Raw genomic sequence first — 56100 nt, forward strand, 5'->3', positions numbered from 1 at the left:
AACTAATTCTTGCGACCTGGAGCTAACGTGACAATGACGCCATCGCCTTCTGACCGTTTTACCTTCGGCCTGTGGACCATCGGCTGGACCGGAACGGACCCCTTCGGCACTCCCACCCGCGCCAACCTGGATCCCATCGAAGGCATGCATAAGCTCGCCGAACTGGGCGCCTACGGGGTGACCTTCCACGACAATGACCTGGTGCCGTTCGATGCCTCTGCGCAGGAACGGGACCTGATCCTGAAGAACTTCACCAACGCCCTGGCCGAAACCGGCCTAAAGGCGCCCATGGTGACCACCAACCTGTTCACCCATCCGGTCTTCAAGGACGGCGGCTTCACCTCCAATGACCGGTCCGTGCGCCGCTTCGCGCTGCGCAAGGTGCTGCGCAACATTGACCTGGCCGCCGAACTCGGTGCGGAGACCTTCGTGATGTGGGGCGGCCGGGAAGGCAGCGAATACGACGGGTCCAAGGACTTCGCCGCGGCGTTTGAGCGGATGAAGGAAGGCGTGGACACGGTAGCTGGCTACGTGAAGGAAAAGGGCTACGGCCTGCGCCTGGCCATTGAGCCCAAGCCCAACGAACCGCGCGGCGACATTTTCCTGCCGACCATCGGCCACGCGCTGGCGTTCATTGCCCAGCTGGAGAACGGCGACATTGTTGGCCTGAACCCGGAGACGGGGCACGAGCAGATGGCCGGGCTGAACTTCACCCACGGCATCGCCCAGGCCCTGTGGTCCGGCAAGCTGTTCCACATTGACCTCAACGGGCAGAAGTCCATCAAGTTCGACCAGGACCTGGTCTTCGGCCACGGCGACCTCACCAGCGCCTTCTTCACGGTGGACCTGCTGGAAAACGGGTTCCCCAACGGCGGCCCGCGCTACGAGGGCCCGCGCCACTTCGACTACAAGCCCTCGCGCACCGAGGGGTACCCCGGAGTGTGGGAATCGGCCAAGGCCAACATGGACATGTACCTGCTGCTCAAGGAACGCGCCACCGCTTTCCGGGCCGACCCCGAGGTGCAGGAAGCCCTGCAGTACGCCGGGATCGGTGAACTGGCGCAGCCCACGCTGGCCGCCGGGGAAACCGTCACGGACCTGCTGCAGGATGCCTCCGCTTTCGAGGACTTCGACGCCGCCGCGGCTGCGGAGCGCGACTTCGGGTTCGTGAAGCTGAACCAGTTGGCACTGGAACACCTGATGGGTGCCCGCTAGGCTTTCGGGCCAAACCGGAAACACACACGGAACAGTACGTCCATCCGTGCTGCCGCCGGCCCTCTGGGGGGAGCCGGCGGCAGCACCTGTTGAAAGGCCGGGCATGCCCCTCGTCGCCGGAGTCGACAGCTCCACCCAGTCCTGCAAGGTAGTCATCCGCGATGCGCAGAGCGGCGCCCTGCTGCGCGAGGGCACTGCACGCCATCCCGCCGGCACCGAGGTGGACCCCGAAGCATGGTGGACCGCTCTGCAGGAGGCGCTTGCCGCTGCCGGAGGTCTGGCGGACGTGGCCGCGGTGTCCGTGGGCGGGCAGCAGCACGGCATGGTCTGCCTGGACGAGACCGGGGCCGTGGTCCGCCCGGCCCTGCTCTGGAACGACGTCCGTTCTGCGGGAGCGGCTGAACAAATGGTGGCCGACGCCGGCCCGGACGGCGCGCGCTACTGGGCGGACAGCACCGGATCGGTTCCTGTGGCCGCCTTTACCGCCGCGAAACTGCGCTGGCTGGCGGAGAACGAACCGGACAACGCCGCCCGCACCGCCGCGGTGTGCCTGCCGCACGACTGGCTGAGCTGGCGGCTGGCCGGATACGGGCCGGGCAGCGGCGCCGAGGGCCTGGCCGCCCTCACCACCGACCGGTCCGACGCCTCCGGCACCGGTTACTGGTCCCCGGCGAACGGCGAGTACCTGCCGGAGGTCCTGAAGCAGGTCCTGGGCCATGTGCCGCTGCTGCCGCGTTTGCTCGGGCCGCTGGAAGCTGCCGGGCGCACGCCGTCCGGAGCCCTGATCGGGCCCGGCGCGGGGGACAACGCGGCCGCCGGGCTGGGCGTTGCCGCCGGGGTGGGGGACGTAGTGGTCTCCATCGGCACTTCCGGTACTGTGTTCGCCGTCGCCGACGCGCCGACGTCGGACGCCACCGGCCTGGTGGCCGGATTCGCTGACGCCACCGGGCACTACCTGCCGCTGGCCTGCACGCTGAACGCCTCCCGGGTGCTGGATGCCACCGCGGCGATGCTCGGCGTCGACTTGCATGAACTGACCCGTCTGGCCCTCTCCGCTCCCGCCGGAGCGCAGGGCCTGGTGCTGGTGCCGTACTTCGAGGGCGAGCGGACACCCAACCTGCCGGATGCGACCGGTTCCCTGCACGGGGTAACGCTGGCCAATTTCACTCCCGCGAACCTGGCCCGCGCCGCAGTCGAGGGCATTGGCTGTTCGCTGGCGGACGGGTTCGCCGCGCTGAAGGACACCGGCGTGGATGCGCAGCGGGTGATCCTGGTGGGCGGAGCCGCCCGGTCCGAGGCGGTGCAGCAGTCCATCGCCGCGGTGTTTGGCCTGCCCGTCACCGTGCCCCGGCCGGGGGAATACGTGGCCGACGGCGCCGCGCGGCAGGCGGCCGCGGTCCTCACCGGGGACTGGCCGGCCTGGAACGACGGCACGTCCACCGTGGTGGCGGCCGATCCGGCGCCGGAAGTGTTGGCCCGCTACCGGCAGGCCGCTGTCACTCCTACGCTTCCGGCCACGCGGTAGGCTCGTGCCCATGACGAACACCGGTTTCCACGGCACAGGTCCCAACGGCAGCCCCATCGAGCTGGCGGCCGGTTCCTACCGCGCCACCATCTACCCGGTTGGCGCCACACTGGCCGCGCTGACCCGGGACGGCCGGCATCTGGTGTTGCCGCTGCCCGAGGACACCGTGCCGCACGCCTACACCGGCAAGGTGCTTATGCCCTGGCCCAACCGAATCGTTGGCGGACGCTACTCCTTTGAGGGCTCCGACTACCAGGTGCCCGTCAACGAACCTGAAACCGGAATGGCCCTGCACGGGCTGGTGTGCTGGGACGAATGGCAGGTAGCTGAGGCCGCTGCCGACCGCGTGGTGCTGCGGCACCGGCTGATGGGCCAGCCGGGCTATCCCTTCACCCTGGAACTCGAAGCGGTGTACGCGCTCGACGCCGGCGCCGGGCTGAGCGTGGAACTGGCCGCCCGCAATGCCGGGACTTCGGCTGCGCCGTACGGTGTCTCCGCACATCCGTACCTCACCGCGGATTTGGTGCCGGTGGACCGGTGTGTGCTGGAGGTGCCTGCCGCGCAGGTGCTCGGCACCCTGGAACAGTCCGGCCGGCCCCTGGACCTGTCCGAGCTGCAGGACGTGAAAGGCACCGCGCTGGCCTTTACGGCTGCGGAACCCATCGGCGCCCGCACTGCGGACCACGCGTATGCGGGCCTGCCCGACGGCGAATGGCAGGTCCGCCTGACGGATCCCGAAACCGGGATCGGGTCGGTGCTGTCCGCCAACGGCAAGGACGCGCCCTGGCTCCAGGTTTACTCCGGGGAGCAGATGGGCCGCCGGGGTGCGGCCGTTGAACCGATGACCTGCCCGCCGGATGCCTTCAATTCCGGGGAGGGCCTGATTGTGCTGGCTCCGGGGGAGGAGCACCGGCTGGGCTTCGGCATCGCTGCGGCCTGACCCGCAGCCCCTGTTGCGGGGGTGGGCACGGCTCTAGCATTGTGCCTATGGCCCAGGATCCAGTGGAGTCCAATCCAGACCACTACGCCGTGGTGTTTGAAAACGAGCGTGTGCGCGTGCTGGAGTACAGGGACACCCCGGGGCATGTCAGCGTGGCGCACCGGCATCCCGACAGCGTCATGATTACGGCCAGCTCCTTTCAGCGGCGGTTGCACTCGAGTCCCTGACCTCTTCTTTCAGCCGACGCCGGCGCCAGCCTTGCCGTGCATCCGCAGCGACCATAGACTGCCCGAATGCGCGCCCTCGAGACCGACCGGCTGACCCTGCGCCCGTTCACCGCCGACGACGCCGACTTTGTCCTCGACCTGTACTCCCGGATGGACGTGCAGCGCTATATCAGCGGCCACCCCCCGAAGCTGATGAAGGACCGGACCGAGGCAGTTGCGCTCATCGAGGCGTGGGCCCGCCGGGACGACGGAACCTGCGGCATTTGGGCCGTGCAGGAGAAGGCGGCGGAGGACAACGTCGCCGGGCAGCTCACCGGCACGCTCCTGCTCAAGCCCATTCCGGCGTCGGGCCCGGAACCGCAAGAGTCGGGCGACATTGAAATCGGCTGGCACTTCCACCCGGACTTCTGGGGGCGGGGCTATGCGCCGGAGGCTGCAGCCGCCCTTCTGCAGCATGGGTTCGACGCCGGCCTTCCCCGCATTGTGGCAGTAACCAATCCCGCCAACACGGCGTCGATGCGGGTCTGCGGGAAAATCGGGCTCCAGGCGCAGGGCACCACCGACCGGTACTACAACAAGACCTGCCAGCTCTTCACCGCTGACAATCCCGCCGGGAACAACGCCGGTGCGGAGAGCTAGCCCTCCCCGAACTGCTTGCGCAGGAACGCCAGCGCGGCGAGCTCATCCTGACTGCCCCCGGCCTCATGCTGGTTGAAGGGCCAGACAGAGAGTTCCTTTGGGCCGGCATAGGTGTTGTAGGCGGCGTACACCGTGGACGGGGGAGTGGTGGTATCCATCAGGCCCACCGCGAACAGCGCCGGTGCGGAGGCGCGCGGCACCAGGTTCACGACGTCGAAATAGCGCAGCGTCTGCATCACCTGCTGCGCCGTCCCGCGCTGCATGGACAGGAAATCGGTGATTTCCCGGTACGGGTAGGCATCGGTAACGGTCAGCGCCCGCGGAAAGTCCGAAAGGAACGGGACCAGGGCGACGACGGCGGCCACCTCCGGGTCCAGGGCGGCAGCCGCCAGAGCCAGCCCGCCGCCCTGGCTCATCCCCAGCACCGCCACCCGATCCGGATCCACCGGCGCCAGACCCCTGCCCGCAAGTGAACGCATGGCCTCCACCGCCCGGACGGCATCGGTGATCAGCCGGCGGTAGTAATACGTCTGCGGATCGAGCACCCCGCGGGTCATCACCCCCGGAACCTGGGGACCGGCACTGCCGGCGGCATCCGGCGTCGTGCCCGTGCTCCAGCCGGCACCCTGCCCGCGGGTGTCCATCTGCAGGTGCGCGAAGCCGGCCGAAGCCCAGAACAGGCTCTCGTGTGCGTCGCCCCGGCCGCCGCCGTAGCCCACAAACTGCACCACGCCCGGCAGCGGGCCGTCGCCGCGGATGCTCCGGGCGGGCAGCCGCAGCCAGGCCCGGATCGGGTCACCGGCGAAGCCCGGGAACACCACGTCGTAGACCTCAACCGTCCGCAATCCGCTGGGGAAGGGGGTGACCTCCACTGCCAAGGGGTGTGCCTGCGCCTGGTCCAGGGTGTCCGCCCAGAACCGGTCCAGGTCCTCCGGAGCGCTGGTGCTGCCGCGGTAGGTGGCAAGTTCTTCGGCCGGCAGATCGTAATACATGCGGCTCCCGGGTGTCGTAGGTTTGCAGGCGGTGCGGACCGGTGCTGCTCAATCCATGCGGCTCAATCCATGCTGCTCAGTCCAGCGGGCTTACCTCCGCCGGGCAATGCAGCCGCCTGGTGTGGTCCACCTCCCGCACGATACCGGTCAGGGTAACACCGGCCGTTGCACGGATATCAGTGCTGGAGGCGCCCAGCCGCAACTCCAATTCACCGGGTTCCACAATCCGCACCCCGTTCCGGCCGGTGAAGGACGCAACGTCCGCCGGCACGGCAAAGCTCACCCGCGCGGAAGCCCCGGCGGCCAGCGGCACCCGGGCGAACCCCGTCAGCCGGTGCTCCGGGCGGACCACCGAGGCCACCGGATCGTGCAGGTACAGCTGGACTATCTCCGTACCGTCGCGCCCGGAGGTATTGGTGACGGTCACGGAGACCGCTGTTTCGCCGTCGACGCCGAACTCCGCAGGACCGTCCAGTGCAGCATCGGACCAGGCGAAGGTGCTGTACCCGATCCCGTGCCCGAACGGGAAAGCAGGGGTGGGGTCGATGCTCGACACGTCGCTGGACCGGGCCAGGGGAGCGGCCAGATAGGTGGAGGGCTGCGCGCCGGGGGAGGCAGGCACACTGACCGGCAGCCGTCCGCTGGGATTAATCCGTCCGCTGAGCACGCCTGCCACGGCCGGTCCGCCCTCTTCTCCGGGGAAGAAGGCCTGCACAATGGCCGCCGCCTCGGTGGCCGCCCGGCCCAGGGCGTAGGGCCGTCCGGTGAGCAGCACCAAGACCACGGGGGTGCCGGTGTCGAGCAGGGCCTCGAGCAGCTGCTGCTGCACCCCGGGCAGCACCAGCGATTCCGTGTCGCACCCCTCGCCGCTGGTACCGCGGCCAAACAGGCCGGACCGGTCGCCCAGCACCGCCACCACCACGTCCGCATCCCCGGCCGCGGCCACGGCGGCGTCGAATCCGTCCGTGGCGCGTCCGTCCACGCTGCAGCCTTCGGCGACGGTGATCATGCTGTCCGGGAAATCGGTGCGCAGTGCGGCGGCCACCGTGGGCAGTTCGATGCCGGCGGCCACCTCCGGATGCTGCACCCCCACATGTGCGGGGAAGGAGTAGCAGCCCAGGAACGCCATCGGATTATCTCCATTGGGCCCGACGACGGCGATCCGTCCCGGTGCTGCCAGCGGCAGAATGCCGTTGTTGGCGGTCAGGACCAGGGCCTGTTCGGCCACTTCGGCGGCCAGGGCACGGTTTTCCGGTCCGTCCAGGTTTACGGATCCGGCTACGCTGACCGCTGGGGCGCCGTCCGGGGCGCTGTCCACCGGGCCGCCGTCCAGGCCCAGCCCGGGTATGCCGGCCAGGGCGGGCGGAACCGGTGACCAGTCCGCGTCCAGCAGCCCGAGCTGGATCTTCTGCTCCAGCACCCGCTGCACCGCGGTATCGATCACGGACTCGTCCAGCCGGCCGGCCTCCAGTTCCGCCAGCAGCGGCTCGCCGAAGGCGTCCACGGTGGGCAGTTCGACGTCGACCCCTGCGGTCAGTGCCGCCGCGGCGGCCTCACCCATGGTGCCGGCCACCCGGTGCAGCTCTTTAAGGAAACCCACTCCGAAGTAGTCGGCCACCACGGTGCCTTCAAATCCCCAGGTCTCGCGCAGCAGGCCGGTGAGCAGGTCCCGGTCCGCAGCGGAGGGGACGCCGTCGACGTCGGTATAGGCGTGCATCACCGAACGGACACCGGATTCCCGGACCGCCATTTCAAAAGGCGGCAGCAGCACGTCGGCGCGCTCGCGGACACCTACCGAGACGGGCGCCAGGTTGCGGCCGGCCTTGGAAGCCGAGTAGCCCACAAAGTGTTTCAGCGTGGCCACCACGCCTGCACCTTCCAGGCCGCGGATGTAGGCGGAGGCGATGCTCCCCACGAGGTACGGGTCCTCGCCGATGGTCTCCTCTACCCGTCCCCAGCGTGCGTCGCGGACGACGTCGAGCACCGGAGCCAACCCCTGGTGCACCCCGACGGAACGCATGTCCGCGCCGATGGCTGCGCCCACCCGGGCAATCAGCTCAGGGTTGAAGGTGGCGCCCCAGGACAGCGGAACCGGGTAGGCCGTAGCGCCCCAGGCCGCGAATCCGGCCAGGCACTCCTCATGCGCCATGGCAGGGATGCCGAACCGGTTGGCTCCGGCGATCCGCTGCTGGGTGCGCATCAGGGAAAGGGCACCCATCCCGGCATCCACCGGGTGCGTACCGAAGGGGCGGGTGAGCTGGCCCAGCCCGGAAGGGAGCAGGTTCTCCAGGGGGACCGGTTCCTTCATGTCGTGCTGGTGCGGGGCAACCTGGCCGCCCTCGCTGGAGGCACCCACCCAGACGCCAAAGAGCTGGGCCACTTTTTCCTGCCTGGTCATCTGTGCTGCCAGCAGGGCGGCGCGCTCGCGGGCGGTCCGGGAGGTGTCACGCCAGGGCAGGTAATCAACTGTTGTATCTGTCATGTCTACTTTCCGCCCACGCCCATAAGGCCCTGGACCAGCGCGCGACGCGCAAAGAGGTACACCAGCAGCACCGGAATCATGGAGAGCATCACTGCGGCGAGGATGCCCGGCACGTTGATGCCGTACTGGGTTTGGAAGTTGAACAGGCCCAGGGTGACCACCTTGGTGGAGTCGGACTGGGTAAGGATCAGGGGCAGGAGGAACCCGTTCCAGCCCTGCAGGGCGGCGAACACGGCGATGGTGGACAGTCCGCCCTTGGACAGCGGCAGCACCAGGCGCAGGAACGTGCGCGCCGTGGAGGCGCCGTCCACGGACATGGCCTCGTAGAGGTCGGGGGTGATGTCCCGCATGGTCCCGGAGAGGATCAGGGTGCAAATCGGCAGGGCGAACGCCGCCGTGGGCAGGATGATGCCCAGCAGAGTGTCATACAGCCCTACGGAATTGATCAGGTAGAACATCGGCACAATCACCGCCTGCACCGGAATGGCCAGCCCCAGCAGGAAGAACCTGAAGATCAGCGTGGTGGACCGGGACTGGCTGCGCACAATGGCGTAGGCCAGCGGCGGAACCACGAGCAGGACTATGCCCACCACCCCGGCGGTGACCACAAAGGTGTTCAGGAAGTACTTGCCGAAGCCGCTGCGGAACACCTCCAGGAAGTTGTCCAGCGTGAAACCGGTGGGCAGGGCAACCGGGCCGTTGGCGCTGAATTCGGTGCGGCTCTGCACGCTGGCGGCCACCATTACGTACAGCGGCAGGGCCACGATCAGCAGCCAGAGGGTGACGGCGGCGCCGGCAATGTAATTGGGACGGGTACGCATCAGACTCCCTCCATGGTGCTGCGCATTTTGTCGTAGCCGGAGAGCTTCACCATGACCAGGGAAATGGCGGTGGCCACCACCACCAGCACCACGGCAATGGCCGAACCCATGCCGAAGTTGTAGCGGCGGAAGGCTTCCTCGAACATGTAGAAGGCGGTGATGGTGGTGTCTGTTCCGGGTCCGCCGTTGGTCAGGATCAGCACCGTTTCGAAGGTGGTCAGGCCGCCCACCACCATGAGGATCACCGAGGTGATGATGCTGTTGCGCAGCTGCGGCAGGGTGATGGAAAAGAACTGCCGGGCCCGTCCGGCTCCGTCCACTTCCGCGGCCTGGTAGAGCACCGGCGGAACGGATTTGGCGGCCCCTTGGTAGATCAGGGTGTGGAAGGGGGTGAACTGCCACATGCCCACAAAGATGATGACGCCTATCGCGGTGGGCTGGTGGCCGAAGAGGTTGCCGTCTCCGAACAGCCAGCGGAACTGCGCCGGGACGCCGAAGTTTGGATCAAGCAGCGCCCGCCACAGCACGGAGATGGCTGCCGAGGACAGCAGCAGCGGCAGGAAGAAGATGGCGCTGAGCACGGCACGGTTGCGTTGCGGCCCGGCCGCCCATACACCGAGGAGGATGCTCACCGGAGTTTGGGTCGCCACCCCGAGCACAATGAACAGCAGGCTCAGCCACAGGCTCTTGAGCATTACCGGATCTCCGGCCAGCTCCTGCCAGTTTTCCATGCCGACAAACTTCGGATCGCCGAGGCCCGTCCAGGTCATAAAGGACAGGACCACGACGGCGATCAGCGGGATCACGGCGAAGAGCAGGAAAAACACGGTGGCGGGCAGGGTCCATGCCACGCCGGGACGGTTGAGGCGGGCCCGGCCCGGCCGCACCGGATGCCCCTTGGCGGGGTGGTCCGATGCGGCCGGCGGCCGCGGGGGAAGCAGAGTGGTCATGGTCTGGCCTTTGCCCCGGTTTACTTCTTCAGGGACTGCATGGCCGAAATGAAACCGTCTTCGTCGATGCTTCCGGCGAAGAAATCGGCCACGGCGCTGTGGATGGTGGGGGTGGCAGCCGGCGGATAGGCCTGGTCCCAGGAGAGCTGGAAGTTCGGGGCGTCCTGCACCAGCTCGAACTGGTAGCGGGCATACTCCGGGTTGGTCGCCTGGTCCAGGAACTGCTCGGTGCTGGTGGTGGTGGGCAGGTTGCCGGTGGCCATCTGCGCCTCGACGAATTCATCCGAGTACATCAGTTTCAGGAAGTCCCGCACGGTGTCCGGGTACCGGGTGTCCTTGAGGACGGAATAGTAGTTGTTGGTGTTGCCCACCAGGTTGGCGGCGTCGCCCTTCCCGCCCTCAATCTCGGGGAACGTGCTCCAGCCCAAGTTGGTGGCCACGAAGTCAGGGTTGGTGTCCCGGATGGTGGAGTACTCCCAGGAGCCCATCAGTTCGAAGCCGGCCTGTCCGCCTGCCAGCAGCGCGGGGGAGCCGCCGTCGGTGAACTTCACGGACTGGAAGTTGGTGCCGAAGGCGCCGGAATCCACCAGGTCGCGGAGCTTGCCCAGGGCTTCCCGGCTCTCTTCGGAGTCCCACACGCTGGTGTCGCCGTCGAGTGCGGTCTGGAAGAGTTCCGGACCTGCCACCCGGTCATAAACGTAGGAGAACCACATCTGGGTGGGCCATTCATCGCCTCCGCCCAGGGCAATGGGCGTCTTGCCGGCTGCCTTGAGCTTGTCGACGGCGGCGAGCAGGTCATCCCACGTCTTCGGGGATTCGGTGATGCCCACAGAGGCGAGGACTTCCTTGTTGTTGAACAGCATGACCGGCTGGGTGCCGCGCATCGGGATGCCGTAGGGAGTGCCGTCCACCGAGGCGACGTCGAACACCGAGGGCAGGAAGGCGTCCTTGAGCTGCGGGTCCTCTTCGATGAAGTCATCCAGCGGCATCAGCAGGTCAGCGTCCACGAAGTTGGAGATGCTGCCTCCGCCCCAGTTGAAGAAGATGTCCGGTGCGGCGTCGGTGCTCATCACCGTCTGGAGCTTCTGCTGGTAGTCGGCGCCGGGGATGGTGTCCAGGACAACCTTTACATCGGAGGTTTCGTTGAAGCGGTCCACCATGGCGGTTTCGACGTCGTTGCTCGCGTCTCCGTAAACGAGGACGTGAACCTCGTTCTCGGGACGGTCTGAGGAAGCGGACTCGCCGCCTCCTCCGCAGCCGGCCAGCGTGAGGCCGAGGGCCAGCGTACTGGCTGCGGCCAGGACCGGGGTCCGTAGCGAGGGCTTGTTCATCTTTGAACACCTTCCGAAAGTTTCGGTATATTGATCGAAAGTTACTTGACGCGGTCAGCATAAGTTGGGCGTAATGTGATGCGCAACACTTTTCGATAAACTGGTTTCCGTTTTTGTATCGCCTCACCGAAGGGCACTTCATGCCGTCATCCGTCCCGCAGAGCCCGGTCACCCTGGCTGATCTGGCTGCGGAAGCCGATGTTTCCCTGTCCACAGTTTCGAAAGTATTGAACGGCAGGTCCGATGTTTCGCGGGCCACCCGGGCGAAAGTGGAGGCGCTGCTGGAGGATCACGGCTACCGGCGGAAGGGAGGAGCGAAGTCGCGGCTGCTCGAGCTGGTGTTCCACGAACTCGAAAGTGCGTGGGCGCTGGAGATCATCCGCGGGGTGGAGAATGTGGCCCGTGAAAAGGGACTGAGCGTGGTCCTGACCGAAAGCGGTACCCGGCACGCGCCGTCGCCCGAGTGGGTGGAAGGCGTGATTGCCCGCCGGCCGGTCGGCGTCGTGCTGGTGTTCTCCGACCTGGCCCAGGACTCGCGCCGCCAACTCGAAGCACGGTCCATTCCTTTTGTCATCATCGATCCGGCGGGTGACCCGGCACCGGATGTGCCCTCTGTGGGTTCGGCGAACTGGTCCGGCGGCATGATGGCCACCCGGCACCTGATCGATTTGGGGCACACGCGCATTGCCGCCATTACCGGGCCGGAGGACATGATGTGTTCCCTGGCCCGGATTGACGGCTACAGTTCCGCGCTCAATGCTGCAGCCCTGCCCCTGGACCGGGAGCTGATCCGGTACGGGAACTTCCATGTGGACGGCGGCCGCGACCACGCCTTGGAACTGCTCTCCCTGCCGGACCGGCCCACCGCCATTTTTGCGGGCAGCGACCTGCAGGCGCTCGGGGTGCTCGACGCCGCCCGGCAGCTGGGCATCAGCGTTCCGGAGGAGCTGTCCATTGTTGGGTATGACGACCTGCAGGTGGCGCAGTGGTCCAGCCCGGCGCTGACCACGGTGCACCAGCCGCTGATCGAGATGGCCGAGGAAGCAGCTCGGATGGCGGTGCGGTTGTTCGAGGGGGAGCGGCCCAACAACCTGCGACTGGATTTGGCCACGTCACTGGTGGTGCGGCAGAGCACGGCGCCGGTGGCTGCACCGGTCGGGTCGCGGGGATCGGGGAGCTGAGGTTGGGAGGCGAAGGTTGATGCCCGGCTGCTGGGGCACAGACGTTCAGAAGGGTGCGGGTTCCAACACGTCGTCGGACTCACGCGTTGAGGGTGCAGATCCGAATTCCAGGAAGGGTTCTGTACGATAAACCCGCCCCGTGGGTGAGGTCCACTCGATCACGCCCGGCGTGGGCTGGGAGGCCTTCCAGAAGCCCAGGGTCTTGAACCGGTGGTGCCGGCGGCACAGGTGTTCAAGGTTGCCGTGCTCGGTGGGACCACCTGCCGCCCAGTCGATGGTGTGGTCAATTTCCGTGACGGCGGTGCTGACCCTGCAACCGGGGAACCGGCAGGTCCCGTCCCGGGCGCGTAGCCAGCGGGCCAGTCCGGCGGGGACTTTCCGGCGCTTGCCCACGCCGAGGATTTCGCCGGTCTTCGGATCCTGGGCCAGACCTGTCCACCCCGCAGCGTTGCGGGCCAGTCGGCGGGCTTCTTCGGCGCTGATCGGACCGTAGCCGTGGAGCTCAGCCGGCTCCTCGTTGGCACCGAAGAGGGTTTCGGCGTTGATCAGGACCATGATTTCCGCCCGCGGCAGGACTGCTGAGGCGTCGGGATCGGCCTCGGCAGGTCCACTACCCGCTCTACTACCTGCTCCGCCGTCTGCTCCGCATCGTGCACCGCCGCCTGCTCCACTGCCCGCTCTACTATCTGCTCCACCGCCTGCTTCGGCGCCTGCTCCGGTTCGTGCACCTGACGGGGCCGAGCTGAGGCCGCCCATCAGCAGCTGGGCCAGGACATCGGCGCGCAGCTGGTCCGCAGTCCGGGAGTCACCGGCGGCCTGTTCGCCTCGGGCTGCAGTGCTCAAGGCTGTGTAGATCTGCTGGGCTTCCGCGGCCCGCAAGTGGGCGGACAGCCATGACATGCCGTCTTCGTCCCGGTCCAGGATGACGCGCCGCTTATCGAAGGCCGTCAGATGCCGTTCGGGAATGGTTTGGGGATATTTCCTCTCCCGCAGCCGCCGGGCCTTGGCACAGAACTGGCTCCTCGTTACGCCTTCTGCTTTGGCCAGCAGTTCGGACTCGAACCCGGGAAGCTCCGCCGCGGGGATGGTCTCGCACTGGTCGAGCACTACTTGAGCGTGCCCGTAGCTGAACCGTCCTGCTTCCAGTCCGGCCAGGGTGGCGGTATGGGTGCTGCAGAGCCTGTCCGCTTCGAACATCATTCCCTGCGCGGTGGTCTGCGGGACGTTCAAAATAGCTGCGCATTCCGAAGCTGCGAGGCTGAACGCGAGCCCGGCTTCTTCCCGGCCCGCATCCTTGCAGAGACCGGACCGGAAGAGTTCCTCCATATGGTGGATCAGGCGGGCCTCCTGTGCCTGTGTCCAACGCACCAGATGGACCACGCGGGCCAAAACATCGCAGGTGGCCTGCTCGTCAAAGGATTCAAGGTTCTGCAGGGCCAGCACCCCGCTGAAACCGTCCGGAAAACCGGAGTCAAAACCTGGATCTCCGGCAGCGCCTGGATTTCCGGCAGCGCCGGCATAGGCGGTGGTGGAGGCCGCGGCGTCGAAGCCACCGCCGACTTGTCCGGCGTCGTTAACCGCTACATGCAAATCAGCCCGGAAAACTGCGAGTGTGCGCTCCGAGTCGGAGGCACCCGCCTTACCAGCCTGGCCTTTAGCCGACTGGTGTTTTGTCTCTGCTTCTTCGGTTATCCGTTCGGTGTTCCCGAGCTGATCCATGCCTCAAGGATTTCATCCGGCACTGACATTTCCGGCCCCAAAAGAGGGTCAAAACGACCTTGTAGGAAACTCCAAATACCCGTCTTTTTGACACCGCTACCTACCCTCCAAAAACTGACCATGTTTCTCCCCGGAGGGCCGCGCTGGAAGGCACACATCGCCGGTTGCCCGGCAACGTTGGCGGCGGGGGTAGGCTCGCCATGGGGGCGACCCGCGACCCGCCACCCGCGGCCCGCAGGTGGCAGGCGACGGTTGATCGTCCCGGCTGGTGAGGTAATACAGAAGGAGCATCTTTGAGGTATTCAAACCCCCGTTTCGAGCTAGGGGACGGGCCGTGGGCCTTGGTCCAGCATTCGTATCCGCGCCCGTTGTGGGAATACCGGGTTTTTGAAGAAAACGGCGACTTTATCCGCCGGAGCCCGCAGTTCGCCAGCCGATCGGAAGCGGTCCAAGGAATGGAACGGCTTCGCGGCGAGACGGCCCCAAGTGCCGCTGCCTCCTTCGAGGTCCGGCAACTCACTTCTGCTCACCGGACTGAGGACGGAACACCGCCCACCGGGCAGGAAGCCGTGGCAGAAGTGCGTGACGGCGTTCTTTCGGCAGTCAGGGGGCTTCGTCACGCAGCACTCACCGACGACGATGAGCAGCGGGAGAACGTGGCCGATTGGGTGGAAGCCATGTTTACAGGAATTACCGATGAGCAGTCGCTGCGTCGATCCGCTGCTAAGTCGCTGGAACTGTACCGCGGGGGAGCGGGCGGCTTTGCGGACTACGGCACCGCAGTCATGGCAGAAGCGGGCCACAACCTCGGGCTGGCATTGATTCGCGGACGGGACCTTCCGGACACGTAAAGCCCGTCTGGCCCTGACGCCACCACCTCCCGCCCCGGTACTCAGCCCAAACGGTGAATGGAAAAGGCGACCAGGAACCCGAAGGAAGCAATCAGACCGGTCAGCACGTGGCTCTCTTCGAAAGCCTCGGGAATCATCGTGTCCGCGAGCATGGCCAGGATGGCTCCGGCGGCAATGGCAGTAATGAAGGCGATCAGCTCCACGGGTGCACCCTGCAGGGCAACAAAGCCGAGCAACGACGCCAGTCCGCACAGGATCGCGATACCGCCCCACACACCGAAAACGTACTTGGCGCTGCGCCCGGAACGCTTCATACCCGCAGTGCTGGAAAGCCCCTCGGGCACGTTGGAAATGAAGACAGCAGCAAGCATGGCCGGGCTGACCGCTGACGCCGTTACCAGCCCCAAACCCAGCACTACGGATTCCGGAATGCCGTCCAGCAGTGCACCCACTGCAATGGCGCCGCCGCTGCCCGGACTGTCCTCCTCGCGGGGGTGCTTGTCCCCGGAACGCTTCCGGTGCCGGGCACCGGCCCGGGCCAGCAGGGTATTGGCCCCCACATACGCCACCGAGCCGGCGAGGAAACCCCAGACGGTGGCCGCGAGGCCGCCGGATTCCACGGCCTCGTCCACCAGCTCAAAGGCCAGGGCGGAAATCAAAACACCGGCGCCGAAAGCCATCACCGAAGAGACGATCTTCGCCGGGATATGCCATTTCCACGCAATGGCGGACCCGATCACCAGCGCCGATCCGGCCACCGTTCCCCACAGCAACGCGTCATACCACGAGCCCAAAGACGTTCCTCTCTCCGTTTACCGAAGATCAGCATACTGATACTTGGGCCAGCAGGTTCCATCTCGCCTCCGGTCTATTCGGCCTCGAAGGCCCGCGCACGGACCAGGGGAACGCGCAGCTTGGACACGGCATCAGACATGAGTTCGGTTCCAACGTCTGAGAAGGACCCCATTCCGCCATAGAGGCCAAGACAATCGGCAGCGCGCTCCCGCAGGTCGCCCGCTTCGGTCACACCCGCAAACAACCCTTCGATCCTTGCGGCCACCCCGGATCGCCAGTCGTCGTTCTCCAGGCGGGCTGCGTCCCGGACAGCGGCAGCGGCTGAAAGGATCTCGTCCCGGATCTCTTCCACCGGCTGCTGGATACTCAACGCCGAAACCTCTGCCGGAGGGGAGAGGATCTCCACCCGGTTTCCGAACGGGTCCTTGCAGTGGAACCGTTCGGCGACGGCGGCTTGGGCACCTCCGTCAGGCCCAGCGCCTCGCCGTAGAAGCGCCGGGCGGAGTCTTCGCCGTCGGCCGGCATTGAAACCTGGACATGGTGTAACCGCATATTTCCCCTGACAGTGCCCGCGAACCCCCAAGCGGGGTGTTCACGCACCGTTAGCCTAGCGTTCGCGACCCCGTAAATCCGGGCAGTTAGCGTGGCACACATACAGCCGTGGCGTTGGGCACGAAGTTCGGCGCCAGGCCCGCGGGAGGCCTAACGTCGAAGTGGACGAGCCACCGTCCGGCGGCGGCTGCAACATCAATGTGCGAAGTGTGACGAGGTACCCCGCAGGTGGCATACAAGACAGGACAGACGGCACTTCAAGGGCACCCTCCGCTGGTGGTGGGGCACCGCGGGAACAGCGGTTCGGCACCCGAAAACACAGCGGCTTCCTTCGCCCGGGCGCGTGCAGCCGGAGCCGACATGATCGAAACCGATGTCCGCCTCACGGCCGACGGCGAGTTGTTCCTTTTCCACGACGAGACCGGCTTCCGCACTACCAACGTGGCGCAGGTCTACCCGTTGCGGGCCGGCGATCCGATCACTTCCTTTACTGCAGGAGAGCTTCGCCGGCTGGATTGCGGAGCGTATTTCGACGCGCAGTACGCCGGAGAGCCGGTGCTCTTCCTCGCCGACCTTCCCGAGGCGGTGGGTTTTGACCTGGGCATCAACCTGGAGATCAAGGCGCCGGCCAGCTCGCCGGGCGTTGAACAGGCCCTTGCCTCAATGCTGGCCGACCATGATGACTGGGTGCGGCTGCGCGAAACCCGGCCGGTGACGGTCAGTTCCTTTGACCCCGCCGCCGTGGGCAAGGCGGCTGACTGCAACCTGCCGGCATGGCAGCTGGTCGACGCCGATCCGGACGCCCTGCTCCTGGACGGGTTGGATCCGCGGACAGCCGGGGTGGTGGCTAATCACCTGTGCCTTACCGACGACGGCGCCGCAGCGGTCCGCGCTGCCGGACTGGGCCTGTGGGTCTACACGGTCAATGCTCCGGCACACAGCGCGAAGGTCCTGGCGCTGGGGGTGGACGCTGTGATTACGGATTACCCGGAAAACCTGCGGACAGTTGTCGGCGGCAGCAGGGAGCAGTCCCTCCTTCCCCTCGCGGGCTAGCGGGCGCGGGCCACAACGTGGACCCTTACACCCGCCCGGGATATCTTCTCCAACGCCGTCGGGTCTGCGGTTTCATCTGTCAGGAAATCGTCGATCTGACGTAGTTCCGCCATTTTCGCCAGGGTCATTTTGCCGACCTTTGATCCGTCGGAAACGACAATAACGCGCTGGGCCGCCTCGACCATCGCCCGGTTGGTCCGGGCCTCCGTGGCGTCATGGGTAGTCACTCCGCCCTCGACGCTGATCCCGTCAGTGCCAAGGACAGCAGTGCCGATGTTCATTGACGCGAAGGCCGATTCGGATAGCGGCCCCACTGCCTCGAGCGAGCTGGCGCGGACGGTACCCCCGGTGATGATGACGTTCAGCCTCGGATTCGCGGCGCAGTCGACGGCAATGGTCAATGCGTTCGTAATGATGGTCAGGTTCGTTCGATAGTGGAGAGCGCGTACGACTTCCTGCGTCGTGGTGCCGCCGCTGACTGCAAGGGCGTGGGGCCCTGATGGAATCATGAGCGCCGCCTGCCGTGCAATAAGGCTTTTGGTCCCCGGCGCCTGGGCGTCCCGCAGCCGCACCGGAATCTCCCTGCTCGAGCCCCTGGCCCTTGCGCCGCCGTGTGTCCTGATCAAGAGCCCCTGTTCATCCAGGGCGGCCAAGTCGCGTCGAAGGGTCGCTTTGGATAGCCCTAATTGCTGGGCGAGACCGTCCAGGGAGGCATAGTGCTCGTTGTGAAGCACGGACAATATCCGGTGCATACGGTTGAGGCGTTTCCTGCTGATGGCATGGGGGCGGAGTTCCTCTATTCCCCGGTCTGACATGGCGGCCGCCTCCCATCCGCGCAAAATTTCTGCTCACTTTAGCACCGGGTATTGATATTTATTGCGCAAAGCGAACACTTTACTCATCGCAGGTACGACGCGGGACGCAAACGCCAAAAGGAGCGGGCCATGCCTGGATTTACTGCGCCTACAGCCACCGGAATGCGTACATATTTAGGTGTTGACGGAGGAGGAACGAAAACAGCGTTTGTCCTGATTGACGCAACCGGCCGAGTACTGGCCGAAGTGGAGCAGCCAAGCTGCTACTACGTGGACGAAGGCATTGAGCTTGTAGCAACAGTTCTGCGCAAAGGCATAGAAGAAATATCCCTGCAATCAGGCATAGCCCCCGCAGACATCACACAGTCATTTTTCGGGCTCCCGGGTTACGGAGAGGTCAGCGGGGATGTGGCGGAACTCCGTGCCATGCCGGAGGGCATTCTGGGATCGTCCCGCTACTCGTGCGACAACGACATGATTTGCGGATGGTCCGGCTCGCTCGCTGCAGCGGACGGCATCAACGTCATCAGCGGGACCGGTTCCATGACCTACGGCGAGCGCGCAGGCCGTACCTATAGGGCAGGAGGGTGGGGCGAGCTGTTCGGGGACGAAGGATCCGCATATTGGATTGCCGTGCGCGGATTGAACGCCTTTTCACGGATGAGCGACGGGCGGAAGCAGCGAAGCGAGCTCTACGACGTGATGCGGGCACGCATGAATATCTCCAACGACCTGGACCTGGTCGGCATTGTCCAAAACGAGTGGCACGGCCGGCGGATGGCAATCGCGGACCTGTCAAAGACGGTGGTCCAGGCCGCGGAATTGGGCGACGGACTTGCCGCGGAAATCATCCGTGACGCGTGCCGTGAACTTGTGCAGATTGTCGACGTCACCGCTATGAACCTCAGCTATTGCGCAGATGAAGCGGTTCCGCTTTCCTATTCCGGCGGAATGTTCGGTTCCGCTTACATGCGGAACATGTTCAGCGATGCGATCGGATTCCGCGCGTTCCGCTACGAACTTCGCACGCCTCTCCTCGGGCCGGGAATTGGGGCTGCCCTGTATGCCGCACGGACTGCGGGCCAACCGTTGTCCGATCCGGCGCTCGAGAACCTCCAGCAATTGCAACCCACGACCTAAGGACACCACCATGAGGAAAACCCAGTCCTGGATTGTCTACGCTTCGCTCCTGATTCTTTTCTGGGGCGTTTGGGGCGCCTTTTCCGCCTCTCCCACCACGCTCTACGGATATCCGAACGAAATGGTGTACGTGATCTGGTCACTAACCATGATCATTCCGGCGGCGTTTGCCCTCCGCCGGCAGAAATTCGACCGGCGTCCCATGGCGGCTGTATACGGCGTACTTGTGGGGCTGACCGGCGCAGGCGGCCAGCTGCTTCTTTTCGAGGCACTGTCCCGCGGACCGGCATACCTCATCTTTCCGATCATCTCGATCTCCCCGGCCATCACTGTTGTGATGGCGATCGTCTTCCTCCGGGAGAGACTCACCAAGATTGCAGTACTCGGGCTGGTGGCCGTCCTTGCCGCACTGGTCCTGTTCAGCATCTCCAGCGGGGATGACGATGCCAGTGCGGGGACCTGGCTGCTCCTTTCAATCCTGATTTGCGTAGCCTGGGGCGTGCAGGCGTTCTTTATGCGCAAAGCGGCAACCATCGGCGTGAATGACGCGACCACCTTCGCCTGGATGGCGATCACCGGCCTGCTGCTCGCACCTGTTGCACTTGTAGCCGGCGGCGGAATCCCGCTTGATGCCCCGTGGCAGGCACCGGCCCTGACCGCCGCAACCCAGCTGCTCAATGCCGTAGGCGCCCTGTTCCTCGTGATGGCGCTCAGCCGGGGGAAGGCGTCCATCGTTTCACCGGTCACGAATGCGCTGGCGCCGGCACTGACCATTGTTGTATCCCTTGCGGTGTACCAGACGCTGCCTTCCACCTACGGGCTGATTGCCATTGTCCTTGCCTTGGTGGGATCAACCCTTATGGTCTACAGCGACGAGCGCCGCGGCGAGGCCCTCAGCGAGGCGGTCCTGGCAGACGACGCCGAACGCCGGACACCCCTGTCCACGTAATCGCGGCCGTTGACCGTGTCCGGGGACGGGTTTCACACTAAGAGCAGCAGGTGCGAGGTCCGTCCCCGAGCAGAGGTGCTTCCCATGGACAAGAACTTCCTGAACTATCCCGACTGGCAGGCCACCGCGGATACCCTGCACCTGTTCCTGCAGATGGCCGGCAAGGTGAAAGTGGAACGAAGCTGTCCGGAACCGGAGTGGGCTCATGTACGGATGCCGCTGACGGTGCAGGGTATCGGCACCGGCGTGATCCCCGGTCCGGACACCAACTTCGAGATCTATTTCAACCTGCGTGAGCACCACGTCGATGTGCAGAACACCAATTACATCCGCACCCGGCTGGACCTCACCGACGGGCTCAGCGTGGCCGGCTTCTACCAGCAGCTAATGGATGCCCTTGAGTTCATCGAAGCTCCCACGCCCATCAACACGGAGCCGCAGGAATTCTATGATCCAGTGCCTTTTGATGCCGACACCAAGCACCACAGCTACGACAGGCATGCCGTGGAACTGTTCCTGGACAACCTGCACTTCGCCCAGCGGAGCCTGTCACAGTTCCTGGCACCGGTACGCGGCAAGGTGCATCTGCCGGCGTACTGGTTCGGCACCATGGACATCTCCGGAGCGATTTACAGCGGCCAGTCCGCTCCCTATCCGGGCAAGGGAGCCATTGCCGCAAACAGCTTCGATGAGCGGTTCTGCGAGTTCGGTTTCTGGCCCGGCGACCCGTCCTCCATCGAACCGGCGTTTTACGTGATGCCCTATCCGTTCCTGTCCAACATCGGCAGCTACGGCAGCATGCTGGCGCCGCCCCAGGCAGAGTTCCTCACCAAGTCCAGCGAATTCATCCTCACCCTCAAGGACGCTTTCTCCACCCCCGATCCCCAGCGTGCGGTGGTGGACTTCTGCCGCACCAGCTTCGACATCCTGCAGCGGATGGATCCGTGGAGCGACATTGAGTGGATCACGGAACCGCTGACCTACGCCCCGCAGCACTAGCGCGTGAACGGCCGGAGCGGCTGACGCAGCGCCCCTTCGCGCAGGAGCTTCAGACGGATCTGGCGGGCTGTTTCCATGTGTGCACGGGCAATGCGGCGTGCCTCATCCACGTCCTGCCGCTCAATGGCCTCGATCAGGGCCGCATGCTCGGCCAGTGCGGTATCCCAGCGGGTCTCCACGGACAGCGTGGACTGCGGGGCGTGCACCAGGTGCGTGCTGAGCCGCTCCAGCAGATCCGTCAGGACTGGATTGTGCGCACAGGCCCACACCGCCGCGTGGAATTCCAGATTGGTGGTGATCCGCGTGGTGTCATCAGGTTCCGTCAGCTGCCGGTCGCGTTCCAGCAGGGCCTCCAGCCGCATCAGGTCGGTGAACTGCCGCGCGCGGGCTGCCTGTCCGGCCGCTTCTTCTTCGAGCATGATCCGCATGTCATAGATTTGGATGACCTGTGCCGGATCGATTTCGGGCACCTGCAGCCCTCGTGCCACCCGCTCCAACAGGCGTTCCTGCTGCAGGCGGGAGAGCGCCTCCCGGACCGGAGTCCGGGAGACGCCGAAGCGTTCGGCCAGGGTTACCTCCCGCATGGGCGTACCGGGGCTGTGCACGCCGGAGAGGATCTCACTGCGCAGCGTTGCGAAGATCGCCTCACCGTCAATACGTGCTGATGCTGCTTGGGCCACTGAACGTCCTCGAAGAGATACGGAATATAACCGAAACTGTCGGTCCCAACATTACGCGGTCACACCGGCCCTACGCGGTGACGCCAGCGAGGCGCAGTCACGCCGGCCCAGCGCGGCGCAGTCAGGCCGGCGCAGTCAGGCCAGCGCGCCGGCCCGGCGGCCGAAGACGCAGCCGGCGGCCAGGCCGGACCCGCCGGGGTAGTTGATGCTGAAGAGTCCGCCCAGCATCTCGCCCGCGGCGAAGAGCCCCGGGATGGCGTTGCCCTCGGTGTCCAGCACCCGACCGGAGGTATCGCCCCGGACCCCGCCGAACGTAAAGGTGATGCCGCAGGTGACGCCGAACGCGTAGAACGGCCCGGTTTCCAGCGGATTCGCCCAGTTGCTCTTCACCGGAGCGGTTTGGGCGCCCCGGCCATCGAGCACGTTGGGATCGAACTCCACGCTGCGGTCAATGGAGGAGTTGTAGTCCGCTACGGTTTTCTCCAGCGCTTCGGGGCTGATGCCGGTCTTGGCGGCCAGCTCCGCGATGGTGTCCGCGGTTTCCACGGAGACACCGGGCATGTCGTATTCCTCGGTGCGCAGCATCGGGCGCAGCGCGGCGTCGAATATCTGCCAGGCGACGGACCCGGGCTGGCGGAGGATTTCCTTGCCGTACTTGGCGTACGTGTAGTTGCGGAAGTCTGCACCTTCGTCCAGGAACCGCTCGCCGTCGCGGTTCACAATGATGCCCAGGGGGTAGCTCTGCCGGGTGAGCCGGTTGGTCAGCTCACGGTTGCTTTCGTTCTCCGGCGTAAAGGCATCCCATTGCACGCTGTGGCAGGTGTTCCAGTCCCCGCCGCGGCCGGCGCCGGCGTCGAGCGCAGCCAGGATCATGTCGCCGGTGTTGTACGGGGTGCCGCGCACCTTCGCGTTCTCCCACCCTTCGCCCAGGTGTTCCCGGCGCAGCTGCGGATCGGATTCAAAGCCGCCGGCGGTGAGGATTACGGACTCGGCTTCGATCCGGTACTCACCAACGGGTCCGCTAACGACGACGCCGGTGACGCGGCCGCCGTCGACCACAAGGCGGGTCGCGGGGCTGGCGTAACGGATGTCAGTGCCCAGCTCCCGGGCCACCCGGACGTGGTCCGCCATCATGCCTTCGCCGCCGCCCACGTTTCCCACGTGCAGCCCGCCCCAGAACAGGTAGCTGCCGTCCGGACGCTCGTAGGCCTGGCGCTCGTACATCAGCCGGTACCTCAGTCCCAGGCCGTTAAGCCAGCGCAGGGTGGACCGGCTTTCGGCAATTAGGACCTCGGTCAGCTCCGGGTCGTTGCGCCCTTCAGTCACCTTGGCCAGGTCCGAGGCGTAGTTTTCTGCGGTGTAAGGCGGCACCACGGTGGAGGCGTGCCGGTCATCGGGTTCCACCAGTCCGGCCAGGTCCTCCAGCCCGCCGTGGACAATCCGCGTGGCGCCGGCGGTGTAGAAACTGTTGCCGCCGGAAAGTTCCTCGGCACCCTTCTCCAGGAGGATCACCTTTCGTCCGCGTTCGGCTGCGGCGTGTGCGGCGGTAAACCCGGCGTTGCCGCCGCCCACCACCACTACTTCGGTCCTGACGGTCTCCGGCACTTCTGTCATGATGCACTCCTCGTTGCTGTTGCATACAACTGTATACATTCAATCTGCGAACGGGGAAGAGTCTACGCAGATTCCCTACCCGATCCAACGACGGCGAAATGTTGAGGCACATCTTCCTTTTGTTACCGGAGCCGCGTTTGGGACTAGAGTGATGCAGGTCACTTCGGGTATAGCTGTATTGCATTGTGTACAACGCGCCCCACCCCCTCCGACAACGAAGTAATGGAACGGGAAATATGAAAAAGACCATTCGCACCGGGCTTTTTGCCCTGGTCGTAGCCGTGGTCACGGTGCTGGCGTTCGTCAACGCAGCAGCATCCGGCGGCACGGCAACCGCACGCAGCAAACTCACGCTCATCGCTCCGGCCGCCCCCGGAGGCGGCTGGGACGGGTTTGCCCGCGAGGCGCAGCAGGCGCTCCGCAGCAACGGCGTAGTGAACAATCCGCAGGTAGTCAACGTGCCTGGCGCCGGCGGCACCATCGGCCTGAGCCAGTTTGTCCAGACCCCGGGGCGCGAAGACGCGCTGCTGGTCACCGGAGGCGTGATGGTGGGGGCCATCGAACTGGCGGACAATCCCGAGTCCATGGCCGACGTCGTGCCCATCGCCCGCCTCGCGGACGATTACGCCGTGCTGGTGGTCCCGGCCGACTCCGAAATCCAGACCCTGGCCGACTTCCTCGACGCGTGGAAGGCGAACCCGGGCGCCAACTCGATAGGCGGCGGGTCCCTGGGATCCATCGACCACCTGCTCAGCGGGCTGCTGGCCCAAAAGAGCGGCATTGATCCCCGGGACGTGAACTATGTGGCGTACTCCGGCGGCGGCGAAGCCCTGACCTCCCTGCTGTCCCACACCACCGTGGCCGGCATGTCCGGCTACAACGAGGTGGCGGACCAGATCGAAGCCGGCACCCTCCGGGCACTGGCCATCTCCTCGGAGGAACGGCTCGACGGCGTTGATGTGCCCACCTTCATGGAGCAGGGAGTGGACGTTTCCATGTCCAACTGGCGCGGTGTCGTCGCAGCCCCCGGCATCTCGGACGAGGCGAAGGCCGAATTCATCGCCATCATCACCGAAATGCGCGACTCCGAGGAATGGAAGGACACGCTGGAACGCAACAGCTGGACGGACAGCTTTGCCACCGGCGAGGAATTCGAAGACTTCATCGAAGAAGAAGTTTCCACGGCACAGTCAATCGTGAAGGAGCTGGGACTATGAGCCTTGCCCAGGACAAACCGGCACCCGTGCAGCAGTCCACCAACCGGCGCGGCGGCGCACTGGAAGGCCGCAGCGAACTGATTGTCGTAGCGGTCCTCTACGCCATAGCCGTCTTCCTGGCGGTCGGCACCGCCACCATGAACGTGCAGGGCAGTGCAACACCCGGGCCGCAGTTCTTCCCCATCCTGGTCTGCGTGGCCCTGTTCGCCGTCGCCACCGCCCTGGCGATCTCGATAATCCGCCGTCCCGTCATCCCCGACACCCGGATCCATCCCGGCCGCGGCAACTTCTCCGGCGCCATGCTGGACGACCTTTCCGGTGAACACGAATTCGCCGCCGAACACCCCGCAGCAGGGGAGGGGCAGCGGAACTGGAAAACCTACTCCGACTGGCGCACCGTGGGCCTGGTGGTGGGCGGCGTGGTGGTCTTTACCGCGGCACTGAACATCCTGGGCTGGATCCTCAGCGCCGCGTTCCTGTTCTGGGTGATCTGCTACGCCATGGGCAGCAAGCGCCCCGGCTTTGACGTGGGGGTATCCCTGCTCTTCGCCTCTGCCGTGCAGCTGGCCTTCAGCGCCGGCCTCGGCCTCAACCTGCCCTCCGGCTTCCTGGGAGGGATGCTCTGATGGATCAGCTCGCACTGCTTTTTGAAGGGTTCGCCCACGCGCTGACCCCCGTAAACCTGCTCTGGGTGCTTATCGGCGCGGTGCTGGGCACCGCCGTCGGCGTCCTGCCCGGCCTCGGCTCCGCCATGGCGGTGGCCCTGCTGCTGCCGGTGACCTTCTCACTGGAACCCACCGCGGCGTTCATTATGTTCGCCGGCATCTACTTCGGCGGACTGTTTGGCGATTCCACGGCAGGCATCCTGCTGAACACGCCGGGCAACTCCTCAGCCATTGCCTCCACCTTCGAGGGCCACCGGATGGCTAAGAACGGACACGCCGCCAAGGCGCTGGCCACCGCGGCCATCGGCGCCTTCATCGGCGGCCTGATCGCCACCACGCTGGTGGTGTTCTTCGCCCCCACGCTGGTGAAGCTGGCCACCGTGTTCGGGCCGGCCGAATACTTCGCGCTGGCCGTCTTCGCGTTCCTGGCCATCTCCGCGGTGGTCTCCGAATCCGTGATCCGCGGCGTGGCTGCCCTGGGCATCGGCCTGGCCCTGGCGCTGGTGGGCATCGACGGCCCCAGCGGCACCGCCCGGTTCACCCTCGGCATGCCGCAGCTGTTTGACGGGATCTCTGTCATTGTCATCACCGTGGGCTTGCTCGCGCTGGGTGAAGTCTTCCATGTGGCCTCGCGGATCCACCGCGACCCCGTCGCCACCCGGATCGAGTCCGGCGGCAACGCCCGGATCAACTTCAAGGACTTCCGCAAGGCACTTCCGTCCTGGCTGCGCGGCACCGCTTTCGGAGCACCCTTCGGGCTGATCCCGGCCGGCGGCGCCGAAGTCCCCACCTTCCTGGCCTACGGCACAGAAAAGCAGCTCGCCAAGCGCCGGAAGGACCCGGAGTTCGGCACCACCGGTTCCATCAAGGGGCTGGCCGCACCGGAAGCGGCATCCAACGCCACCGCGGGTACCGCGATGGGCGCGCTGCTGGCCCTGGGCCTGCCGACGTCGGCCACCGCCGCCATCATGCTGGCCGCCTTCCAGCAGTACGGCATGCAGCCCGGCCCGCTGCTGTTCGAACGCAGCGGGGACCTGGTCTGGGCGCTGCTGGCTTCGCTGTTCATCGGCCTGGTGATGCTGCTGATCATCAACCTGCCGTTCGCCAGCGTGTGGGCCAAGCTGCTGAGCATTCCCCGGCACTACCTCTACGCCGGCATCACCGTGTTTTCGGTGCTGGGCGTCTACGCGGTGAGTTCCTCCCTGATCGACCTGTGGCTGCTCATCGGCATCGGCCTGGTCGGCTTCATGATGCGCCGCTACGGCATACCGTTGGCGCCGTTGCTAATCGCCGTCATCCTGGGTCCGATGGCGGAAACGGAACTGCGGCGCGCCCTGGCTGTATCCGAGGGGGACCTCGGCATCCTGGTGGGCAGTCCCATCACCGTCACGCTCTACCTGGTGCTGGTCGCGGCACTGGTAGTCAGCGCACTGCAGCACCTGCGCCACCGCCGCAATGACCGTCGGGTTCCCGACGCCGAGCCGGAGCACGAAACGGTGTAGCGCCGGCACGAAAAGACGTCATCCGACCAGCCGGCTTCACCGGACAGGGCCGGCCGCGGAATCCACCCGCGGCCGGCCCTGTTGTGTGACTGGCGTCGCAAGATGGAACAATCACCTATGCGACTCATGGGGAGAAGCGACAAGGGGGTCACTTTGATGGACGCACGCGAGAACCAGGCGCTGGACGCGGTCAAGCTCTACTACGAAGCGGGGCTGTCCCAGAGCGAGGTGGCCGAGCGCCTGGGCCTGTCCAGGCCTACGGTGTCCAAGCTCATCCAGTACGGCAAGGACCGCGGATACGTCAGCATCCGCATCCACGATCCGCGGGAAGCGGAGTCCTCCCTCGCCGCAGAGCTGCGCGAGGTGTTCGGGCTCCGGGACGTCCGCCTCGCCGTCGTGCCCGAAAACGGAACGGACCTGGTGGGCCAGCTCGGGAAGGTGGGCGCCGCCGTGCTGGCCGAAAACGTGAACGACGGCGACACGGTGGGCGTGACTTGGGGGCAGACCATGTATTCGGTGGCCCGGAACCTCAGCCGGCAGGAGCGCAGCGGCGTGGAAATCATCCAGCTCAAGGGCGGGGTGTCCTACACCACCCGGGTGACCAACGACTTTGAAACCATCACGCTCTTCTGCAATGCCTTCGGTGCTTTTGCCCGCACCCTGCCGCTGCCGGTGATTTTCGACAGCGTGGAGGTCAAACGGCTGGTCGAGGCGGAGAAACACATTCAACGCGTCATCGAGATGGGCCGGGATGCCGACGTCGCCGTCTTCACCGTGGGCGCCATCCGCGCCGACGCCATGTTGTTCAACCTGGGCTACCTCAGCGAGACCGAGAAGGCCGGCATCGCAGCCCGTGCCGTCGGGGATATCTGCTCCCGGTTTATCGACGACGACGGCAACGCCTGCGTGCCGCAGCTGGACGAGCGGACGGTCGGGATCACGCTGGGGGACCTGCGCGGAATCCGCACCCGGCTGCTTGTGGCCGGGGGAGAGGACAAGGTGGCCGCCATCGAGGCGGCGCTGCGGTCCGGCTACGCCACGCACCTGGTGATCGACGCCGCAACGGCAGGGCAGGTGCTGCGCGCCACCCAGCAGCGGGCGGCTTCCTAGCGGGCCGTTTCGACGGGCTGCACACATGTAAAAGAGCAATTTGACATGTGTTCCGAGCCACTTCTACAGTGAGTGAACACCCTCAATGAGGAGGCTCACATGTCGAAGATTTCGCAGCTCATCGATCACACCCTGCTTGCCCCGACGGCAACCGCAACGCAGATCGAAACCCTTGTCCAGGAAGCCGTTGAACACGAGTTCAAGACGGTGTGCGTCAACCCGGCATGGGTTGGCCTGGCCAGCCGCGCCGCCCAGGGCACACCGGTAGGCATCTGCACCGTGGTCGGTTTCCCGCTGGGGGCATCCACCACCGCCGTCAAGGTTTTCGAAACCACCGACGCCATCGCCAACGGCGCGGACGAAGTGGACATGGTCATCAACATCGGCTGGGCACTCGCCGGTGCCTGGGACGACGTCGAAGCGGAGATCCGCGCCGTCGTCGAGGCCGCACGGGGCAAGGCCCTGGTCAAGGTCATCCTGGAAACCTGCCTGCTCGACGCCGAGCAGACCGAGGAAGCATCCCGCTGCAGCGTTGCCGCGGGTGCAGACTTCGTGAAGACCTCCACCGGCTTCTCCAAGCACGGCGCCACCGTGGAAGCGGTCCGCATCATGCGCGAAACGGTTGGACCGGACCTTGGCGTGAAGGCTTCCGGCGGCGTCCGCACCGCCGAGGACCTGGCCCGCATGGTGGAAGCAGGCGCCACCCGCATCGGTGCTTCCGCCGGCGCAAGCATCCTCGCAGGCAGCACCATCTGATGCTCTTCAAGACCTCCGCCGTCCAGCAGCCGGACGGCTACCTCAGCCGTATCCCGTGGTTCCAGTTCCTGCTCATTTCGCTCTGCTTTCCGATGTGGGGCGCCGCTGCCAGCCTGAACGACATCCTCATTACGCAGTTCAAGTCCGTGTTCACCCTCTCGGACCTGGCCACCGCGTTTGTCCAGTCGGCGTTCTACGGCGGCTACTTCATCATCGCCATTCCGGCCTCACGGATCATCCGCCGTTTCACCTACAAGACCGGCATCCTGATCGGCCTGGGCGTTTACATCCTGGGCTGCGCGGCGTTTTTCCCGGCCTCGCACATGGCCACCTACAGCATGTTCCTGGTGGCGCTGTTCGCCATTGCCATTGGCCTCAGCTTCCTGGAGACGGCCTGCAACACGTACTCCACCCTGCTTGGTCCCAAGCCCACCTCCACGTGGCGCCTGAACGTCTCCCAGACCTTCACCCCCATCGGCTCCATCCTGGGCATCCTGCTGGGCAAGTACCTGGTCTTCACCGACGGGGACAAGCTGGAAAGCCAGATGGCCACCATGTCGGCGGACGAGAAGGTTGCCTTCAGCGCGGACATGCTGCAGCGCACCCTGATGCCGTACAAATACATCATCATGATCCTCGTGGTCGTGTTCATTGTGGTGGCCCTGACTAAGTTCCCGCACTGCAAGCCGCTGCGCGACAAGACCCATGAAGCAACCGCGCGGATCGGCGAGACGCTGGCCTACCTGGCCCGGAACAAGGAATTCCTGCGCGGTATCTTCGCCCAGTTCATGTACGTGGGCATGCAGACCGCCGTTTGGTCCTTCACCATCCGGCTGGCCCTGAACCTGGACGATTCGCTCAACGAACGCAGCGCGACCAACTACATGTTCTTCGCCTTCATCGCGTTCTTCCTGGGCAAGGTTGTTGCCAACTTCCTGATTACCCGCTTCGACGTCAATGCGGTCCTGATGGGCTTCGCCGTCCTCGGCAGCCTGGCCCTCGTCTACGTGATCCTGGTTCCGAACATCACCGCCGTCTGGGCCGCCATCCTGGTCTCCGGCCTCTTCGGACCCTGCTGGGCCACCATCTTCGGCCGCACCCTGGACACCATCACGGACAAACGGCACACCGAAACCGGCGGCGCCGTGCTGGTCATGGCCATTGTCGGCGGCGCGGTCATCCCCGTCGTCCAGGGCCTGGCCTCGGACCTGACCGACTCGCTGCAGATCTCCTTCGTGGTCTCCCTGGTCTGCTTCCTGGTGGTCTTTATGCACTTCCGCCACCTGCGCCGCAGCGAAGCCCGCACCGGCGTCGCCGGCACCCCGGAAAGGAATCCCGAGCATGTATCGCATTAACCTGGACCGGAGTTCCTTCTCCGCCGTCAAAGCAACCCTGGTGGAGTCCGCGGAGTTCACGGTCACCGCGTTCCGCTATCCCAGCGGCGTCGAATCCGTCACCGTGGCAAACTCCCGCGGCCGGGTCGAGGTCCTGCCGTTCCTGGGCCAGATGGTCTGGGACGCGGAGTTCGACGGCGTGAGCCTGCGGATGGACTCGCCCTTCCGGCAGCCCTATCCCGCCACGCTCGTCGAGGACACCTACGGCTGCTTCGCCTTCCACTCCGGACTGCTTGCCGCCGGCTGCCCCGCACCCGAAGACTCCCACCCGCTGCACGGGGAGTTCCCATGCGCGGATTTTGACGAAGCGTGGCTGGAAATCACCGGCGATTCCGTGGCCGTCTCCGGACGTTACGAATACGTCAAGGGATTCGGTGACCATTACGAGGCCGTTCCCGCTGTCCGGCTGACCGCCGGTTCGGCCATGTTCGACATCGACCTGTCCGTGACCAACCTGTCCGCGGCCCGCACCATGCCGCTGCAGTACATGTGCCACATGAACTACGCCTACTCGGACGGGGCCCGCATGACGCAGTCCCTGCCCGACGGCGCGTTCCGGCTGCGGGAAACCGTCCCGGCACACGTATTCCCGACGCCGGAGTGGACGGTCCTGAACGAGGCCATCCGCACCGGGAAGGTTCCCGCCGACGTGGTGGACGCTTCACATGGCTACGACCCGGAAATCGTGTTCCTCGCGGATAACCTGCCCGCAGGGGACGAGCTGGAATTCCGGCTGGAGCGCACCGACGGCGTCACGTTCTGCACCCGGTTCTCCGGCGCCGAGTTCCCGGTGGCCACCCGCTGGCTGCTGCACGACCCGGACCAGAAAGTGGCCTCGTTTGTCCTGCCCGGCACCTCGCGGCCCGAAGGCTTCCTGGCAGCCAAGGCCGCAGGGACACTAATTGAACTGGCGCCCGGAGCCACCCGCTCCTTCCACGTCAGCACCGGCATCAAAGAGAAGGCATAGCCCCATGGATATTGCAGTAATCGGTTCCAACATGGTGGACCTGGTGTCCTACCTCAGCCGGATGCCGGACGAAGGGGAAACCGTTGAGGCCCGGGACTTCGCCATGGGCTGCGGCGGCAAGGGAGCCAACCAGGCGATGGCCGCCGCCCGCATGGGTTCCTCGGTGCTGATGCTGACCCGGGTGGGCAACGACGCCTTCGCCGAAACCACCCGGCGCAACTTCGAGGCCAACGGGATCGACACCACCTACGTGCTGGACACGGACGCCACCAGCGGCGTCGCGCCCATCTTCGTGGATGACAACTCCCGCAACTCGATTGTCATTGCCAAGGGCGCCAACGCCTTCCTGACGGCGGCGGACATTGAGGACGCCGCCGAGGCCATTGCGCAGTGCAAACTGATGGTGCTGCAGCTGGAAGTGAACTTGGAGACCGTCTACGCAGCCATCGACTTCGGCAACCGGCAAGGCATCCCCGTGCTGCTCAACCCGGCACCGGCCAGCCCGGACCTGGACTTCGCCCAGGTAGCCCGGTGTGACTACTTCGTGCCGAATGAAACCGAACTGGCACTGCTCACTGGCATGCCGGTGCAGACGCTGGAAGAAGTGCAGGCTGCAGCGCAGACCATCCTGGACCGCGGGGTGAAGAACGTTATTGTCACCATGGGCTCGCGCGGAGTGCTGTGGCTGTCCGCCGCCGGTTCCACCTTGGTGGAAGGCCGCACCGTGGCCGCGTTGGACACCACGGGGGCAGGGGATGCGTTCATCGGCTGCTTCAGCCACTGCCTGGTGGAAACGGGAGACGTTCCGGGTTCCCTGGCCACAGCGAATGCCTACGCCGCGGATTCGGTCACCCGCCGCGGGACGCAGACTTCCTACGCCACGCGCGAGCAGTTCGAGCAGGGCCTGAAGCAGGGCCGGGCGGACACCGCGGCCTGAGCCGACCCAACAGCTTGGCCGCAGCGGTCCCCCCACCGCCGCGGTCCGGAAGAGGCTGCTGCGGGCCGGAACCGATCCCCTTCGGTGCCGGCCGCGGCAGCCTTTTGCGTTGCGATGCCGCCCAGGTTGGCGGGCCGGCAGGTTGGCGTGCCGGCCGCGGGAACAGCCTGCGGGAACAGCCTGCGGGAACAGCCGCGGGAACAGCCGCGGGAACAGCCTGCACCCCACCCGGACGGTTTGAGAAGGCAAAAATTACCGCCGTCGGGCTCGAAAAGGCAGAATTTACTGTTTTCCCGCCTAAAAACCGTAAATTGTGCATTCTCGTTCGGGCGCGGCTGGGGCCGCTCCGCTTACCGCCCCAAGCAGCAGGGGGCGGGGCGCTGCGGGCACCCGCCCGCCCGCTGCGGGCACCCGCCCGCCCGCTGCGGGGCCGGGCGGCCGCACCGCCGTCGTGATTGCTGTCCCAAAGCCGCAGGGGATTCGCCGCGCGCAGGGCCATGCTGACATACTGTTGGTAAATCTCAGCAGAAGGTGGATCCCGCATGACCCCCCGCAAACTTTTCCGGACCGTGGCCCTGGCCGAAGCCGTGACCTGGACACTGCTCCTGATCGGCATGTTCGCCAAATACGTCTTGGACTTTGAAGCCCTCACGCCCATCTTCGGCGGCCTGCACGGCTTCGTGTTCCTGTCCTACGGTGTGGTCACCCTGTTTGTATGGGCTAACCAGAAGTGGCCGGTCCGCACCGGCATCCTAGGCTTGGTGACCACCGTGATTCCATGGGCCACCATCCCGTTCGAGAAGTCGGTGGACCGGCGCGGCCTGCTGGACGGCGGCTGGCGGATGGCCCCGGGCGGCGAAGAACCCACCAACGCCGTGGACAAGGTCGCAGCCCTGGTGCTGCGCCGCCCGGTAGTGGCCGGCGTCGTTGCCCTGGTGGCAGTAGCCGCGGTCTTCACCGTGCTGCTCTACCTGGGCCCGCCCGTTCCCATGGGCTGATCCAGTCGCACCGCTGCCGTGCCGCGATCTAGGCGTCCATCCGGGCCGCTAGGAAGCGGGCGGGATGGAAGCGCCCGCACGCGCGGCAGCTCCGGGACGCAGCCGGCGCCGGTTGGGCCGGTTCGAGCTGCCCCCGCGGTAGGCCGTCGTCGCCGTGGCCAAGATGAGCACAATCAGCACGGCGCAGCCAATGATCACCGACACCATGGCCAGGGCGCTGCCGCCCAGGATGCCGACCAGCGGGCTGACAATGCCGGCCAGGCCCACCTGCAGGGCGCCGATCATGGCTGCGGCGCTGCCGGCCATGTGCCCGTAGTCGCTGAGGGCCAGGATCGAAGAGTTCGAAGCGATGAAGCCGTTCATGGCGAGCACCAGCCACAACCCCGCGGTAAGGCCCGCAGCCCCGCCGAGTCCGGTCAGCACGATCACCGGCAGCAGCGCGGCCAGTCCCAGCAGCAGGATTACGGCCGCCCGCAGGATGCCCATGGGGGAGTAGCGGGTGACCAGCCAGGCATTAAGCTGCGCGGAAATGACCATGCCCACGCCGTTGATGGCGAACACCAGGGCGTACTGGCCCGGGCTCAGTCCGTAGCCCTCCTGGAACACAAACGGTGAGCCCACCACGTAGCTCATGATGACGGCCATGCCCAGGCCGGGGATTGCGGCCAGGGCCAGGAACTGCCGGTCGCGCAGCAGGACCCGGAAACCGCTGAACGTACTGGCGCCGCCCTTGGTCCGGCGGCGTGCCGGCGGCAGCGTCTCGGGCATCCAGCGCAGCACAATGACACCGAGCACGACGCCGATCAGGGCCAGGGCGAGGAACACTGCCCGCCAGTTGAATAGCCCGGAAACAGCTCCTCCGATGGAGGGCGCCAGCAGCGGGGCCAGGCCGATGATCAGCATCAGCCGGGACAGCATGGCCGCTGCGGTGGAACCGGTGAACCGGTCCCGCACCACGGCAAGGGACACCACGCCTGCGGCGGCGTTAAAGAAGCCCTGCAGGAGGCGGAGCACAATCAGGGCGCCGATGTTCGGGGCCACAAAGCACAGCAGTGAAACCACCACGTGCATGCTGATGCCGATGATCAGCGGCAGCCGCCGTCCGAAACGGTCCGAGAAGGGGCCGATGACAAGCTGGCCCACCGCTGCGCCCAGCAGTGTGCCGGAGAGGGTGAACTGGGCCGCCGCTGCGCTGGTGTGCAGGTCTTCGGCAACCTGCGGCAGCGCCGGCAGGTACATGTCCGTGGTCACTGCGGGCAGGGCGGCCAAGGCACCGAGCATCAGGATGTATTTGATGCTGGTGCGGGTACTGACGCGGGAACTGTTTCCGGAAACAGCGGGTGCCGGGCTTCCGGTTTTGGGCGGGGTATCGCTCATAGACACTCCTGGTGCGGTTGCGGTGGAACGAAAGAACTACGGGTGCCGGGTGCCCTCGCCTGCCAGGACCGCGCGGTAGCCGTCCCGGAAGGACGGGTAGGCGAAGTCGAATCCGGTGCTGCTCAGCAGCTCGCTGCTCAGCCTGCGGTTTCCTCCGCGGCTGCTGGAAGCCGGTGCCGCGGCGGGCAGCGCGTGGCCCAGCTCGTCGGCGAGGAAGTGCAGCACGTCGGACATTTCGACGGGCTCCTTATCCACTCCAACATAAATGGGCGCCGGATGTGAAACCCGGGTGGTGAGATGCACTATGGCCGCTGCCGCATCGTCCCGGTGGATGCGGTTGGTCAGCTGGCTGCCGGCGGGTACGACGGCGGTGCCGGCGGTGACGGCGTCAATCAGCCGCGTGCGTCCCGGCCCGTAGATCCCGGCGAGGCGCAGCACCACGGCATCCGGACGCCGGTCATGCAGCAGCTGCTCGGCTTCGAGGATCACGGCTCCGGTGGCCGAGGCGGGTGCGGGCGGGGTGTCCTCGTCCACTTGGCCGCCGTCGGCGTCGCCGTACACCGCGGTGGAGGATACAAACAGGATGCGGGCCGGGCGGACGCCGTCGCGCTCCAGTGCGTCCATTACATTTGCAGTCCCGTCCACATAGGCGGCGCGGTAGGCGGCTTCGGTGCGTTCCCGGGCTGCAACGGCAATCACGACGACGTCGGTGCCGGCGGGGATGCGCGGCAGTTCGCCGGTGAGGTCGGCCGCCTGGCCGGTGATGGCCGCCGGCAGATTGCCGGGGGAGCGGCGCCAGCCAAGCACGGAGAAGCCGGCCGCAGCGAACCGCAGGCCGGCTTCCGTGCCCAGATCGCCGCAGCCGGCGATCAGGACTCTCATATGGTTACTCGGCCAGGGCGGAGATGACGGCCTTGGCCACATCTTCGCTGGACTGGGGGTTCTGACCGGAGATGAGGTTGCGGTCGCGGACCACGTAGCTGGTCCAGGCCGGGCCGGTCTCCACTACGGCGCCCTTGTTGCGCAGGACTTCCTCCACGAACCAGGGGGTGTTCTCGCCGGTTCCGCCGTTCAGCTCTTCCTCGTCGGTGAAGACGGTGAGCTTGCGGCCGGAGAAAATGAAGCCGTCCTCGGTTTCGGCGGCCAGCAGGCCTGCCGGGCCGTGGCAGAACGGGGCAATGATCTTGCCGGCGGCGTCAGCTTCACGAAGGATCCGGCCCATGTCCTTATCGAACGCGAGGTCTGCCATGGGGCCGTGACCGCCGGGCATCACCACGGCGTCGTATTCCGACACATCGGCGTCGGCGAGCACCAGCGGGGAGGACAGCTCAGCGTCGATGAAGGCGATGTACTGCGTGAACGCGGCGGCCTTTTCGGCGCTGCCCGCGGACTCGGGGGCCAGGGACACCTGGTCCACGGTGGGCTTCACGCCACCCGGGGTGGCGATGCGGACGGTGTGTCCGGCCTCGCGCAGCACCCGGTGGGACTCGGCGAGCTCTTCGGCCCAGTAGCCGGTGGGGTGTTCGCTGCCGTCCTTCATGGTGAGGGAATCGGCGGCGGATACGACCATCAGGATGTTAGCCATGCGTTGTTTCTCCTTTGCTTGGCGGAAATGTAAGTTACTTGGCCGGCGCTGCGGCAGCGCCGGCGGCGTCGAGTTCGGCGAATGTCGCGTCGTCGAGCGAGATGTTGGCAGCACCCAGGTTGTCTTCAAGGTGTGCGATGGAGCCGGTGCCCGGGATCGGCATCATGACGGGGGAGCGGCGCAGCAGCCAGGCCAGGGCCACCTGCGAGGTGCTGGCGTTCAGGCGCTTGGCTGCCTCATCCACGGGACCGCCCTGCTTCGCCAGTTCGCCGGCGGAAATGGGTGCCCACGGGATGAAGCCGATGCCGTTGTCCTCGGAGTACTTCAGCACGTCCTCGGAGGAACGGTCGGTGAGGTTGTAGCGGTTCTGCACCGTGGACACGGTGAAGAACTTGGCGGCTGCTTCCAGATCCTCGACGGAGACCTGGGACAGGCCGAGGGCCTTCACCTTGCCCTCCTGCTGAAGGTCCCGCAGCACGGCGAACTGCTCGTCGCGGTCCACCTTGGGGTCAATGCGGTGCAGCTGCAGCAGGTCCAGGGACTCGACCTTCAGCTTGCGCAGCGACAGTTCGGTCTGCTGGCGCAGGTACTCCGGGCGGCCCACCGGAACCCAGACGTCCGGTCCGGTGCGGACAAAGCCCACCTTGGTGGCAATGCGGACGCCGTCCGGGTAGGGGTAGAGCGCTTCGGCAATGATCTCTTCGCTGATGTTCGGACCGTAGGAGTCGGCGGTGTCGATGAAGTCGACGCCCAGTTCGACGGCGCGGCGCACCACGTCGACGGCGGTGCCGCGGCTCTCGGGTTCACCCCAGACACCGGGTCCCACAATCCGCATGGCTCCGAAGCCCAGGCGGTGTACGGTGCCGAGGTCCTTGAGGTCGATGGTGGGGGACAGGGCGGGTGAATTTTCCGTCGTATCAGTCATGTAAGGCCCAACACGGCGCGCCACCGGGTTTATTCCTCAGCAGCCTTACAAGGCACGCGGACACGTCCTGTCCGCAAGGAGGGTTCCGGTGCGGCACCGGCCGGTTTAGCTTTGCCCGATGGACTGGAAAATTGAGCTTGTGCCGGTGCCCGTGTCCGACGTCGACGCCTCCAAGGCCTTCTATGTGGACCAGGTGGGTTTCACTCCCGACTTTGACGAACGGGTCGACGAAAGCCTGCGCTTTGTGCAGCTGACCCCTCCCGGTTCGGCCTGCTCGGTGGTGATTGGGCCTGGTACCACGGACATGGTCCCCGGTACCCAGCGGATCCAGGTGGTTGTGCCCAGCGCCGCCGACGCCCGCCAGCACCTGGTGGACCACGGCGTGGCAACCAGTGACATCACACCGCTGGACTGGGGCACGTTTGTGTACTTCAGCGATCCGGACGGCAATCAGTGGTCGCTGCAGGAACTGCCGGCCATTCCGCCCACCCTGCCGTCGGAGACGTAAACCAACCGCTTGACCTCAAGCGTGCTTGAGCCTGTTGACTTCGAGCAGCAGCCATCGATTTCAGCACCCAAGGAGCACCGCTTGCAGGCCGAACGCCCCGAAAACTCCCCGTCCCAAAACCCTGCGCCCCAAGATTCGCTGCCCGGCACCGACGCTGCCGGAACCGGGCCGGGCTTCTGGTCGCGCCGCTACCTCCCGACCACGGTGGGCCTGTTTACCCTGGCCTTCCTGTTTGCCTTCGAAGCATTGGCCGTGGGCACGGTCATGCCCGTGGTTGCCGCTGAGCTGGACGGCCTGTCCCTTTACGGGCTGGCCTTCGGCGCGCCCATGGCCACCGCCGTCGTCACCATCGCCCTGGCCGGAGGGTGGACGGACGCCCGCGGCCCCGCCCCGGCGCTGCGGGTGGGCGTAGTGCTGTTCTCGGCGGGACTAATTGCCGCGGCCCTGTCGCAGTCCATGCTGATGCTGGTCCTGGGCCGGTCCCTGCAGGGGCTGGGCGCCGGGCTGGCGGGCGTGGCCATGTACGTGGTGGTTGCGCGCGCGTATCCGCACTCGATGCGGGCCCAAGCCTTTACCGTGATCAGCAGCGGCTGGGTGTTTCCCGCACTGGTAGGGCCCGCGATTGCCGGTTTCCTGAACGGGCTTCTGGGCTGGCGGGCGGTGTTCGCCGTGGCTCCGCTCCTGGCGGTGACGGCGTACGCCGGCCTGGCGCCGGTGCTGCGGAAAATGCCGGGCACCCTGCGCTGGCAGCCCGATTACCGGCGGACGGCCTGGGCGCTGCTTGCGGCGGCGGGCGTCCTCGGCATCGGCCTGTCGGGCGCGGGGAGCGACGGCGCAGCCACCGGCCTGGCGCTGCTGCCCGCCGGGCTGTGCGCGGCGGCGGTGCTGGTGGCCGGACCGCGGCTGCTGCCGCCGCGGACCTGGACGCTGGGACGGGGACTGCCGGCAGTCATTTCACTGCGCGGCTTGGTGGGTGCGGCGTTTGCCGGGGCGGAGGCGTATCTGCCGTTGGCCCTGTATGAGCACCGGGGATTCAGCCCCACGCAGGCAGGACTGCTGCTGACTGTTTCGGCAGTCGCCTGGTTCGGCGGGTCCCTGGCCGCAGCCAACCTGGCGCTGCTGGGGAACAAGATTGCCCGGGTCCGGCTCGGCGCGCTGCTGATGGTGGCGGGTATTGCGGTGACGGCCCTGTGCATCAATCCCCAGGTCAGCATTGTGCTGCCGGTCCTGGGCTGGGCCGCGGCCGGCGCCGGCATGGGCATGGCCTTTCCCACCCTGTCCGTGCTGGTGCTTGACTACTCGGATGAAGGCCGGGAGGGCGGCAACAGTTCCTCGCTGCAGGTCAATGACAATCTTGTGCAGGCACTGTGGCTGGCCTTGGGAAGCGTGGCCTTTGCGGCGCTGTTCCCGGTGGCCCCGCTGGCTGCCTTCGTTGGCGCGTTCGCCAGTGCCGCGGCGCTGGCGGCCGGTGCGCTGGTCCTTTCCGGGAGGCTCGGACCGCGGCGCCCGGCCGCCTGATGGCCAGCTGCCTGAGGGCCAGCTGCCGCGACGCCGCGTTGCTCAAGAGGCAGTTCGTCCTATAGCTGTGCGGCTACCGCCTGCAGCACGTCGGTGACGTCGGACTTGCCCTGGCCGTAGTCGAGCAGCGTGGTGGAGACCTGCGGCGTGCTGGTGGCCAGGACCCGGGTGCTGCCGGCGTCCAGCGGCTCGAAGGTGAGCACAATGTTGGCCCCGAAGGTCTTCCAGTTGGTTGCGGCGGACATTTCCGCGCGGTCGGCCCAGATTCCGGTGACGGTCATCCGCGGCAACTGGAAGGCGGCCCGTTCGACGGCGGGAGGCAGTGCGGCAGCCGGTGCGGCAACCACCATTTCACCGCGTGCCCGTGCCCGTTTGGATGTCACGTTGAGACTGATCGTTTTTGAATTCCCCATATTCGTCATGCGAGAGAGAATAGCGCAAACATAAAAAGTGAGTTGTTCTAGTTGTAGTAGAATAACTTCATGCTGATGAAAGTGGACGCCTCCAGCGACCAGCCGCTCTTTGAGCAGCTGGCCGCCTCGATCCGTGCGGACGCCGCAGCCGGACGCCTGCAGCCGGGCGAACGGCTGCCCACCGCGCGGGACGTCGCGGAGTCGCTCGGCGTCAACGTGCACACCGTCCTGCACGCCTATCAGGAGCTGCGGGCGGAGGGCCTGATCGAGCTGCGCCGCGGGCGCGGCGCAGTGGTGACTGAAGCTGCCGCGCCGCTCGCCGCCCTGCACACCGATGTCCTGGCCCTGGTGGCCAAAGCCCGGGATCTGGGCCTGTCGCCGGAAACCCTGTCCGCCTACGTAAAGGAAATTGCCCATGAACGCTAGTGCCTCTGCCCGACGCCGTTTCCTGCTGGTGGCCCTGGGAGTTCCCGCCGTCGTGGTGGTCATTGCCCTGGCCCTGCAGCTTGCAACCTTGCCGTCCCTGCCGGACCCCGTGGCTATCCACTGGGGCGTGCAGGGGCCGGACGGTTTTGGCTCACCGTGGTCCACTGTGCTGTTCACCGTGCTGCTGGGAGCGGGTATTCCGGCCCTGATGGCAGGCACCAGCATGCCGGGCTACGCGGACAACGGACCGAGCTACCGGTTCCTCGGCGCCGCGGTCCCTGCCATCACCACCATGCTCTGCACCCTGCTTACCTGGACCCAGCTGATGCAGGCCGGGCTCTCCGATGCCCGGCAGGCCCCTGGGGTGGGACTGCCGCTGCTGTACTCCGTGCTTGCCGGACTGGCCGTGGGAGCGGTCTGCTGGCTCGTGCAGCCCAAAGCACAGCAGCGGCCCGCCGCCAGCCCGTCCGAGCCACTGCCGCTGGCTGCCGGTGAACGCGCCGTGTGGTTCCGCGAGACCAGCCTGTCAAAGCCCGCCCTGCTGCTGATCCTGGGTGCGGTCACTGCGGCCGGCGCCGGGGCGGTCATCGGGTGGCTGTGGGCGGAGCCGGAGCTGGCCTGGACAATGACCGGCCTGACCGTAGTGCTCCTCGCCGCCGCGGCCACCGCCACAGCATTCCGGGTGCGGGTGGACGGCAGCGGCCTCACAGCGGTCTCCGTGGCCGGTTTTCCCCGCTTCCATGTTCCGCTGGCGGAGATTCGGGATGCCGAGGCAGTTACCGTTTCCCCCGTTGCCGAGTTCGGCGGCTGGGGCCTGCGGTGGGTGCCCGGACGGTTTGGCGTGGTGCTGCGCAGCGGTCCGGCCCTGCAGGTGAACCGCGTCACCGGCCGCCAGTTTGTGGTCACGGTTGATGACGCCGGCACCGCCGCCGCGCTGCTGCAGGCCCTCACCGCCCGCACTTAACGCAGCACGCAGGGCAGGGACTACCCGGTTTCGCGCACGACAAACAGGCGCGAAACCGGCGTCAGGCATACCAATGCGGGGGAGTATGTTTGAAGATGGGCAGAACGCGAAGGACCGGCTCGGCCGAAAGGCAACCAATGAAGATTGCACTCTTTGCCACCTGCATTGTGGACGCCATGTATCCGTCCACTGCCCGCGCCACGGTGTCCATCCTCGAGCGGCTCGGACACCAGGTGGTGTTCCCTGCAGGCCAGGGCTGTTGCGGGCAGATGCACCTGAACTCGGGGTACTTCCCCGAGGCGGTGCCGGTCATCCGGAACCACGTGGAGGCGTTTGAGGCGGAGGACTACGACGTCGCCGTGGCACCTTCCGGTTCCTGCGTCGCCTCCGTGAAACACCAGCACGCCATGCTCGCCCGCGCCATCGGCGACAAGGACCTGGAAGCCCGCGCCACCGCCGTCGGCGCGCGCACCTATGAACTGTCCGCCCTGCTCACCGATGTCCTGGGCGTGACGGATGCGGCCGCGCAATTGGGGTCCTGGTATCCGCACCGGATCACCTACCACCCGAGCTGCCATGGAATGCGGCTGCTGCGGCTCGGTGACCGGCAGGCGAACCTGCTGCGCACCGTCGAAGGCCTGGAACTGGAACCCCTGCCGCAGGCGGATCAGTGCTGCGGCTTCGGCGGAACCTTTTCCCTCAAGAACGCCGACGTGTCCTCGGCCATGCTGGCGGACAAAGACGCGAATATCGAGGCCACCGGCGCGCAGCTGTGCACCGGCGGCGACGCATCCTGCCTGATGCACATCGGCGGCGGGCTATCCCGGGAGGGCAGCAGCATCGCCACCCTGCACTTCGCCGAGATCCTTGCCAGCACCCGCGAGGACCCGGCACCGGCACCGGACGCGCTCCGGAAGCCGGCCGGGAGCACCGCCGGCAGCATCGCGGAAAGGGCCCGGAGATGAGTTCCACCTATCTGGGCATGCCTGCCCTGCCGGCCTACGGGCAGGGCAACCTGCACGCCACGGAGGCGTTCCCGGCCGCGGCCCAACGGGAACTGGGAAACACCCAGCTGCGCGCCAACCTGGGCCACGCCACGCACACCATCCGGGACAAGCGGCTGCGCGTGGTGGCCGAACTGCCGGACTGGGAAGAACTGCGCAATGCCGGTGCCGCCACCAAGGCCTCGGTCATGGCGCGCCTGCCCGAACTGCTGGAGCAGTTCGAAGCGAACTTCACCGCGCGCGGCGGGACCATCCACTGGGCCCGGGACGCTGCCGAGGCCAACCGGATTGTGCGGGACCTGATCCGCGAGGCCGGCGCCGACGAAGTGGTCAAGGTCAAGTCCATGGCCACCCAGGAAATCGGCCTGAACGAATACCTCGAAGAGCAGGGCATTGCAGCCTTCGAAACCGATCTGGCTGAACTGATTGTCCAGCTGGACCACGACAAGCCCAGCCACATCCTGGTGCCGGCCATCCACAAAAACCGTAGCCAGGTGCGCGATATTTTCCTTCGCGAGATGCCCGGCGTGGACCCGGACCTCACCGACAACCCGGCCCGGCTGGCAGAAGCCTCCCGTATGCACCTGCGCCGCAAGTTCCTCTCCGCCAAAGTGGCCATCTCCGGCGCGAACTTCGCCATAGCCGATTCGGGGACGCTCGGCGTCGTCGAATCCGAAGGCAACGGACGGATGTGCCTGACGCTGCCCGAAACCCTGATCACCGTGATGGGGGTGGAAAAGCTGCTGCCGTCCTTCCAGGACCTGGAAGTGTTTATGCAGCTGCTGCCGCGATCCTCCACGGGGGAGCGGATGAACCCGTACACCTCGTTCTGGACCGGAGTCACCAAGGGGGACGGACCGCAGGACGTGCACCTGGTGCTGCTGGACAACGGCCGCAGCGCCGCGCTCGCCGATGAGATGGGGCGGTCCGCCCTGCACTGCATCCGCTGCAGCGCCTGCATGAACGTCTGCCCGGTTTACGAACGGACCGGCGGACACGCCTACGGGTCCACCTACCCGGGGCCCATCGGCGCCATCCTGTCTCCGCTGCTGACCGGCATCACCTCGGAGGAAAACGCTTCGCTTCCGTACGCGTCGTCCCTGTGCGGTGCCTGCTACGACGCGTGCCCGGTGAAGATCAACATTCCGGAGATCCTGGTCCACCTGCGGTCCGTGGACGTGGAGAGCCGCCGCGGGAAAGCGGCCGCGAAGAAGAAACTGCCCGGGCAGATGGACGTGGCCATGAAGGCCGCCTCCTGGGCCATGGGGTCCGGGCGCCGGATGGCACTGGTGGAAAAGGCGCTGCCGCTGGGACAACTGGCGGCGGGGCCGGACAAGAAGATCAAGAAACTTCCCGGCATTGCCGCCGGGTGGACACAGAGCAGGGACCTCCCGGCGCCGCCCGCCCGGTCCTTCCGGGACTGGTGGGCGAAGGAACGCGGGAACACATCGTCGAAAGAGAAGGCATGAGCGCCCGTACGGAGATTCTGGACCGGCTGCGGTCGGCCCTTCATGATGCGCCGGCAGCTCCGGACATCCCGCGGAACTACCGGCACGAGTCCGGTAAGGCTGAGGACGAACTCATTGAACTGCTCAGCGACCGGCTGGTTGACTACAAGGCGGGAGTCAGCGTGGTGGACGAGGCCGGGGTGCCCGTCCGTGTGGCGGAGCTGCTGGCGGGAGCTCCCTCCTACGTGGTTCCGGACGGGCTGGATGAACGCTGGACGGCGCAGGCGCCCGGGCGAATGGTGGACTCCGCGGAGGACCCGCTTTCCGTGGCGCAACTGGATGCTGCCGGTGCCGTGGTGACCGGTAGCGCCGCCGCCGTGGCGGAGACCGGCACCATCATCCTGGACGGCAGTCCGGACCAGGGCCGCCGTGCTATTTCCCTGATTCCGGACCACCACATTTGCCTGGTCCGGGCCCGGGACATCACCGGAGTGCTGCCCGAGGCATTGCGCCGGCTGGACGCCACCCACCCCCTGACCTGGATCAGCGGGCCCAGCGCCACCAGCGACATTGAGCTGGAACGGGTGGAAGGCGTACACGGGCCGCGGACCCTGGACGTGGTGATTATCCGCTGAGCACCGGGGCAGCAGTCTAGGCGCTGATTTTCTCCCTCGCCGGCTGCCGGTATAGCCGGCGGGGGGACTGCGCCTGCGCCGTCGGCCGGGTGACGGTGTCCAGGAACCGGACGGTTTCCTGCAGCGTTTGGCGGGCCTCCGGCCGGTCCAGCCGGAACTGGTATTCGTGGCCCAGCGCCGGGCGGTAGTCCGGAGGCCAGAAGCGGCGGGTCACTGGGACCCCAAGTTCTTCCAGCCGGTCGGCCAGTGGCAGGGACTGGTTCTCGGTCAGCGGATCACTGTTGCCGGCGGCTATGTAGGCGGGCGGGAACTTCCCGTTGGCGTGCTCGAAGATGGACATGTGCCCTGCTGCCTCGGTGGCAGCCCAGTCCTTTGACCCGGTATAGGACCAGAGGGCCTTCTTCAGGCCCCACCCGAAAGTGCCGGTGAGCCGGGCCACGGATTTGAAGTCGTACAGGCCGCAGTTCAGCACGATCCCACGCAGGTGTTCCGGGGCGGCGGCGGGGACTATGCCAGTGAGTCGCGCGTAGTCCGGATTGGTGATGCCCAGGGCCAGCTGGGCTGCGAGCTGGGCTCCGGCGGAGTCGCCTGCCAGGACAATCCGGTCCGGGTCTAGGCCGTACTTCTGCGCATGTTCGCGCAAATAGCCGAGGGCGGAGTTCAGTTCCCGCACGGCTGTGGGATAACAGGCCTTGGGGGAAATGGTGTAGCCAAGCCCGACGACGGCGTACCCGTAGCCTGCCAGAACCCGCAGGTAGGGCTCCACGTCTTTCTTGGAACCGGAGATCCAGGCACCTCCGTGGACCCAGACCACTACGGGCAGCGGCGGGCTCGCCGACGCGGGCAGGAAAAGGTCCAGGGAGGGGTTCACGGCGGAGCCGAGGTACCGCAGTCCCATGTGGCTGGTGACGCTGCCCCGCGGAAGGTGCAGGACCGGCCGTGAGGGCTGCATTTTGCCGGCGCCGGAGAAGACTCCGCGGATCAGCATGGCAGAGGTTCGGGGATCCCAGTGCAGGGCAGCGGCGGCAGCTGTTCCAGCAGCAGCGGCCGCCCCGGCCAACACCACCGCTGCCTTCAGCGACAGGAACTTCACGCTTTTTAAGTTAGGACCTGCCGAAGTACCGTTTTTTCGAAGTTCGCCGCCAGCGATGGCTTCCAGCCGGGCAACGTGCCGGATCTCATACGAAGGTGTCGCCCCGGCCACGGAGAGGGGGAAGGCGGGCAGGGCTCAGCAGTGAAGAGCTCGCAGCAGTGAAGAGCCTAGGGCAGCATCCACTCCAGGACCGGCGTGGACTGGAGATAGACCAGGATGCACATGGCCAGGAGCAATAGTGCGCTCCACCCCACCACCTTGCGCAGCAGTACGGATTCCTGGCCGCTCATGTTCACCGCGGCGGCACCGATGGCAAGGTTCTGCGGACTGATCAGTTTGCCCATCACGCCGCCGCCAGTATTGGCGGCGACCAGCAGCTGGGGATTCAGGCCCGCTTCGATGCCTGCCGTCTGCTGCAGCTTGGCGAACAGGGCGTTGGCGGACGTGTCGGACCCGGTCACCGCCGTGCCGATCCAGCCCAGCACGGGGGACAGGAAGGCAAAGAAGGGACCTGTGGCCGCCAGCCAGGTGCCGATCGAGACGGTTTGGCCGGAAAAGTTCATCACGTAGGCCAGGGCCAGGACCGCCAGGATGGTCAGCGCGGCCGAACGCATCCGCACCGCTGTTGTGCCGATTTCCCGCAGGGCCGCCCCGACGGACAGCGGATACCGCCCGTCCTCGTTGAACCGCGAATAAACCAGGGTGACAATCAGCCCGGTGATCAGCAGGAGCGTGCCGGGGCTGATCAGCCACTCGAAGGAGTAGATGGTGGAGGACTGGCGCTGCCCGCTGCTGTCCAGCAGCGCGTCATGCAGCACCGGCCAGGGGATCTTGATGATGGTCTTCGCCAGGGCCTCGGGCACGTTGATGCCCCAGGTCCACAGGTTCACGAAGCCGAACACCACAATCACGGCAACGTATGGAAATAACGCCATCCAGGCGCGGGACGGAGTCAACCGGTCCGCTGCGGTGTCATGGGCCGAGGTCTGCACAGCGGCCGCCGCGCCGGACCCGGCCGCAGTCCAGCCGCTGGCCCGCGCCTCCTGAAGTTCCGCGTTCATCCGCCGGCCCGCCTCGGCACCGTTGCGGGGATGCCAAAAGCGCAGGAACCCCACCGCTGCGAGCATCGCCACCAGCGAAGACACAATGTCGGTGAGCTCGTAGGAGAAGTAGTTGGAGCACAGGAACTGGAAAATCGAGAACACGACGCCGGTAAACAGTGCCACCGGCCAGCAGTCCCGCAGGCCCCGCCGCCCGTCCAGGATAAAGAGCAGGATCAGCGGCACAAACAGGGCAAGGACAGGTGTCTGCCGTCCCACAATGGAGCCCAAATCTTCGCCGGTGTAGCCGGTCAGGTTCGCCGCCGTGGTGATGGGAATGGCCAGGGCGCCGAAAGCCACCGGCGCGGTGTTGGCCACCAGCACCGCCGACGCCGCCCGGATGGGGGCAATCCCCAGCGCCAGCAGCATGGTCACCGTGATGGCCACCGGAGCGCCGAAACCGGCCAGGGCCTCCAGCAAACCGCCGAAGCAGAACGCCACCAGGATGGCCTGGACCCGCAGGTCCCCGCCGCCTATCGCATCGAATACCCGCCGCAGGTCCTCGAAGCGGCCGCTGAGCACGGTCACCTGGTACAGCCACACGGCCATCACGATGATCCAGACCACCGGGAACAGGCCGAAGGCGGCGCCCTGCGTGGCCGAGAGCAGCGCCAGTCCCAGCGGCATGCCGAACCCGAACACTCCGACGGCGAGGGCCACCAGCAGCGCCCAGGCCCCGGCCACGTAGGCCCGGGTTTTGGCAAAGGCCAGGAGCAGGAAAAACGTCAGCAGGGGCAGCAAGGCCACAAGGGCTGAGAGGGCTACGCTGTTGGCTACCGGATCCGTGCTGGGAGTGAAGCTCTCCATGGACACCTCGCGTCAGTCCGCTGGGTGGAGAAAGCATGCAAGCGTCCATTAAGCGTACGGCGGTGCCTCCGGCAGGTAACCCCCGGGAAGGGTGCAGTAGTGCTCCCAGGCCGGAATGCGCCCACGCGTCCGGTGTCAGCCCGCAGGCAGTTCCTCGCCCGCGCCGCTGCGCTCGCGGTGGTGCCGAACGTAGCCGGCGGCTGCCACGCTGATGGAAATCAGCGCCGAGATGACCAGCCCCAGCCAGACGCCCACGTTCAGGGCCGCCGCTCCCGCCACGGCGCCCAGCATGATCAGCGCGATGGCCAGCATGCGACGGACCCAGTACTGGCTGTTGCCCCCGGCCAGCCGGGAATCGGAGGCGAGGCCCGTGATGGTGGACGTGACCACCACCGTGGTGATCTCGGCAACCTTCAGGCGCTTGGCCGTGGCGGCCTGGACGCCCATGGCGGCGGCAAGGGCCGACGTCGTAATGCTGCCCAGGACCCGGTCGCCCTGGACGTCGAATACCAGGGTGAAGACGGCGAGGACGGTAATGAACCCGGCCACCACTACGAGCGAGACGGACGTACGGCGGGACCAGCCCTCCGGGCCCCCGCGCAGCATGCGCCCGGCCAGGGCGGCCCCGAGCATAAAGAACACCAGCGCCAGGGCCGGGCGCAGGATGGGCAGGTCCGCGCCCCCGGCGAAGGCCATGCCCAGCAGCACCACGTTGCCGGTCATGTTGCCGGTGAAGACCCGGTCCAGCCCCAGGTAGCCGACGGCGTCCACCACCCCGGTGGAGAACGTCAGGGCCAGCATCAGCCATAGGTGCACGCGTTCGGTGGGCACGTCGTTCAGGCGCTTCACTGGCGGGCTGTCTCCTTAGGCAGGGACCGGCACATAGACAGAACCGGGGGCTGAAACTCCGATTGTATTCAAAAGCCGGCGGTGCAAGGATGCCACTACCCATCCCCGGCTGAAAGTGACATCCGTGAGCTATACGGCGCCTGCATCCTTTACCACCCGTCCAACGCTGCAGGGCCGTTTTGGCATGAGCGCCTCCACGCACTGGCTGGCCACCGGTTCGGCGCAGGCCGTCCTGGAGCGCGGCGGCAACGCCTTTGACGCCGCGGTGGCGGCGGGGTTTGTGCTGCATGTTGTGGAGCCCCACCTCAATGGCCCCGGCGGTGACCTGACCGGTATTTTCGCGACTGCCGGGAATCCGGGCGAGCCGGTGGTGCTGATGGGGCAGGGGCCGGCCCCTGCGGCAGCCACCAGGGAGCACTACCTTGCCGAAGGCCTGGACCTGGTCCCGGGGGCAGGCGGGCTGGCCGCTGCGGTTCCGGCCGCCGTCGACGCCTGGCTGCTGCTGCTGCGTGACCACGGCACCTGGGAGCTGGCCGACGTCCTGGCATTCGCGGTGGATTACGCCCGCAACGGGCATCCCGTCCTGGGCCGGGTTGGGGCCACCATTGAGGCGGTGGCGGAGCTGTTCACCGACCATTGGCCTACCTCCGCCGCACAGTGGATGCCGGAAGGCCGGCCACCCCGGGAGGGGGAAACCATCCGCAACGAAACCTACGCAGCGGTGCTGGACCGGCTCGTGGCGGCCGGGTCCGGTAACGCCACCCGTGCGGGCAGGATTGACGCTGCCCGGAGGGAATGGCGCGAAGGCTTCGTGGCCCGCGCCGCCGCGGACTTCCTCTCAACACCGCACCGGCATTCCTCCGGAACCGACCACGCCGCGGTCATTACACCCGGGGACTTCGCCGCGTTCAGCGCCGGCTACGAACCTGCCGTCACCTTCGAATTCCGCGGCTGCACCATCGCCAAGACCGGCGCCTGGGGCCAGGGCCCGGCATTGCTGCAAACCCTGGCCATCCTGGCCGGCTTTGAGGATGAACGGCTGGACCCCTCAACCGAGCTGGGCGCCCACACCATCTTGGAAGCGCAGGAGCTGGCCATTGCGGACCGGGAAGCGTACTACGGGGATGCAGACGTTCCTTTGGATTTCCTCCTAAGCGAGGACTACGCAGCCGCGCGCCGGATCCTGATCACTGACACGGCTTCCGGCGAGTTCCGGCCGGGCACGGTGCCCGGGCACAGCCCCTTTGTCCCCCCGCTGCGCACTGAGTACCGTCCGCCGGCCGACGGCGGCCGGGAGTTCGCCGGCGTCGGCGAACCAACGGTGGCGCCCACCGGCGAGACGCGCGGGGATACCTGCCACATCGACGTCGCCGACCAGTGGGGGAACATGGTGTCCGTGACCCCGTCCGGCGGCTGGCTGCAGTCCTCACCCACCATCCCGGAGCTGGGGTTCTGCCTGGGCTCGCGGCTGCAGATGACGTGGCTGGAAGAAGGGGCGCCGTCCACCCTGACACCGGGCAAACGGCCGCGCACCACCCTGACCCCTACCCTGGTGCTGCGGGACGGGCAGCCGGTGGCCGCCCTGGGATCCCCGGGCGGGGACCAGCAGGACCAGTGGCAGCTGCTGTACCTGCTGCGGACCATAGTGGGCGGTTACACGCCGCAGCAGGCCATTGACGCACCGGCCCTGCACACCACGTCCATTCCCGGTTCGTTCTGGCCGAGGACCTGGACTCCCGGCGGAGCGGTGGTGGAGGACCGCCTGGGCGAGGACGTCATTGCCGGGCTCGAAGCCCGCGGCCATGTGGTCACCCGGGCGGGGGACTGGGCGCTGGGACGGCTGTCCGCGGTGACCCGCGCCCCCGGAACGGGCCTGCTGCAGGCTGCGGCCAATCCGCGCGGAATGCAGGGATATGCAGCCGGGCGCTGACCTTGCCGTGCACGCCGTTCCGTTCGGCGGTGCGCCCGCCTAATGTGGGGGCATTCCTTCCTATTGTGAGCGAGGCGTGAGAATGGCAAACATCACCACCCGACCCGTCACAAAACTCGGCATTGTGGGTGCCGGAAGCGTGGGCACCTCCCTGGCCTACGCGGCGATCATCCGGGACACCGCTCGGGAGATCGCCATTTACGACATTGACGCGGCCAAGGCCGAAGCCGAAGCCCTGGACCTCGCCCACGGTACGCAGTTCACCGGAGCCAGTACCGTCACCGGCGGCGGCAACATCGAGGCCCTGGCCGGTGCCGACGTCATCGTTATTACTGCCGGAGCACGCCAGCAACCGGGCCAGAGCAGGCTGGACCTGGCCGGCACCAACGTCCGGATCCTGGAGAAACTGATCCCGCAGCTGATGGCCCAGGCCCCGGACGCCGTCTACATCCAGGTGACCAACCCGGCCGACGTGCTGGCCGTCGCAGCACAGAAGATCGGCGGGCTGCCGCGCAACCGGATCTTCTCTTCCGGCACCGTGCTGGACACCTCGCGGCTGCGCCTGCTGCTGGCACGTGAGGCGCACGTGCTGATGACCAGCGTGCACGCCACCATCATCGGCGAGCACGGCGACTCGGAATTCCCGGTCTGGTCCAACGCGACCATCGGCCCGGTCCCCATCCGGGAATGGAAGGTCAGCGGACGGCAGGTCTTCACGGAGGAATTCCTGGCAGCCGCGACCAACGAGGTCGTCAACGCCGCCTACAAAGTGATCGAGGGCAAGGGCGCCACCAACTACGCCATCGGCCTGGCCGGCGTGCGGATTGTGGAAGCTGTGCTGAACGCCGAGAACGCCGTGCTGCCGGTGGCGGCCATGCTGGACGGGGAGTACGGAATTAGCGGCGTAGCGCTGTCCCTGCCGTCCGTCGTGGGCCACAACGGCGTTTACAAAATGCTGGAAATGCCGCTTGACGGAGCCGAAACCAAGAAACTGATGGACTCGGCAGAAACCCTGCGCAACACGCTGGCCTCGCTGGGCATCTAGCTCTCCGGCGTCCAAGGATGTCGGAATCACATTTGGATGAGTTCGCGCAGCCGCCATGCGTTGCGCACGGCGTGCCCCTCGCCGTCGTTGTTGAAGTAGGCGTAAACATCCTTGCCCATGGCATCCCATTCCCGGATCCGCTCGGCCCACCACCGCAGGTCTGCCTCGGAGTAGGAGCCGGCGTACAGGTGTTCCGGGTCGGGTCCGTGCAGGCGCACGTAAACGAAATCTGCGGTGGCGCGCAGGGTGCAGGGCAGGTGGGCTCCGCTCATCACCGTGTAGGCCGCTCCATGCCGCTCGAGTAGCCCGAAGACGTCCTCGGTGTTCCAGCTCTCGTGCCGGAACTCCACCGCCACCCGGATGTCCTGCGGCAGGTGGGCCAGGACGTAGTCCAGCCGCTCGTCGTCGCGCTCCATGTCGGGGGACAGCTGGAACAGCAGCACACCGGCACGGTTCCCCAGCGCCTGGAAGCAGCGGTCAATGCGTCCCAGCCATTCATCCGGATCCCGCAGCTTGCGGGCGTGGGTGAGTCCCCGCGGGGCCTTCACGGAAAACACGTAGCCCTCCGGCAGCCGGTCCCGGTAGGCAGCGAAGGCTTCTTCGCGGGGCCAGCGGTAGAAGCTGCCGTTCAGTTCCACGGTGTCGAATTCCTCCGCGTACTTTTCCAGCCAGACGCGTGCCGGTACGCCCTTCGGATACAGCACGTTCCGCCAGTGGTTGTAGGCCCAGCCCGAAGTTCCGATATGGATGCTCACATCATCCAACCTAACGGCTGGCTCCGGACCCCGGCGGGATTGTGCCCGCCGGGCCGGGGTTCCACACTGGAGGAAGACCCATTCGCGCCGCTTACCGTCCCGGTGCCGCTAGGAGCGCCCCATGGATGACGAGCTTCCCGACGACGGGGTGGACTTCCTGCACATGGTGCGGGATCTGCCTTCCGCCCCCGCTGCCATCTACTCAGCCTGGCTGGACCTTTCCCGGATTACGTCCTGGTGGGGAGCCGAGGGTTTTGTGGTTCCACCGAACCGTATCTCGGCCCAGCAGCGGGTGGGCGGCGATTACCAGGCCTGCATGGTCAATGCCGTCACCGGGGACGAACTCTGGTGGAGCGGCCAGTACCGGATCCTGGATCCGCCGCACAGTTTGGAGGTCACCCAGCAGTGGCGGCAGCCGGACGGGGTGCCGGCCGGTCCCCTGCGGGTGATCAACGTTCAGCTGCAACCCCTGGCAGCAGGTGAGGACCATGCGCTTACCCGCATGACGTTCCGCGAAGGTCCCTTCGAGCCAGGCTCGGAATTGGTCGGACACGAGAGCGCATGGAGTGAAGCCTTCCACCGGCTGGCCGGTTACCTGGCCCGGCAACAGGAACCAGCGGAATAGGCATCAGCCGGTGGTGGCAGCACGGACAGCCTCCACGGCGCCCGCTGTCATCTCATCGGCCAGCGAGAGTACGTCGAACATGCCGGTCCGTTGTTCATCCCGGCTCAAGGCATGGACCTGGGTTCCGGTGCCGTCCGGTCCGGGAACGGCGAACACCAGAACAACTGGCCGGAACTTCAGGTGCACGACGGCGTCCTGATGCCGCCATGCATGCCCGGTGGCCGGGCGGTACGCACGGCCCAGTTCCACCAGCACGCTCTCACCTATTCGGGAAGCCGCAGCGCCGGGGGAGGGGAAGGCCCGGACCACGGCGTCCAGCACCTGTTCCGGATGTTTGGGCGACGGCCAGCTTTCCTCCTGCCCGTAGCGTTCCCGGGCGAGGGCAAGCATATGCTGTTGCGGCAGAGCCAGCGGCCGGCGCAGCCGATTGGCGAGCACTACGGTCGCGAAGGTCCACGTGCCCCACCAGATCACGGACTGCAGCACCCTGACCGGATGCCATGGGTCATCTTCCGGAAGAAGGCCGAGCAGCAGCCAGGTGGCCGCCGCACCGAGAAAGCCGAGGGCCTTCCGCCTGAACGGTGTGAAGAACAACACCAGGCGGGACAGCAACGGCAGGTCCCGCACCGGTTTGGCCGGCCCGGCAGGGGACAGGGGGTGCTTCTGAGACTGGGACATGGCGGGAGTGTGCCACGGTTCACGGCGGCGGAGAACCGTGGTCCGTCCCGGATGAAATAAGCCGGAGGCCCGCGCGGTTGCATCTACCGTGCCCGGACAAACAGCCGGACACGCACGCAACTGAAAGGCAAGCCCCCATGACTGTCCCGCTCTCCATTCTCGATCTCGCCATCATCGATGAGGGCGAGAGCGCGCGTGATTCCTTCGCTTCCTCGCTGGCACTGGCCCGGGAAGCGGAAAAGCTGGGTTACACCCGCATCTGGTACGCCGAGCACCACAACATGCCCACTATCGCCTCGTCGGCCACCAGTGTGCTGATCGGCTACATCGCTGCGCACACCGAAAGCATCCGGCTCGGCGCCGGCGGCGTGATGCTGCCCAACCATGCGCCGCTGACCATCGCCGAGCAGTTCGGCACCCTGGAAACCCTGTTCCCGGGCCGCATCGACCTGGGTCTGGGCCGCGCCCCGGGCAGTGACCAGAAGACCATGCGCGCCCTGCGCCGGGACCCCATGTCATCGGACAGCTTCCCGCAGGACGTCCAGGAACTGCAGGGTTACCTGACCGGCAACACCCTCATCCCGGGCATCCACGCCACGCCGGGCACCGGCACCAACGTGCCGCTGTACATCCTCGGGTCCTCCCTCTTCGGCGCCAAGCTGGCCGCCGCCCTGGGCCTGCCGTACTCCTTCGCCTCGCACTTCGCTCCGCAGGCGCTGCAGGACGCCGTCACCATTTACCGGCGCGACTTCAAGCCCTCGGCCCAGCTGGCCGAGCCGTACGTGATTGCCGGCGTGAACGTGGTGGCCGCGGAAACCAGCGAAGAAGCGCAGCAGATGTTTGCCGATTCCCAGCGCCGCCGGGTAACCCAGCTCTTCGGCCGCGACCGCACCTTCACCGATGAGGAAGCGGACGCCATCCTGCAGTCCCCGGGCGGACAGCAGGTCAAGCAGATGGGCCGTTACTCCGCCGTGGGCAACCCCGAAGAAGTACGGGATTACCTGGACTGGTTCACCGGGCACGCCCAGGCAGACGAGCTGATCGTCGCCACGCAGACCGCCACCCTGGAAAGCCGTCTGCGGTCCTTCCAGCTGTTGGCCGAAGCCGCAGCACTGCCCGTTAGCGCGTAGGCAGCGTAAGAAAGGCGGGCAGGTTCTTCCTGCCCGCCTTTCGCATGCCCGGCTGCGGCTGCGTCGGGAGGCGCGCCCCGCTGTGCTAGAGATGGGGGATGAGCTCCAACCCCCACACCGCACCTGCCGCCATCCACTGCTCCGTGCCCATGCGATGGGGAGATATGGATGCCTACGGCCACATCAACAACGTGCAAATAGTGCGCATGCTCGAAGAGGCGCGTGTCCACGCTTTCGGTCCTCCCGGCGGCACAGGCGGGCCGGGCAACGCACCGGCCGTGCCGCTGTTCACGGATGTCCCGGCCGGCACGCAGTCGCTGGTGGTTGAACACCGCATCCGGTACGTAGCCGAGCTGACCTACCGGAACATCCCGGCCGACGTCGACGTCTGGATCAGCGCGCTCAAGGGCGCGAGCATCACTCTGGGCTACGTGATCTCCGATCCGGTGACGTCAAAGCCCTGTGTGCGGGCAGAGACAACACTGGCGTTTGTCGACGGTGCCACCGGCGCCCTGCAGCGGCTGACGCCTGCTCAGCGCGAGCTGGCTGCCGCGCATATGGGGGAACCGGTCTTTCGCTGACCGGCGGGTAATCACGGAGCGCCTCGCCAATAGGGGGCTCCGGCGGTGTAAGGGCAGGTGCCGCCTTATATGCGGCACCGCCGCGGCGCTAGCATCTCAGGAACCGCTGCGGATACCGCGAATAAGGAGATGCGCCGTGTGGCATAGCCTCGGCATTACCCCCGTAGAAGCGCTTTGGGTTGTTCTGGGGGCCGTAGGTATCTACGCGGCCTTCTACCTTATGGTCCGGGCCTTCGGCCTGCGTGCGCTGGCAACCTGGTCAACGCTGGACAAGGCCGTGGTGATCGCCCTCGGCTCGTTGCTTGGCCGTGTGGTCCTGGGGTACACCACCACCCTTGCGGCCGGCGTTGTTGGCCTGGCCACCCTGTTCGCCATGCTGCGGCTGGAACGTTGGGTGCGGGAAAAGGACAGCGGGTTCCTGTCCAGCAACCCGATCCTGCTGATGGCCGGCAGCGAAGTGCTCCAGGACGGGCTGAAGAAAGCCCGCGTCCTGGAGGACGAGCTGTACTTCAAATTGCGGGCCGCGGGCGTTCGGAACCTCAACGAAGTGGCCGTCGCCATCTTGGAAACCACGGGCGACATCACCGTGCTTAGGCGGGGCCAGCGTATCGATCCTCTGCTGCTGCGGAGGGTGCCGAACCGTCACTTGATACCCGCGGACCTGATGCTGCCGGGCCAGTGATCAGGGCCCGGTTTGGACTTATCCCAAAGGTCGTGTAGGCTGAAACGCAGTTGTTGTGTTGCGCATTTTGTATTTCAAGCGGCGAAACCAAACGGTCTAGCTGCTTTTCTGTAAAAGCGGTAAAGGAACACCGCGACTGAAACCTCCCGAAAGTCGGGATGCGTTTCAATGCAGAAGGAATATTAAAATGGCTACAGGTACCGTGAAATGGTTCAACTCCGAAAAGGGCTTCGGCTTCATTGAGCCCGACGACGGCAGCGCCGACGTCTTCGCTCACTACTCCGCTATCAACTCCAACGGCTACAAGTCGCTGGACGAGAACCAGAAGGTTAGCTTCGACACCGAGCAGGGCCCCAAGGGCCCGCAGGCCTCGAACATCCAGGCCCTCTAATTTCTTAGAGACTTTGTAACGGCTTCACTGCCGTAACAGCCTAAAGCAGGACGGGTTCGCCCGTCCTGCTTTTGCGTTAACTACGGTTCCGCAGTGCGGGGCGACGCCGCGCTGACTGGTGCTGCAGTGCTAAGGGCGGGCTGTCCGCGACTGGGGTGTGCCGCCATCGGGCTGCCGGCGGGAGCGGTGCACCGGCACCGCGGACCCTTTCCCCGGTGCCCGACGGCGGCACCCTGGTTCCCGTGGGCCGCAGCGGGATTGTGCAGACGGTGGAGTGGAAACCGCTGATGGCCGCCCTCGGTGTCCACGCGCCGTCACCGGCCAGGACACCCACCTTTCCCGAGCCCGGAGGTTCTGCTGCCGGGTTGGGTTTTTCCTGACGGTTTTGGTTTCTGCTGCCGGTTTAAACGGGCAGCAGAACTTCAAAGGGTCAGCAGATTTACTAACCGGGCGATATTCCAGGCCGGGGCTCCGCCCGGGTTCGTTGCCGTCGTCCCGGACACCGGAACCGCGCCCCTTCCCCCGGAGACCGGTACGGCTCAGTCCCGGATCCGCACGGCAGCCTCGCGCAGGTACTGCTCCACCCGCGTGTACGCGTCCTGGGTCAGCGCCTTC

Annotated in this window: 57 protein-coding genes (2 of these 57 cut by a window edge); 34 read left to right on the forward strand and 23 right to left on the reverse strand. The window is 66.4% G+C overall.

Annotated features, from left to right (window positions below):
* Positions 1-2, reverse strand: a 2-nt sliver of a protein-coding gene (locus tag LJ754_RS12465) for an ROK family transcriptional regulator (RefSeq protein ID WP_227926841.1). 1390 nt of this gene lie to the left of the window's left edge; a 2-nt sliver of its 1392-nt coding sequence is all that appears in the window; its start codon straddles the left edge of the window (only 2 of its three bases are visible, at positions 1-2); its stop codon lies beyond the left edge, outside the window.
* A 31-nt stretch (positions 3-33) separates the two neighbouring features.
* Between LJ754_RS12465 and xylA the strand changes: the two genes are divergently transcribed.
* The 5 genes from xylA to LJ754_RS12490 all read left to right on the forward strand — a co-directional run bounded on the left by xylA (position 34) and on the right by LJ754_RS12490 (position 4546).
* A complete protein-coding gene (gene xylA / locus LJ754_RS12470) occupies positions 34-1215 on the forward strand; it encodes a xylose isomerase (RefSeq protein WP_231706310.1) in 1182 nt (393 codons plus the stop codon).
* 103 nt (positions 1216-1318) lie between these two features.
* The gene (gene xylB, locus LJ754_RS12475) at positions 1319-2740 is read left to right on the forward strand and encodes a xylulokinase (protein WP_227926842.1); all 1422 of its coding nucleotides are present in this window, start codon (positions 1319-1321) and stop codon (positions 2738-2740) included.
* A 10-nt stretch (positions 2741-2750) separates the two neighbouring features.
* Complete coding sequence (locus tag LJ754_RS12480; protein ID WP_227926843.1) at positions 2751-3680, forward strand: aldose-1-epimerase; 930 nt, start codon at positions 2751-2753, stop codon at positions 3678-3680.
* A gap of 47 nt (positions 3681-3727) precedes the next feature.
* Entirely contained in the window at positions 3728-3907 is a 180-nt protein-coding gene (locus LJ754_RS12485) for a hypothetical protein (RefSeq protein ID WP_227926844.1), read from the forward strand.
* Between the two features lie 66 nt (positions 3908-3973).
* Positions 3974-4546, forward strand: coding sequence for a GNAT family N-acetyltransferase (locus LJ754_RS12490; protein ID WP_227926845.1), 573 nt, complete (start codon positions 3974-3976; stop codon positions 4544-4546).
* Here LJ754_RS12490 and LJ754_RS12495 read toward each other — a convergent pair.
* The 5 genes from LJ754_RS12495 to LJ754_RS12515 form a co-directional block, all read right to left on the reverse strand.
* Positions 4543-5538: an acetylxylan esterase gene (locus LJ754_RS12495; protein WP_227926846.1), complete on the reverse strand. Its 996-nt coding sequence runs from the start codon at positions 5536-5538 to the stop codon at positions 4543-4545. The two genes, LJ754_RS12490 and LJ754_RS12495, sit on opposite strands and share 4 nt — an antisense overlap.
* Before the next feature lie 76 nt (positions 5539-5614).
* A complete protein-coding gene (locus tag LJ754_RS12500) occupies positions 5615-8020 on the reverse strand; it encodes a beta-glucosidase family protein (protein WP_227926847.1) in 2406 nt (801 codons plus the stop codon).
* A 2-nt stretch (positions 8021-8022) separates the two neighbouring features.
* Positions 8023-8841, reverse strand: coding sequence for a carbohydrate ABC transporter permease (locus LJ754_RS12505; protein ID WP_227913356.1), 819 nt, complete (start codon positions 8839-8841; stop codon positions 8023-8025).
* Positions 8841-9791, reverse strand: coding sequence for a carbohydrate ABC transporter permease (locus LJ754_RS12510; protein WP_227913355.1), 951 nt, complete (start codon positions 9789-9791; stop codon positions 8841-8843). The genes LJ754_RS12505 and LJ754_RS12510 overlap by 1 nt, the downstream gene beginning before the upstream one ends.
* A 20-nt stretch (positions 9792-9811) precedes the next feature.
* Entirely contained in the window at positions 9812-11122 is a 1311-nt protein-coding gene (locus tag LJ754_RS12515) for an ABC transporter substrate-binding protein (protein WP_227926848.1), read from the reverse strand.
* A 140-nt stretch (positions 11123-11262) separates the two neighbouring features.
* Between LJ754_RS12515 and LJ754_RS12520 the strand changes: the two genes are divergently transcribed.
* Positions 11263-12303 (forward strand): LacI family DNA-binding transcriptional regulator, encoded by a 1041-nt coding sequence (locus LJ754_RS12520; protein WP_227926849.1) that lies wholly within the window; start codon positions 11263-11265, stop codon positions 12301-12303.
* A gap of 45 nt (positions 12304-12348) precedes the next feature.
* Here LJ754_RS12520 and LJ754_RS12525 read toward each other — a convergent pair whose 3' ends face one another.
* A complete protein-coding gene (locus tag LJ754_RS12525) occupies positions 12349-14022 on the reverse strand; it encodes an HNH endonuclease signature motif containing protein (RefSeq protein ID WP_227926850.1) in 1674 nt (557 codons plus the stop codon).
* Positions 14023-14477: 455 nt separating this feature from the next.
* Between LJ754_RS12525 and LJ754_RS12530 the strand changes: the two genes are divergently transcribed.
* Positions 14478-14873, forward strand: a complete 396-nt coding sequence (locus tag LJ754_RS12530; protein ID WP_227926851.1) for a hypothetical protein — start codon at positions 14478-14480, stop codon at positions 14871-14873.
* Between the two features lie 41 nt (positions 14874-14914).
* On the opposite strand, the gene LJ754_RS12535 is transcribed toward LJ754_RS12530, so the two are convergent.
* Both LJ754_RS12535 and LJ754_RS12540 read right to left on the reverse strand, forming a co-directional pair.
* Entirely contained in the window at positions 14915-15667 is a 753-nt protein-coding gene (locus tag LJ754_RS12535) for a ZIP family metal transporter (RefSeq protein ID WP_227926852.1), read from the reverse strand.
* A 74-nt stretch (positions 15668-15741) separates the two neighbouring features.
* Positions 15742-16038, reverse strand: a complete 297-nt coding sequence (locus tag LJ754_RS12540) for a hypothetical protein (protein ID WP_227926853.1) — start codon at positions 16036-16038, stop codon at positions 15742-15744.
* 410 nt (positions 16039-16448) lie between these two features.
* On the opposite strand from LJ754_RS12540, the gene LJ754_RS12545 reads away from it, so the two are divergent.
* Complete coding sequence (locus LJ754_RS12545) at positions 16449-17273, forward strand: glycerophosphodiester phosphodiesterase (protein WP_227926854.1); 825 nt, start codon at positions 16449-16451, stop codon at positions 17271-17273.
* Here LJ754_RS12545 and LJ754_RS16745 read toward each other — a convergent pair.
* On the reverse strand, positions 17270-18088 hold the full coding sequence (locus tag LJ754_RS16745) for a DeoR/GlpR family DNA-binding transcription regulator (protein WP_227926855.1): 819 nt from the start codon (positions 18086-18088) through the stop codon (positions 17270-17272). The two genes, LJ754_RS12545 and LJ754_RS16745, sit on opposite strands and share 4 nt — an antisense overlap.
* Positions 18089-18250: 162 nt before the next feature.
* Here LJ754_RS16745 and LJ754_RS12555 point away from each other — a divergent pair, with 162 nt between their 5' ends.
* The 3 genes from LJ754_RS12555 (at position 18251) to LJ754_RS12565 (ending at position 21176) form a co-directional block, all read left to right on the forward strand.
* Positions 18251-19228, forward strand: a complete 978-nt coding sequence (locus LJ754_RS12555) for an N-acetylglucosamine kinase (RefSeq protein WP_227926856.1) — start codon at positions 18251-18253, stop codon at positions 19226-19228.
* A gap of 10 nt (positions 19229-19238) precedes the next feature.
* On the forward strand, positions 19239-20177 hold the full coding sequence (locus tag LJ754_RS12560) for a DMT family transporter (RefSeq protein WP_227926857.1): 939 nt from the start codon (positions 19239-19241) through the stop codon (positions 20175-20177).
* A gap of 84 nt (positions 20178-20261) precedes the next feature.
* A complete protein-coding gene (locus LJ754_RS12565) occupies positions 20262-21176 on the forward strand; it encodes a DUF5996 family protein (protein ID WP_227914368.1) in 915 nt (304 codons plus the stop codon).
* Here LJ754_RS12565 and LJ754_RS16965 read toward each other — a convergent pair.
* A complete protein-coding gene (locus tag LJ754_RS16965; RefSeq protein WP_227914365.1) occupies positions 21173-21856 on the reverse strand; it encodes a GntR family transcriptional regulator in 684 nt (227 codons plus the stop codon). The genes LJ754_RS12565 and LJ754_RS16965 overlap by 4 nt on opposite strands.
* A gap of 135 nt (positions 21857-21991) precedes the next feature.
* Positions 21992-23470 carry an FAD-dependent tricarballylate dehydrogenase TcuA gene (tcuA, locus tag LJ754_RS12575; RefSeq protein WP_227926858.1) on the reverse strand — a complete coding sequence of 493 codons (1479 nt, stop codon included), beginning with the start codon at positions 23468-23470 and terminating at the stop codon, positions 21992-21994.
* Positions 23471-23706: 236 nt separating this feature from the next.
* Here tcuA and LJ754_RS12580 point away from each other — a divergent pair, with 236 nt between their 5' ends.
* The 9 genes from LJ754_RS12580 to LJ754_RS12620 all read left to right on the forward strand — a co-directional run bounded on the left by LJ754_RS12580 (position 23707) and on the right by LJ754_RS12620 (position 33016).
* Positions 23707-24687 carry a tripartite tricarboxylate transporter substrate binding protein gene (locus LJ754_RS12580; RefSeq protein WP_227926859.1) on the forward strand — a complete coding sequence of 327 codons (981 nt, stop codon included), beginning with the start codon at positions 23707-23709 and terminating at the stop codon, positions 24685-24687.
* Complete coding sequence (locus tag LJ754_RS12585) at positions 24684-25313, forward strand: tripartite tricarboxylate transporter TctB family protein (protein WP_227914360.1); 630 nt, start codon at positions 24684-24686, stop codon at positions 25311-25313. The genes LJ754_RS12580 and LJ754_RS12585 overlap by 4 nt, the downstream gene beginning before the upstream one ends.
* Positions 25313-26854, forward strand: a complete 1542-nt coding sequence (locus LJ754_RS12590) for a tripartite tricarboxylate transporter permease (protein ID WP_227914358.1) — start codon at positions 25313-25315, stop codon at positions 26852-26854. The genes LJ754_RS12585 and LJ754_RS12590 overlap by 1 nt, the downstream gene beginning before the upstream one ends.
* A gap of 102 nt (positions 26855-26956) precedes the next feature.
* Positions 26957-27964: a sugar-binding transcriptional regulator gene (locus LJ754_RS12595; RefSeq protein ID WP_227926860.1), complete on the forward strand. Its 1008-nt coding sequence runs from the start codon at positions 26957-26959 to the stop codon at positions 27962-27964.
* A gap of 99 nt (positions 27965-28063) precedes the next feature.
* The gene (deoC, locus tag LJ754_RS12600) at positions 28064-28720 is read left to right on the forward strand and encodes a deoxyribose-phosphate aldolase (protein ID WP_227914353.1); all 657 of its coding nucleotides are present in this window, start codon (positions 28064-28066) and stop codon (positions 28718-28720) included.
* Positions 28720-30075, forward strand: a complete 1356-nt coding sequence (gene fucP, locus LJ754_RS12605; RefSeq protein WP_227926861.1) for an L-fucose:H+ symporter permease — start codon at positions 28720-28722, stop codon at positions 30073-30075. Before deoC ends, fucP begins: the two co-directional genes overlap by 1 nt.
* A complete protein-coding gene (locus tag LJ754_RS12610) occupies positions 30062-31081 on the forward strand; it encodes an aldose 1-epimerase family protein (RefSeq protein ID WP_227926862.1) in 1020 nt (339 codons plus the stop codon). Before fucP ends, LJ754_RS12610 begins: the two co-directional genes overlap by 14 nt.
* A gap of 4 nt (positions 31082-31085) precedes the next feature.
* Positions 31086-32018 (forward strand): ribokinase, encoded by a 933-nt coding sequence (gene rbsK, locus LJ754_RS12615; protein ID WP_227926863.1) that lies wholly within the window; start codon positions 31086-31088, stop codon positions 32016-32018.
* A gap of 542 nt (positions 32019-32560) precedes the next feature.
* On the forward strand, positions 32561-33016 hold the full coding sequence (locus LJ754_RS12620; RefSeq protein WP_227926864.1) for a DUF3817 domain-containing protein: 456 nt from the start codon (positions 32561-32563) through the stop codon (positions 33014-33016).
* A gap of 48 nt (positions 33017-33064) precedes the next feature.
* Here the strand turns inward: LJ754_RS12620 and LJ754_RS12625 are convergent, their stop codons facing one another.
* The 4 genes from LJ754_RS12625 to LJ754_RS12640 are packed head-to-tail and all read right to left on the reverse strand — an operon-like array spanning position 33065 to position 36903.
* Positions 33065-34393: a multidrug effflux MFS transporter gene (locus tag LJ754_RS12625; protein WP_227926865.1), complete on the reverse strand. Its 1329-nt coding sequence runs from the start codon at positions 34391-34393 to the stop codon at positions 33065-33067.
* A gap of 36 nt (positions 34394-34429) precedes the next feature.
* Positions 34430-35275 carry an NAD-dependent epimerase/dehydratase family protein gene (locus LJ754_RS12630; RefSeq protein ID WP_227926866.1) on the reverse strand — a complete coding sequence of 282 codons (846 nt, stop codon included), beginning with the start codon at positions 35273-35275 and terminating at the stop codon, positions 34430-34432.
* 4 nt (positions 35276-35279) lie between these two features.
* Positions 35280-35978 carry a type 1 glutamine amidotransferase domain-containing protein gene (locus LJ754_RS12635; RefSeq protein WP_227926867.1) on the reverse strand — a complete coding sequence of 233 codons (699 nt, stop codon included), beginning with the start codon at positions 35976-35978 and terminating at the stop codon, positions 35280-35282.
* A gap of 34 nt (positions 35979-36012) precedes the next feature.
* Positions 36013-36903 carry an aldo/keto reductase gene (locus tag LJ754_RS12640; protein ID WP_227926868.1) on the reverse strand — a complete coding sequence of 297 codons (891 nt, stop codon included), beginning with the start codon at positions 36901-36903 and terminating at the stop codon, positions 36013-36015.
* A 118-nt stretch (positions 36904-37021) separates the two neighbouring features.
* On the opposite strand from LJ754_RS12640, the gene LJ754_RS12645 reads away from it, so the two are divergent.
* Positions 37022-37411 (forward strand): VOC family protein, encoded by a 390-nt coding sequence (locus LJ754_RS12645; RefSeq protein ID WP_227926869.1) that lies wholly within the window; start codon positions 37022-37024, stop codon positions 37409-37411.
* A gap of 9 nt (positions 37412-37420) precedes the next feature.
* Positions 37421-38929, forward strand: a complete 1509-nt coding sequence (locus LJ754_RS12650; RefSeq protein ID WP_227926870.1) for an MFS transporter — start codon at positions 37421-37423, stop codon at positions 38927-38929.
* A gap of 59 nt (positions 38930-38988) precedes the next feature.
* Here the strand turns inward: LJ754_RS12650 and LJ754_RS12655 are convergent, their stop codons facing one another.
* On the reverse strand, positions 38989-39312 hold the full coding sequence (locus LJ754_RS12655; RefSeq protein ID WP_227926871.1) for a hypothetical protein: 324 nt from the start codon (positions 39310-39312) through the stop codon (positions 38989-38991).
* 99 nt (positions 39313-39411) lie between these two features.
* On the opposite strand from LJ754_RS12655, the gene LJ754_RS12660 reads away from it, so the two are divergent.
* The 5 genes from LJ754_RS12660 to LJ754_RS12680 all read left to right on the forward strand — a co-directional run bounded on the left by LJ754_RS12660 (position 39412) and on the right by LJ754_RS12680 (position 43819).
* On the forward strand, positions 39412-39768 hold the full coding sequence (locus LJ754_RS12660) for a GntR family transcriptional regulator (RefSeq protein ID WP_227926872.1): 357 nt from the start codon (positions 39412-39414) through the stop codon (positions 39766-39768).
* Positions 39758-40732 carry a DUF1648 domain-containing protein gene (locus LJ754_RS12665; protein ID WP_227926873.1) on the forward strand — a complete coding sequence of 325 codons (975 nt, stop codon included), beginning with the start codon at positions 39758-39760 and terminating at the stop codon, positions 40730-40732. The genes LJ754_RS12660 and LJ754_RS12665 overlap by 11 nt, the downstream gene beginning before the upstream one ends.
* 137 nt (positions 40733-40869) lie before the next feature.
* Positions 40870-41697, forward strand: coding sequence for a (Fe-S)-binding protein (locus LJ754_RS12670; RefSeq protein ID WP_227926874.1), 828 nt, complete (start codon positions 40870-40872; stop codon positions 41695-41697).
* The gene (locus tag LJ754_RS12675) at positions 41694-43205 is read left to right on the forward strand and encodes a LutB/LldF family L-lactate oxidation iron-sulfur protein (RefSeq protein WP_227926875.1); all 1512 of its coding nucleotides are present in this window, start codon (positions 41694-41696) and stop codon (positions 43203-43205) included. The genes LJ754_RS12670 and LJ754_RS12675 overlap by 4 nt, the downstream gene beginning before the upstream one ends.
* Entirely contained in the window at positions 43202-43819 is a 618-nt protein-coding gene (locus tag LJ754_RS12680) for a LutC/YkgG family protein (RefSeq protein ID WP_227926876.1), read from the forward strand. The genes LJ754_RS12675 and LJ754_RS12680 overlap by 4 nt, the downstream gene beginning before the upstream one ends.
* A 16-nt stretch (positions 43820-43835) precedes the next feature.
* Here LJ754_RS12680 and LJ754_RS12685 read toward each other — a convergent pair whose 3' ends face one another.
* The 3 genes from LJ754_RS12685 to LJ754_RS12695 all read right to left on the reverse strand — a co-directional run bounded on the left by LJ754_RS12685 (position 43836) and on the right by LJ754_RS12695 (position 47668).
* Complete coding sequence (locus tag LJ754_RS12685; protein WP_227926877.1) at positions 43836-44912, reverse strand: alpha/beta hydrolase; 1077 nt, start codon at positions 44910-44912, stop codon at positions 43836-43838.
* A gap of 167 nt (positions 44913-45079) precedes the next feature.
* On the reverse strand, positions 45080-46819 hold the full coding sequence (locus LJ754_RS12690) for an L-lactate permease (RefSeq protein ID WP_227926878.1): 1740 nt from the start codon (positions 46817-46819) through the stop codon (positions 45080-45082).
* Between the two features lie 135 nt (positions 46820-46954).
* The gene (locus LJ754_RS12695) at positions 46955-47668 is read right to left on the reverse strand and encodes a YoaK family protein (RefSeq protein WP_227926879.1); all 714 of its coding nucleotides are present in this window, start codon (positions 47666-47668) and stop codon (positions 46955-46957) included.
* Between the two features lie 184 nt (positions 47669-47852).
* Here LJ754_RS12695 and LJ754_RS12700 point away from each other — a divergent pair, with 184 nt between their 5' ends.
* On the forward strand, positions 47853-49598 hold the full coding sequence (locus LJ754_RS12700) for a gamma-glutamyltransferase (RefSeq protein WP_231706311.1): 1746 nt from the start codon (positions 47853-47855) through the stop codon (positions 49596-49598).
* Positions 49599-49680: 82 nt separating this feature from the next.
* The gene (locus LJ754_RS12705) at positions 49681-50643 is read left to right on the forward strand and encodes an L-lactate dehydrogenase (RefSeq protein WP_227914312.1); all 963 of its coding nucleotides are present in this window, start codon (positions 49681-49683) and stop codon (positions 50641-50643) included.
* A 26-nt stretch (positions 50644-50669) separates the two neighbouring features.
* Here the strand turns inward: LJ754_RS12705 and LJ754_RS12710 are convergent, their stop codons facing one another.
* Positions 50670-51398, reverse strand: a complete 729-nt coding sequence (locus LJ754_RS12710) for a DUF72 domain-containing protein (RefSeq protein WP_227926881.1) — start codon at positions 51396-51398, stop codon at positions 50670-50672.
* 121 nt (positions 51399-51519) lie between these two features.
* Between LJ754_RS12710 and LJ754_RS12715 the strand changes: the two genes are divergently transcribed.
* A complete protein-coding gene (locus LJ754_RS12715; protein ID WP_227926882.1) occupies positions 51520-52023 on the forward strand; it encodes an SRPBCC family protein in 504 nt (167 codons plus the stop codon).
* Between the two features lie 3 nt (positions 52024-52026).
* Here the strand turns inward: LJ754_RS12715 and LJ754_RS12720 are convergent, their stop codons facing one another.
* Positions 52027-52701: a hypothetical protein gene (locus tag LJ754_RS12720; RefSeq protein ID WP_227926883.1), complete on the reverse strand. Its 675-nt coding sequence runs from the start codon at positions 52699-52701 to the stop codon at positions 52027-52029.
* A 137-nt stretch (positions 52702-52838) separates the two neighbouring features.
* On the opposite strand from LJ754_RS12720, the gene LJ754_RS12725 reads away from it, so the two are divergent.
* From LJ754_RS12725 to LJ754_RS12740, 4 genes are all read left to right on the forward strand, one after another.
* The gene (locus tag LJ754_RS12725) at positions 52839-53831 is read left to right on the forward strand and encodes an LLM class flavin-dependent oxidoreductase (RefSeq protein WP_227914296.1); all 993 of its coding nucleotides are present in this window, start codon (positions 52839-52841) and stop codon (positions 53829-53831) included.
* A gap of 98 nt (positions 53832-53929) precedes the next feature.
* A complete protein-coding gene (locus LJ754_RS12730) occupies positions 53930-54412 on the forward strand; it encodes an acyl-CoA thioesterase (protein WP_227926884.1) in 483 nt (160 codons plus the stop codon).
* A 136-nt stretch (positions 54413-54548) separates the two neighbouring features.
* Complete coding sequence (locus LJ754_RS12735; RefSeq protein ID WP_227926885.1) at positions 54549-55094, forward strand: DUF421 domain-containing protein; 546 nt, start codon at positions 54549-54551, stop codon at positions 55092-55094.
* Positions 55095-55281: 187 nt separating this feature from the next.
* Positions 55282-55485 (forward strand): cold-shock protein, encoded by a 204-nt coding sequence (locus LJ754_RS12740; RefSeq protein ID WP_146362594.1) that lies wholly within the window; start codon positions 55282-55284, stop codon positions 55483-55485.
* 539 nt (positions 55486-56024) lie between these two features.
* Here the strand turns inward: LJ754_RS12740 and glsA are convergent.
* Positions 56025-56100: the 3' end of a glutaminase A gene (gene glsA, locus LJ754_RS12745; RefSeq protein ID WP_227914291.1), read on the reverse strand. It continues 1739 nt past the right edge of the window; 76 of the gene's 1815 nt are visible here — the last part of the coding sequence; its start codon lies off the right edge, out of view — the gene reads right to left on this strand; the stop codon is at positions 56025-56027.

Source organism: Arthrobacter sp. zg-Y40, from assembly GCF_020731535.1.
Classification (GTDB): domain Bacteria; phylum Actinomycetota; class Actinomycetes; order Actinomycetales; family Micrococcaceae; genus Arthrobacter_B.

Coding starts and splice junctions, on each gene's coding strand:
- xylA (WP_231706310.1), top strand. CDS start 34: ATGACGCCATCGCCTTCTGACCGTTTTACCTTCGGCCTGTGGACCATC.
- xylB (WP_227926842.1), top strand. CDS start 1,319: ATGCCCCTCGTCGCCGGAGTCGACAGCTCCACCCAGTCCTGCAAGGTA.
- LJ754_RS12480 (WP_227926843.1), top strand. CDS start 2,751: ATGACGAACACCGGTTTCCACGGCACAGGTCCCAACGGCAGCCCCATC.
- LJ754_RS12485 (WP_227926844.1), top strand. CDS start 3,728: ATGGCCCAGGATCCAGTGGAGTCCAATCCAGACCACTACGCCGTGGTG.
- LJ754_RS12490 (WP_227926845.1), top strand. CDS start 3,974: ATGCGCGCCCTCGAGACCGACCGGCTGACCCTGCGCCCGTTCACCGCC.
- LJ754_RS12495 (WP_227926846.1), bottom strand. CDS start 5,538: ATGTATTACGATCTGCCGGCCGAAGAACTTGCCACCTACCGCGGCAGC.
- LJ754_RS12500 (WP_227926847.1), bottom strand. CDS start 8,020: ATGACAGATACAACAGTTGATTACCTGCCCTGGCGTGACACCTCCCGG.
- LJ754_RS12505 (WP_227913356.1), bottom strand. CDS start 8,841: ATGCGTACCCGTCCCAATTACATTGCCGGCGCCGCCGTCACCCTCTGG.
- LJ754_RS12510 (WP_227913355.1), bottom strand. CDS start 9,791: ATGACCACTCTGCTTCCCCCGCGGCCGCCGGCCGCATCGGACCACCCC.
- LJ754_RS12515 (WP_227926848.1), bottom strand. CDS start 11,122: ATGAACAAGCCCTCGCTACGGACCCCGGTCCTGGCCGCAGCCAGTACG.
- LJ754_RS12520 (WP_227926849.1), top strand. CDS start 11,263: ATGCCGTCATCCGTCCCGCAGAGCCCGGTCACCCTGGCTGATCTGGCT.
- LJ754_RS12525 (WP_227926850.1), bottom strand. CDS start 14,022: ATGGATCAGCTCGGGAACACCGAACGGATAACCGAAGAAGCAGAGACA.
- LJ754_RS12530 (WP_227926851.1), top strand. CDS start 14,478: ATGGAACGGCTTCGCGGCGAGACGGCCCCAAGTGCCGCTGCCTCCTTC.
- LJ754_RS16745 (WP_227926855.1), bottom strand. CDS start 18,088: ATGTCAGACCGGGGAATAGAGGAACTCCGCCCCCATGCCATCAGCAGG.
- LJ754_RS12555 (WP_227926856.1), top strand. CDS start 18,251: ATGCGTACATATTTAGGTGTTGACGGAGGAGGAACGAAAACAGCGTTT.
- LJ754_RS12560 (WP_227926857.1), top strand. CDS start 19,239: ATGAGGAAAACCCAGTCCTGGATTGTCTACGCTTCGCTCCTGATTCTT.
- LJ754_RS12565 (WP_227914368.1), top strand. CDS start 20,262: ATGGACAAGAACTTCCTGAACTATCCCGACTGGCAGGCCACCGCGGAT.
- tcuA (WP_227926858.1), bottom strand. CDS start 23,470: ATGACAGAAGTGCCGGAGACCGTCAGGACCGAAGTAGTGGTGGTGGGC.
- LJ754_RS12580 (WP_227926859.1), top strand. CDS start 23,707: ATGAAAAAGACCATTCGCACCGGGCTTTTTGCCCTGGTCGTAGCCGTG.
- LJ754_RS12585 (WP_227914360.1), top strand. CDS start 24,684: ATGAGCCTTGCCCAGGACAAACCGGCACCCGTGCAGCAGTCCACCAAC.
- LJ754_RS12590 (WP_227914358.1), top strand. CDS start 25,313: ATGGATCAGCTCGCACTGCTTTTTGAAGGGTTCGCCCACGCGCTGACC.
- LJ754_RS12595 (WP_227926860.1), top strand. CDS start 26,957: ATGGAACAATCACCTATGCGACTCATGGGGAGAAGCGACAAGGGGGTC.
- deoC (WP_227914353.1), top strand. CDS start 28,064: ATGTCGAAGATTTCGCAGCTCATCGATCACACCCTGCTTGCCCCGACG.
- fucP (WP_227926861.1), top strand. CDS start 28,720: ATGCTCTTCAAGACCTCCGCCGTCCAGCAGCCGGACGGCTACCTCAGC.
- LJ754_RS12610 (WP_227926862.1), top strand. CDS start 30,062: ATGTATCGCATTAACCTGGACCGGAGTTCCTTCTCCGCCGTCAAAGCA.
- rbsK (WP_227926863.1), top strand. CDS start 31,086: ATGGATATTGCAGTAATCGGTTCCAACATGGTGGACCTGGTGTCCTAC.
- LJ754_RS12620 (WP_227926864.1), top strand. CDS start 32,561: ATGACCCCCCGCAAACTTTTCCGGACCGTGGCCCTGGCCGAAGCCGTG.
- LJ754_RS12625 (WP_227926865.1), bottom strand. CDS start 34,393: ATGAGCGATACCCCGCCCAAAACCGGAAGCCCGGCACCCGCTGTTTCC.
- LJ754_RS12630 (WP_227926866.1), bottom strand. CDS start 35,275: ATGAGAGTCCTGATCGCCGGCTGCGGCGATCTGGGCACGGAAGCCGGC.
- LJ754_RS12635 (WP_227926867.1), bottom strand. CDS start 35,978: ATGGCTAACATCCTGATGGTCGTATCCGCCGCCGATTCCCTCACCATG.
- LJ754_RS12640 (WP_227926868.1), bottom strand. CDS start 36,903: ATGACTGATACGACGGAAAATTCACCCGCCCTGTCCCCCACCATCGAC.
- LJ754_RS12645 (WP_227926869.1), top strand. CDS start 37,022: ATGGACTGGAAAATTGAGCTTGTGCCGGTGCCCGTGTCCGACGTCGAC.
- LJ754_RS12660 (WP_227926872.1), top strand. CDS start 39,412: ATGCTGATGAAAGTGGACGCCTCCAGCGACCAGCCGCTCTTTGAGCAG.
- LJ754_RS12665 (WP_227926873.1), top strand. CDS start 39,758: ATGAACGCTAGTGCCTCTGCCCGACGCCGTTTCCTGCTGGTGGCCCTG.
- LJ754_RS12670 (WP_227926874.1), top strand. CDS start 40,870: ATGAAGATTGCACTCTTTGCCACCTGCATTGTGGACGCCATGTATCCG.
- LJ754_RS12675 (WP_227926875.1), top strand. CDS start 41,694: ATGAGTTCCACCTATCTGGGCATGCCTGCCCTGCCGGCCTACGGGCAG.
- LJ754_RS12680 (WP_227926876.1), top strand. CDS start 43,202: ATGAGCGCCCGTACGGAGATTCTGGACCGGCTGCGGTCGGCCCTTCAT.
- LJ754_RS12690 (WP_227926878.1), bottom strand. CDS start 46,819: ATGGAGAGCTTCACTCCCAGCACGGATCCGGTAGCCAACAGCGTAGCC.
- LJ754_RS12700 (WP_231706311.1), top strand. CDS start 47,853: ATGAGCGCCTCCACGCACTGGCTGGCCACCGGTTCGGCGCAGGCCGTC.
- LJ754_RS12705 (WP_227914312.1), top strand. CDS start 49,681: ATGGCAAACATCACCACCCGACCCGTCACAAAACTCGGCATTGTGGGT.
- LJ754_RS12715 (WP_227926882.1), top strand. CDS start 51,520: ATGGATGACGAGCTTCCCGACGACGGGGTGGACTTCCTGCACATGGTG.
- LJ754_RS12720 (WP_227926883.1), bottom strand. CDS start 52,701: ATGTCCCAGTCTCAGAAGCACCCCCTGTCCCCTGCCGGGCCGGCCAAA.
- LJ754_RS12725 (WP_227914296.1), top strand. CDS start 52,839: ATGACTGTCCCGCTCTCCATTCTCGATCTCGCCATCATCGATGAGGGC.
- LJ754_RS12730 (WP_227926884.1), top strand. CDS start 53,930: ATGAGCTCCAACCCCCACACCGCACCTGCCGCCATCCACTGCTCCGTG.
- LJ754_RS12740 (WP_146362594.1), top strand. CDS start 55,282: ATGGCTACAGGTACCGTGAAATGGTTCAACTCCGAAAAGGGCTTCGGC.